At 57.0% G+C, this 57,671-nt stretch carries 45 protein-coding genes, 3 tRNA genes, 3 rRNA genes and 2 pseudogenes (1 of these 53 running past the window's edge); 44 read left to right on the forward strand and 9 right to left on the reverse strand.

Features of this window, described 5'->3' with window-relative positions:
- The first annotated feature begins 107 nt into the window (after window positions 1-107).
- The 6 genes from LKE28_10045 (at window position 108) to recN (ending at window position 7,093) form a co-directional block, all read left to right on the forward strand.
- A 23S ribosomal RNA gene (locus LKE28_10045) occupies window positions 108-3,049 on the forward strand.
- Between the two features lie 66 nt (window positions 3,050-3,115).
- Window positions 3,116-3,229 (forward strand): 5S ribosomal RNA (gene rrf, locus LKE28_10050).
- 90 nt (window positions 3,230-3,319) lie between these two features.
- Window positions 3,320-3,433, forward strand: a 5S ribosomal RNA gene (gene rrf / locus LKE28_10055).
- Window positions 3,434-3,529: 96 nt separating this feature from the next.
- Window positions 3,530-4,555 (forward strand): DegT/DnrJ/EryC1/StrS family aminotransferase, encoded by a 1,026-nt coding sequence (locus LKE28_10060; GenBank protein MCH3908551.1) that lies wholly within the window; start codon window positions 3,530-3,532, stop codon window positions 4,553-4,555.
- A gap of 11 nt (window positions 4,556-4,566) precedes the next feature.
- Complete coding sequence (locus LKE28_10065) at window positions 4,567-5,418, forward strand: NAD(+)/NADH kinase (protein ID MCH3908552.1); 852 nt, start codon at window positions 4,567-4,569, stop codon at window positions 5,416-5,418.
- Window positions 5,411-7,093: a DNA repair protein RecN gene (recN, locus tag LKE28_10070; protein ID MCH3908553.1), complete on the forward strand. Its 1,683-nt coding sequence runs from the start codon at window positions 5,411-5,413 to the stop codon at window positions 7,091-7,093. Before LKE28_10065 ends, recN begins: the two co-directional genes overlap by 8 nt.
- Here the strand turns inward: recN and LKE28_10075 are convergent.
- Window positions 7,035-9,356, reverse strand: a complete 2,322-nt coding sequence (locus LKE28_10075) for a DUF3536 domain-containing protein (GenBank protein ID MCH3908554.1) — start codon at window positions 9,354-9,356, stop codon at window positions 7,035-7,037. The two genes, recN and LKE28_10075, sit on opposite strands and share 59 nt — an antisense overlap.
- A gap of 79 nt (window positions 9,357-9,435) precedes the next feature.
- Here LKE28_10075 and LKE28_10080 point away from each other — a divergent pair, with 79 nt between their 5' ends.
- Window positions 9,436-10,191 carry a methyltransferase domain-containing protein gene (locus tag LKE28_10080; protein MCH3908555.1) on the forward strand — a complete coding sequence of 252 codons (756 nt, stop codon included), beginning with the start codon at window positions 9,436-9,438 and terminating at the stop codon, window positions 10,189-10,191.
- A 3-nt stretch (window positions 10,192-10,194) separates the two neighbouring features.
- On the opposite strand, the gene LKE28_10085 is transcribed toward LKE28_10080, so the two are convergent.
- The gene (locus tag LKE28_10085; protein MCH3908556.1) at window positions 10,195-11,439 is read right to left on the reverse strand and encodes a diaminopropionate ammonia-lyase; all 1,245 of its coding nucleotides are present in this window, start codon (window positions 11,437-11,439) and stop codon (window positions 10,195-10,197) included.
- Window positions 11,440-11,693: 254 nt separating this feature from the next.
- Here LKE28_10085 and LKE28_10090 point away from each other — a divergent pair, with 254 nt between their 5' ends.
- From LKE28_10090 to LKE28_10175, 18 genes are all read left to right on the forward strand, one after another.
- Window positions 11,694-12,422, forward strand: a complete 729-nt coding sequence (locus LKE28_10090) for a DUF4912 domain-containing protein (protein MCH3908557.1) — start codon at window positions 11,694-11,696, stop codon at window positions 12,420-12,422.
- Window positions 12,419-14,011 (forward strand): DUF1957 domain-containing protein, encoded by a 1,593-nt coding sequence (locus LKE28_10095; GenBank protein ID MCH3908558.1) that lies wholly within the window; start codon window positions 12,419-12,421, stop codon window positions 14,009-14,011. Before LKE28_10090 ends, LKE28_10095 begins: the two co-directional genes overlap by 4 nt.
- Window positions 14,012-14,264: 253 nt before the next feature.
- Window positions 14,265-14,717 carry a division/cell wall cluster transcriptional repressor MraZ gene (gene mraZ / locus LKE28_10100; GenBank protein MCH3908559.1) on the forward strand — a complete coding sequence of 151 codons (453 nt, stop codon included), beginning with the start codon at window positions 14,265-14,267 and terminating at the stop codon, window positions 14,715-14,717.
- Complete coding sequence (gene rsmH / locus LKE28_10105; GenBank protein MCH3908560.1) at window positions 14,717-15,604, forward strand: 16S rRNA (cytosine(1402)-N(4))-methyltransferase RsmH; 888 nt, start codon at window positions 14,717-14,719, stop codon at window positions 15,602-15,604. The genes mraZ and rsmH overlap by 1 nt, the downstream gene beginning before the upstream one ends.
- A 9-nt stretch (window positions 15,605-15,613) precedes the next feature.
- Complete coding sequence (locus tag LKE28_10110; protein MCH3908561.1) at window positions 15,614-15,970, forward strand: hypothetical protein; 357 nt, start codon at window positions 15,614-15,616, stop codon at window positions 15,968-15,970.
- A gap of 1 nt (window position 15,971) precedes the next feature.
- Entirely contained in the window at window positions 15,972-17,330 is a 1,359-nt protein-coding gene (locus LKE28_10115; GenBank protein ID MCH3908562.1) for a UDP-N-acetylmuramoyl-tripeptide--D-alanyl-D-alanine ligase, read from the forward strand.
- A 10-nt stretch (window positions 17,331-17,340) separates the two neighbouring features.
- The gene (locus LKE28_10120) at window positions 17,341-18,240 is read left to right on the forward strand and encodes a hypothetical protein (protein MCH3908563.1); all 900 of its coding nucleotides are present in this window, start codon (window positions 17,341-17,343) and stop codon (window positions 18,238-18,240) included.
- 4 nt (window positions 18,241-18,244) lie between these two features.
- Window positions 18,245-19,486, forward strand: a complete 1,242-nt coding sequence (locus tag LKE28_10125; GenBank protein MCH3908564.1) for a putative lipid II flippase FtsW — start codon at window positions 18,245-18,247, stop codon at window positions 19,484-19,486.
- Entirely contained in the window at window positions 19,483-20,235 is a 753-nt protein-coding gene (locus LKE28_10130) for a hypothetical protein (protein ID MCH3908565.1), read from the forward strand. The genes LKE28_10125 and LKE28_10130 overlap by 4 nt, the downstream gene beginning before the upstream one ends.
- A gap of 13 nt (window positions 20,236-20,248) precedes the next feature.
- The gene (gene ftsA, locus LKE28_10135; protein ID MCH3908566.1) at window positions 20,249-21,496 is read left to right on the forward strand and encodes a cell division protein FtsA; all 1,248 of its coding nucleotides are present in this window, start codon (window positions 20,249-20,251) and stop codon (window positions 21,494-21,496) included.
- A 35-nt stretch (window positions 21,497-21,531) separates the two neighbouring features.
- Entirely contained in the window at window positions 21,532-22,803 is a 1,272-nt protein-coding gene (ftsZ, locus tag LKE28_10140; protein MCH3908567.1) for a cell division protein FtsZ, read from the forward strand.
- Window positions 22,800-23,702: a tyrosine-type recombinase/integrase gene (locus LKE28_10145; protein MCH3908568.1), complete on the forward strand. Its 903-nt coding sequence runs from the start codon at window positions 22,800-22,802 to the stop codon at window positions 23,700-23,702. The genes ftsZ and LKE28_10145 overlap by 4 nt, the downstream gene beginning before the upstream one ends.
- On the forward strand, window positions 23,695-24,447 hold the full coding sequence (locus tag LKE28_10150) for a TSUP family transporter (protein ID MCH3908569.1): 753 nt from the start codon (window positions 23,695-23,697) through the stop codon (window positions 24,445-24,447). The genes LKE28_10145 and LKE28_10150 overlap by 8 nt, the downstream gene beginning before the upstream one ends.
- 44 nt (window positions 24,448-24,491) lie before the next feature.
- On the forward strand, window positions 24,492-25,190 hold the full coding sequence (locus tag LKE28_10155) for a DNA-protecting protein DprA (GenBank protein MCH3908570.1): 699 nt from the start codon (window positions 24,492-24,494) through the stop codon (window positions 25,188-25,190).
- Window positions 25,191-25,217: 27 nt separating this feature from the next.
- Window positions 25,218-26,120 (forward strand): tyrosine-type recombinase/integrase, encoded by a 903-nt coding sequence (locus LKE28_10160; protein ID MCH3908571.1) that lies wholly within the window; start codon window positions 25,218-25,220, stop codon window positions 26,118-26,120.
- A gap of 4 nt (window positions 26,121-26,124) precedes the next feature.
- Window positions 26,125-26,673, forward strand: a complete 549-nt coding sequence (hslV, locus tag LKE28_10165) for an ATP-dependent protease subunit HslV (GenBank protein MCH3908572.1) — start codon at window positions 26,125-26,127, stop codon at window positions 26,671-26,673.
- A 32-nt stretch (window positions 26,674-26,705) separates the two neighbouring features.
- On the forward strand, window positions 26,706-28,037 hold the full coding sequence (gene hslU / locus LKE28_10170; protein ID MCH3908573.1) for an ATP-dependent protease ATPase subunit HslU: 1,332 nt from the start codon (window positions 26,706-26,708) through the stop codon (window positions 28,035-28,037).
- 46 nt (window positions 28,038-28,083) lie between these two features.
- Window positions 28,084-28,242: a hypothetical protein gene (locus tag LKE28_10175; GenBank protein ID MCH3908574.1), complete on the forward strand. Its 159-nt coding sequence runs from the start codon at window positions 28,084-28,086 to the stop codon at window positions 28,240-28,242.
- On the opposite strand, the gene LKE28_10180 is transcribed toward LKE28_10175, so the two are convergent.
- Window positions 28,214-29,464, reverse strand: coding sequence for a penicillin-binding protein 2 (locus tag LKE28_10180; GenBank protein ID MCH3908575.1), 1,251 nt, complete (start codon window positions 29,462-29,464; stop codon window positions 28,214-28,216). The two genes, LKE28_10175 and LKE28_10180, sit on opposite strands and share 29 nt — an antisense overlap.
- Window positions 29,367-29,882 (reverse strand): hypothetical protein, encoded by a 516-nt coding sequence (locus LKE28_10185; GenBank protein MCH3908576.1) that lies wholly within the window; start codon window positions 29,880-29,882, stop codon window positions 29,367-29,369. The genes LKE28_10180 and LKE28_10185 overlap by 98 nt, the downstream gene beginning before the upstream one ends.
- A 41-nt stretch (window positions 29,883-29,923) precedes the next feature.
- On the opposite strand from LKE28_10185, the gene LKE28_10190 reads away from it, so the two are divergent.
- Both LKE28_10190 and LKE28_10195 read left to right on the forward strand, forming a co-directional pair.
- Window positions 29,924-31,033, forward strand: coding sequence for a M23 family metallopeptidase (locus tag LKE28_10190; GenBank protein ID MCH3908577.1), 1,110 nt, complete (start codon window positions 29,924-29,926; stop codon window positions 31,031-31,033).
- A gap of 10 nt (window positions 31,034-31,043) precedes the next feature.
- Window positions 31,044-31,853 (forward strand): hypothetical protein, encoded by an 810-nt coding sequence (locus tag LKE28_10195; GenBank protein ID MCH3908578.1) that lies wholly within the window; start codon window positions 31,044-31,046, stop codon window positions 31,851-31,853.
- A gap of 10 nt (window positions 31,854-31,863) precedes the next feature.
- Here the strand turns inward: LKE28_10195 and secA are convergent, their stop codons facing one another.
- Window positions 31,864-34,620, reverse strand: coding sequence for a preprotein translocase subunit SecA (secA, locus tag LKE28_10200; protein ID MCH3908579.1), 2,757 nt, complete (start codon window positions 34,618-34,620; stop codon window positions 31,864-31,866).
- 160 nt (window positions 34,621-34,780) lie between these two features.
- Between secA and LKE28_10205 the strand changes: the two genes are divergently transcribed.
- Genes LKE28_10205 through LKE28_10230 form a run of 6 tightly spaced genes read left to right on the forward strand, consistent with a single transcriptional unit; the run spans window position 34,781 to window position 42,177 of the window.
- A complete protein-coding gene (locus tag LKE28_10205) occupies window positions 34,781-35,818 on the forward strand; it encodes a UDP-N-acetylglucosamine--N-acetylmuramyl-(pentapeptide) pyrophosphoryl-undecaprenol N-acetylglucosamine transferase (GenBank protein ID MCH3908580.1) in 1,038 nt (345 codons plus the stop codon).
- Window positions 35,815-36,327 carry a CvpA family protein gene (locus LKE28_10210; GenBank protein ID MCH3908581.1) on the forward strand — a complete coding sequence of 171 codons (513 nt, stop codon included), beginning with the start codon at window positions 35,815-35,817 and terminating at the stop codon, window positions 36,325-36,327. The genes LKE28_10205 and LKE28_10210 overlap by 4 nt, the downstream gene beginning before the upstream one ends.
- A complete protein-coding gene (locus tag LKE28_10215) occupies window positions 36,327-37,508 on the forward strand; it encodes a hypothetical protein (protein MCH3908582.1) in 1,182 nt (393 codons plus the stop codon). Before LKE28_10210 ends, LKE28_10215 begins: the two co-directional genes overlap by 1 nt.
- Window position 37,509: 1 nt before the next feature.
- Window positions 37,510-38,715, forward strand: a complete 1,206-nt coding sequence (locus LKE28_10220; protein MCH3908583.1) for an ATP-binding protein — start codon at window positions 37,510-37,512, stop codon at window positions 38,713-38,715.
- Window positions 38,712-40,088 (forward strand): sigma-54 dependent transcriptional regulator, encoded by a 1,377-nt coding sequence (locus LKE28_10225; GenBank protein ID MCH3908584.1) that lies wholly within the window; start codon window positions 38,712-38,714, stop codon window positions 40,086-40,088. The genes LKE28_10220 and LKE28_10225 overlap by 4 nt, the downstream gene beginning before the upstream one ends.
- Window positions 40,075-42,177 (forward strand): ATP-dependent DNA helicase, encoded by a 2,103-nt coding sequence (locus tag LKE28_10230; GenBank protein MCH3908585.1) that lies wholly within the window; start codon window positions 40,075-40,077, stop codon window positions 42,175-42,177. The genes LKE28_10225 and LKE28_10230 overlap by 14 nt, the downstream gene beginning before the upstream one ends.
- 52 nt (window positions 42,178-42,229) lie before the next feature.
- On the opposite strand, the gene LKE28_10235 is transcribed toward LKE28_10230, so the two are convergent.
- Window positions 42,230-42,502 (reverse strand): co-chaperone GroES, encoded by a 273-nt coding sequence (locus LKE28_10235; GenBank protein MCH3908586.1) that lies wholly within the window; start codon window positions 42,500-42,502, stop codon window positions 42,230-42,232.
- Between the two features lie 181 nt (window positions 42,503-42,683).
- Between LKE28_10235 and LKE28_10240 the strand changes: the two genes are divergently transcribed.
- From LKE28_10240 to ppdK, 4 genes and pseudogenes are all read left to right on the forward strand, one after another.
- Window positions 42,684-43,076, forward strand: a complete 393-nt coding sequence (locus tag LKE28_10240; GenBank protein ID MCH3908587.1) for a hypothetical protein — start codon at window positions 42,684-42,686, stop codon at window positions 43,074-43,076.
- 220 nt (window positions 43,077-43,296) lie between these two features.
- Window positions 43,297-44,175: an RNA polymerase sigma factor RpoD/SigA gene (locus LKE28_10245; GenBank protein ID MCH3908588.1), complete on the forward strand. Its 879-nt coding sequence runs from the start codon at window positions 43,297-43,299 to the stop codon at window positions 44,173-44,175.
- Between the two features lie 123 nt (window positions 44,176-44,298).
- Window positions 44,299-45,141, forward strand: a complete 843-nt coding sequence (kduI, locus tag LKE28_10250) for a 5-dehydro-4-deoxy-D-glucuronate isomerase (protein MCH3908589.1) — start codon at window positions 44,299-44,301, stop codon at window positions 45,139-45,141.
- Window positions 45,142-45,353: 212 nt separating this feature from the next.
- Window positions 45,354-48,069, forward strand: a pseudogene (gene ppdK, locus LKE28_10255) (pyruvate, phosphate dikinase).
- Between the two features lie 229 nt (window positions 48,070-48,298).
- Here ppdK and LKE28_10260 read toward each other — a convergent pair.
- Window positions 48,299-48,370 (reverse strand) — tRNA-Thr (locus LKE28_10260).
- Between the two features lie 136 nt (window positions 48,371-48,506).
- Between LKE28_10260 and LKE28_10265 the strand changes: the two genes are divergently transcribed.
- The 6 genes from LKE28_10265 (at window position 48,507) to LKE28_10290 (ending at window position 52,508) form a co-directional block, all read left to right on the forward strand.
- A complete protein-coding gene (locus tag LKE28_10265) occupies window positions 48,507-48,800 on the forward strand; it encodes a hypothetical protein (protein ID MCH3908590.1) in 294 nt (97 codons plus the stop codon).
- The gene (gene tsaD, locus LKE28_10270; GenBank protein ID MCH3908591.1) at window positions 48,797-49,813 is read left to right on the forward strand and encodes a tRNA (adenosine(37)-N6)-threonylcarbamoyltransferase complex transferase subunit TsaD; all 1,017 of its coding nucleotides are present in this window, start codon (window positions 48,797-48,799) and stop codon (window positions 49,811-49,813) included. Before LKE28_10265 ends, tsaD begins: the two co-directional genes overlap by 4 nt.
- A gap of 57 nt (window positions 49,814-49,870) precedes the next feature.
- Window positions 49,871-49,941 (forward strand) — tRNA-Gln (locus LKE28_10275).
- 5 nt (window positions 49,942-49,946) lie between these two features.
- Window positions 49,947-50,018, forward strand: a tRNA-Glu gene (locus LKE28_10280).
- Window positions 50,019-50,096: 78 nt separating this feature from the next.
- Window positions 50,097-51,734 (forward strand): ATP-binding cassette domain-containing protein, encoded by a 1,638-nt coding sequence (locus LKE28_10285; GenBank protein ID MCH3908592.1) that lies wholly within the window; start codon window positions 50,097-50,099, stop codon window positions 51,732-51,734.
- A gap of 9 nt (window positions 51,735-51,743) precedes the next feature.
- The gene (locus LKE28_10290) at window positions 51,744-52,508 is read left to right on the forward strand and encodes a type III pantothenate kinase (GenBank protein ID MCH3908593.1); all 765 of its coding nucleotides are present in this window, start codon (window positions 51,744-51,746) and stop codon (window positions 52,506-52,508) included.
- Here the strand turns inward: LKE28_10290 and LKE28_10295 are convergent.
- A pseudogene (locus LKE28_10295) lies at window positions 52,509-53,707 on the reverse strand (aminopeptidase).
- Window positions 53,704-54,903, reverse strand: a complete 1,200-nt coding sequence (locus tag LKE28_10300) for an aminopeptidase (GenBank protein ID MCH3908594.1) — start codon at window positions 54,901-54,903, stop codon at window positions 53,704-53,706. The pseudogene LKE28_10295 and the gene LKE28_10300 overlap by 4 nt, the downstream one beginning before the upstream one ends.
- A gap of 512 nt (window positions 54,904-55,415) precedes the next feature.
- Here LKE28_10300 and cas9 point away from each other — a divergent pair.
- On the forward strand, window positions 55,416-57,671 hold the 5' portion of the coding sequence (cas9, locus tag LKE28_10305; protein MCH3908595.1) for a type II CRISPR RNA-guided endonuclease Cas9. 621 nt of this gene lie beyond the right edge of the window; 2,256 of the gene's 2,877 nt are visible here — the first part of the coding sequence; it begins with the start codon at window positions 55,416-55,418; the stop codon falls past the right edge of the window.

The following is a 57,671-nucleotide window of genomic DNA, read 5'->3' on the forward strand; positions in this document are numbered from 1 at the left end:
GCTGGCTAGGGCATCGGCTTTGCAAGCCGAGGGTCGGGGGTTCGAACCCCCCTGCCTCCAGTGGAAGGTTTTTTTACAGTTGAGCGAGAGGACGGGAAGGATGATATGGTCAAGCGAAGGAAGGGTTCGCGGAGGATGCCTGGGAGCCGCCAGGCGAGGAAGGGCGCGGCAAGCTGCGAAAAGCCGGGGGGAGGAGCCGACATCCCGAGATCCCCGGGTGCCCGAATGGAGTAATCCGCGCGGAGCAATCCGCGCGCCGCGGTGCTGAATACATAGGCGCCGCGGGGAGAGACGCAGGGGAGTGAACCATCTAAGTACCTGCAGGAAAAGAAATCAAACGAGATTCCCCCAGTAGCGGCGAGCGAACGGGGAGGAGCCCAAACCGCGGGCCTTCGGGGCCGCGGGGTTGTAGGGGTGCGCCTGGGATTTGGTCCCGGCGCGCGCCGCATGCACAGCGGAACGGTCTGGGAAGGCCGGCCGGAGCGGGTGAGAGCCCCGTACGCGAAGTGGGTGCGGGCGCGCTGGGCGCGCTGCCTGAGTACGCCGGGACACGAGGAATCCCGGCGGAAACAGGGGGGACCACCCTCCAAGGCTGAATACTCGGCGGCTACCGATAGCGTATAGTACCGTGAGGGAAAGGTGAAAAGGACCCCGGGAGGGGAGTGAAAGAGAACCTGAAACCGCGGACCCACAAGCGGTCGGAGCCATGGCGACATGGTGACGGCGTGCCTTTTGTAGAATGAGCCTGCGAGTTGCCGTGCGCGGCGAGGCTAAGGGACAGGAGTCCCGGAGCCGGAGGGAAACCGAGTCCGAAGAGGGCGCGAGTCGCGCGGGGCAGACCCGAAGCCAAGTGATCTAGCCGCGGCCAGGCTGAGGCAGGGGTGGAACCCTGTGGAGGGCCGAACCTAAGTCCGCTGAAAAGGGCTGGGATGAGCTGCGGCTGGGGGTGAAAGGCCAAACAAACTTGGAGATAGCTGGCACTCTCCGAAATAGCTTTAGGGCTAGCGTCGCGCGGACCGCGCGGGAGGTAGAGCACCGGATAGGCGAGGGGCCGTCACTGGCTGCCGAGCTTAACCGAACTCCGAATGCCCGCGCGCCATACGCGGCAGTCAGGCGGCGACTGATAAGGGCCGTCGCCGAGAGGGGAACAGCCCGGACCGCCGGCCAAGGTCCCGAATGCGCGCCGAGTGGGAAAGGAAGTGCGGATGCACAGACAGCCAGGAGGTTGGCTCAGAGGCAGCAACGCCTCCAAGGAGTGCGTAACAGCTCACTGGTCGAGTATCCGCGCGCCGATAATGTAACGGGGCTAAGCGCGCAACCGAAGCCGCGGGGGCGGGCGCCGTAGGGCGTCCGTCCGGTAGGAGAGCATCCCGCATACGGGAGAAGCGGGGGCGGGAGCCCCCGTGGACGGGGCGGGAGAGAGGATGCAGGCATGAGTAACGTGAAAGACGGGTGGGATCCCCGTCCGCCGGAAGCCTGAGGTTTCCAGGGTAAAGGCAATCTGCCCGAGGGTCAGCCGGCCCCTAAGCCGAGGGTGAAGACCGTAGGCGATGGGAAGCGGGTCAACAATCCCGCGCCGCCGGGCGCTTACGATGGGGCGAAGCATTGCGCAGTACGCCGCGGGGCGGCGGTATGCCCCGCCAAAGCCGCGAGGCGCTGAGGGGTCCAGGGAAGTCCGGGCCCCGAGCCGAGCGGTGAGGGAGGGTCCTTACGGGGGCCTGAAGGGTGTGCTGTGCGGTGACGAGAAAGAACCCCTGGGTGCTACGCCCGGGACCGTACCAGAGACCGACACAGGTGGGCGAGCTGAATATGCGAAGGCGACGGAAGAGTTCGCGTCAAGGAACTCGGCAAACTGCATGCGTAACTTCGGGATAAGCATGGCCCCCGCGAGGGGGCCGCAGAGAAACGGCCCATGCGACTGTTTACCAAAAACACAGGTCCGCGCGAACCAGCGATGGGAGGTATGCGGACTGACACCTGCCCGGTACCGGAAGGTCAAGGGGAGCCGTCAGCGCAAGCGAAGCGGCGAGCCCAAGCCCCGGCAAACGGCGGCCGTAACTATAACGGTCCTAAGGTAGCGAAATTCCTTGTCGGGCAAGTTCCGACCCGCACGAATGGTGTAACGATATGGGCGCTGTCTCGACGCGAAATCCGGTGAAATTGAAGTCCAGGTGAAGATGCCTGGTACCCGTGGTTAGACGGAAAGACCCCGTGAACCTTTACTTCAACTTGGCGTCGGCGCGCGGACAGGGATGTGTAGGATAGGTGGGAGGCAACGAAGCGGGGCCGTCAGGCAACGCGGAGCCGCCGGTGAAATACCACCCTTCCCTTTCCGCGCGCCTAACCCGGGCCGCGAACCGGTCCGGGGACTGGGCCAGGCGGGAAGTTTGACTGGGGCGGTCGCCTCCTGAAGGGTAACGGAGGCGCGCGAAGGTCGCCTTAGGACGGTCGGGAATCGTCCGGCAAGCGCAAAGGCACAAGGCGGCCTGACTGCGAGGCGTACATGCCGGGCAGACGCGAAAGCGGGTCTTAGTGATCTGGCGGTGGCGTGTGGAAGCGCCGTCACTTAACGGATAAAAGGTACTCCGGGGATAACAGGCTGATCTTGCCCAAGAGTTCACATCGACGGCAAGGTTTGGCACCTCGATGTCGGCTCATCGCATCCTGGGGCTGGAGCAGGTCCCAAGGGTTTGGCTGTTCGCCAATCAAAGCGGTACGCGAGCTGGGTTCAGAACGTCGTGAGACAGTTCGGTCCCTATCTGCCATGGGCGCTGGACGTCTGAGGGGTCCTGCCTCTAGTACGAGAGGACCGAGGTGGACGGACCTCTGGTGTACCGGTTGTCCCGCCAGGGGCAGCCGCCGGGTAGCCATGTCCGGAAGGGATAAACGCTGAAAGCATCTAAGCGTGAAGCCCCCCCCAAGATGAGACGTCCCCGAGGGTATAACCCTCCTGAAGGAACCAGGGAGACTACCTGGTCGATAGGCCGGGGGTGCAGGCGCCGCAAGACGCACAGCCCACCGGTACTAATCAGCCGTGAGGCTTGGCCATATCATCGTTCCCGCCGTCGCGGGGAGGCTCGGGGGGCGTCCGTCCTGCGGACGGACCCGGAGCCGGCCCGGTGGCCACAGCAAGGCGGACATACCCGTTCCCATCCCGAACACGGTCGTCAAGCGCCTTCGCGCCGATGGTACTGCGGTTCTTCCGCGGGAGAGTAGGTAGCCGCCGGGCCCTTTCTTTTTCCTTCCTGTTTTTGTTTTCGGTTTTCAATGACCGAAGATCTTCGTGGAGCGTGCTCCTCGTGGATGTTTGGTTATTTGTTCCGGTGGCCACAGCAAGGCGGACATACCCGTTCCCATCCCGAACACGGTCGTCAAGCGCCTTCGCGCCGATGGTACTGCGGTTCTTCCGCGGGAGAGTAGGTAGCCGCCGGAATTTTTTTTATCTTTTTCCTCTGACAATATCTGGTGATACTGAATTCCTTGTGGCAACAGAACGAAAGAACGGGTATACTTGCCGGTGAGGAAGCACATGATCCGATTCTACAAACCTACCATTCGAAGAAAAGACATGAACGCCGTCCTGCAGACGATGGTGGACGAAAAGATTGGCCCGGGAGAACGCAAACGGCAATTTGCCGGATTGCTTTCCCAGCAGTTGGGCAAATCGCACTGCGTCCCTCTTCGTTCGTATGTCGACGCGATCCGTTTGTCCTATGTGGCATGCCAGGTCGGCAACGGCTCTCTGGTGGGTATGAGCGTGCTCTCTCCGGAAATCCATCGGTACGCGGCGACGATGCTCGGCGCATCCGTTCTTCTCGGGGATGTGGACCCCGCTACAGGGTGTCTCTCCGCAGATGAAGCGAAACGCCTGGAAGGGGAAGGGTGCTGCTGCGTCATCCTTGATGAACCGGTGGGCATGATTCCCTACCAACAGGATTATTCCTCGCTTTCCGTTCCTCTGATTGAAGATGTCACCCAAAGCATCGGTTCTGTGTATGATACGGAGAAAGCGGGATCGCGGGGAAAGATCCTCGTCTCCGCGTTCGAGGAACCGGATGTGATCAGCGCGGCGGGGGGTGCGGCCATTCTGACCAATGACCAGAAGATCCGCGACGCGGTGCTTTCGTCCATCGCCAGCGTCCGGCCGTTCATGGAACTGCCGGATCTCAACGCGGCGTTGGGGATCATCCAATGTGAGACGTTTCCGGAACAATTGGAGAAACGGCGGACGTTCTACCGGTTGTTCCAGAAAGGATTGCTGAAGACCCACCACAAGCTGTTCGGCATCACCAACCCGGAATTCGAGATCAACGGCTACGGGTTCGCCGTCCAGCTTGATTCGAAGATTGAAGAGGTGATGGATTTCGCCACCCGCTATCAAGTATCGACACGAAGAACGTTCGCCTCGTGCGTCGGTGCCGACAAGGTGGAGGATTTCGACCATTTCCCTGTGGCGATTCCTGCCATCCTCCGGTGTGTCTCGTTTCCCATTTACCCGTTCATCAGCCAGGCAGACAGTGATGTGCTGCTGAAAGTAATCTCCCATCTCCCATAAAGGAACATGTCATGGTAACCCATATCCTGATCATCGCGAACTGGAACAAACCGGAAAGCCATCCGCTGGCGGCGGAGATTTCCCGTTACATCATCAGCAAAGGGCTGATCTGTTCCATTTCCATCACGTCGGACGACGTCAGGGATCTGATCGTGCCTCCTGGCACCGATCTTGCCATCAGCCTTGGCGGTGACGGGACGGTGCTGTACTGCGCCCGGTTCCTGCATGATCTGGGAATCCCCATCATGGCGGTGAACCTGGGCACATTCGGGTACATCACCGAAGTGGGCAAGGATGAATGGAAGGAAGAGCTTGAGTTGTTCCTTGCCGGGAAGACCAAACTCTCACGCAGGCTGATGATCCGGGTGGAAGTGGTCCGCCAGGGCCGGAAAGTGTTCCAGTGCCATGGACTGAATGAGATGGTGGTCACCTCCAGCGGCATCAGCAAGGTGGTGAACCTCTCCGTAAACATGGATGGGGTGTTCGGCGGGATCTTCCGCGCTGACGGCATCATTGTCGCAACCCCGACCGGATCCACCGGCTACAGCCTGGCGGCCGGCGGTCCGATCCTGGACGCCGGTCTGTCCGACCTGATCGTCACTCCGGTCTGTCCGTTCACCCTGTCCAACCGGCCTTTGGTCGTTGACGGGGAGACGGAGATCTCTTTGGAAGTGTTGCCCAAACAACGGACCGGTCTGATGCTGACGGTGGACGGACAACAGAATTTTCCCCTCCATGAAGGGGATGTGATCACCGTGGAGAAGGCGCGCAGCAAAGCGTTGATCGTCTCCAGCGGCAAACGCTCCTACATCGAGGTGATCAGGGAGAAACTCCACTGGTCACGGGGAGGGTTCCATGCTTGAAAGCCTTTCCATCCGACATTACGCGCTCATCGATGACGCCCAGATCGAATTCGGTCCGGGTGTGACCGTCCTGACCGGTGAGACCGGAGCGGGGAAGTCAATCATCATGGGGGCGCTTTCCTTGCTGTTGGGGGACAAGGCGGAAAACCAAGTGATCCGCACCGGTTGTGACTCCGCATCGGTCAGCGCCACCTTTTCGTTCACCAATCCCTGGGAAGCGCTCCGTCACGCGTTGGATGAGATGGGGCTCTCCCTGGAAGACGGGGTTTTGGTGCTCTCCCGGACGTTGAAATCCAACGGACGGTCGACGATCACCATCCAGGGCGTGGCGAAGACCCGCTCGGAACTTGCTCTGCTTGGATCCCTTTTGGTGGATGTCTCCGCCCAACGTGACCATCAAAGCCTGTTTCTGCCCGCCAAACAACGCGATGTGCTGGACGCTTACGCCAGGGATGAAAAGGAACGCGTCGCCTATCGCACCCATTGGGATGCGTTGCAGGGACTCCTTCGGGAGAAGGATGAACTGACAACGGCGCTGAAGGACGCGGTACGGGAGACGGACTATCTTTCCTTCGCCGTCCAGGAGATCGAACACGCCGACATCAAGGACGGTGAGGATGAGGCGGTTGCCGAGGAAGTCCGGGTCGCCGGCTCGTACGAACAGATTCATACCCGTCTGGAGACGGTGGAGTCGCTGTTGGGCGGGGAGGGTGAGAGCAGGGGTGCGGTGCTTTCCCTGAAGGACGCGGCCAGGGAGATGAACGGCGCATCCCGTCTGGATGCTTCCCTTGCCGAATTGGCATCCCGATTGGAGAGCGCGTCCATCGAATGTGATGATATCGCCGAGACCATCCGCGACCGGCTGGGGCGGATGCGCTTCAGCCAGGAGAAGCTGGATGAACTGCAGGCGCGCCTTTCCCTGTTGCAACGACTGAAAAAGAAGTATGGACCGACGCTCTCCGATGTGCTTGCGTTTCTTGACGCATCCCGCCGGAAGCTGGACGCAGGTCTTCACGGACAGGAACGCCTGTCCGTGATTGAGAAGCGGATCATTGACGAGGAACACCAGTTGGCTGCGGCCGCTGAGGCGCTTACGTCCCGTCGGATGGCTGCCGCCAAGGACCTGGCAGCCAAGATCCAGAAAAACCTGCGTGTGTTGGGGATGGAAAAAGCGGTGTTCACCATTTTGGTGCAGCCTGCGGAGCGTTCCGCCTGGGGGGCTGATGACATCTCCTTCTCCCTGTGCGCCAACCCCGGCATGGAAAGCCGACCCATCGCGGAAGTGGCCAGCGGAGGCGAATTGTCCCGTGTCCTGCTGGCGTTGAAGACCACGTTGGAAGCGGATGATGAGGTGGGTACGCTGGTGTTTGACGAGATTGACGCCGGCATCGGAGGGGCGGTGGCGCTTTCCGTCGGAGGACAGCTTGCCCGTCTTGGAGCCGGGCACCAGGTGATCGTCATCACCCACCTGGCTTCCATCGCCGCCATGGCGAACGGACACCTGGTCGTTTCCAAAGAAGTGGAAAACGGCGCTTCCTATACCCATATTCGTCCGGTACACGGGGATGAACGGGTCAAGGAGATCGCGCGGATGCTCAGTGGCGATACGTCAGAGATCAGCCTTGCGCACGCTCGAGTGTTGGTGCAAAGTTCAGGTCATATCCTAGATTCCTGACTTCCTCCGAGCAGGTTCCGCAGAGGGCGGGGAAGATCACTTCCTGCAACTGTGTCAGATCTGGTTGGACGCCTTCTGCGCGCACCATGGAAAGAAACTCCTTCAGAGTGACGGCGAATTCGTCGTCGATTGTATTGTTTCGTCCCATCAGTACTTGGGTGATCACCGAAATGCCGAAATTGACCAATGCGGCAAGCCGTTCCTTGTCCACAGCCCGACGGGAGTGCGAGACGAAACGGGTCAGGCGGAAGAACGCCTCCTTCACTTCCATCCAATTGTCCTGCCGGTAACGGAGGAAGATGCTGACCAAGGCGTTGAACGCCAGCCCCATGGTCTGAACCTCCACCAAAGGATCCATCGGATAGGGGCTGTCATCGGCGAAATATCCGAATTTCTGGATTTCATCGGCGATGCGCATGATGTCTTCGTAGGGAAGGGTGGCGAAATCCATCCCGACTTTCTTGTTGAAGTAGATGAACATCGATTGCGGGATGGATGCGTTGGTAACCGTCTGTTGGGAGATTTTCTTTCCCATCCGGTCGGTGATCGTCACCACCAGGTTGATGATCCCGGACCCTTGGGGTGATTTGTCTTCCACGTAGGCGTTCCAATGGGTCAGCAACTCCGTGTCGTACAGCAGGAACGCCGGACCGTCGGCCGATTCCAACAGGTAGTTCCCATACCGTTTCTCCCCATCTCCGAACCGGGCGGCGAGATGGAAGAACAATGTCGCTTCCGTCATGCCGGACAGCTGCATCCATTCCTTCGCGGCGATGGTCATGCCGTTGCCGTCCTGGGGACGGTTGCATTTGGCCTGCTGCAGGTCGATCAAAAAGGAAGGAAGCACCGCTTCTCCGGTCAGCTCCTGGTACAGGGAGACGGACATCAGCGCGTAGGCGATGTTCTGACGAGGCTCGATGCCTCCCAGGTCGGAGAAGAACCAACCGCAACTGGTGAACGAATACATGGAGAACATGTAGCAGACGAACATACCGGCAAGTTCCTGCCGGTTCGCCTCATCAAACGGATGGGTTTCGTTCAATTGGTCCAGGAACGCATCCATCGTCATCTGCTTCGCGGCGACCGGTCCGAAGTGGGAGAGGATATGGTGCAGGTCCACTCCTTCCCCAAACACCCGGCCGACCGTTTCCTGGCAGAGCTCCATCACCTTGGCGTGCATGGTGCGGAACGCCGTGCGAAGGGGAAGGCGCCATTTCTGGTTCCAGCCTTCCTCACCTCCGGTGTGGCAACCACAGTCCTTGTACCAACGGGAAACGCCATGGACACAGGACCATGAGGTTCCTTTGTCGTCTTCTCCTGGCAGAAGGACGGCGTGCCGCTTGGCCGGATGATTGGCCAGATAGGTGGCATAATTGGTAAAGGTGAAGTCTGACCGGCTCTCCACTTTCTTGATCAAGGCGCAGAGGGCCATGTCACCGAACGGTTCATGATGTCCGTAGATCTCCCCGTCGGTGGCCGTATGGATCAGACGGGTGTTGTCGCTTGCCTTGATGGAAAGCAGCTGGTTGTACAGATTGTCGGCGTCCCGGAGCAGATGCCCGAAACTGATGCCTCCGGCAAGACCTGGATGATAGAAGAACGCGCTGACGGTGCCGCCTTTCTCTCCGGTAAGGATGAACGGCTCGTCGTAGGGAGCCGGTTTGCCGGAGAGATCGATCATGTCGCCATGGGAATCCTCGACGCTTTTGCACTGCCACGGTGAGAGAATGACGAACTTCACGCCACAGGAGGAGAGGATGTCGATCACCGCAGGGTTGATCGCCGCCTCCGGGCACCACAGCCCTTCGCTGTCACGTCCGAACCAGGTACGGAACGCCTCCAGCCCCCATTCCACCTGGATCCGGGCATCTTCGGGATCATCCAGCGGAAGAATGGTGTGGTTGAACCCCTGGGCGATGGCGTTGCCGTGTCCAAGCCGTTTTACGCTGTCTTTGTCCGCCTGGATGATCGCCTCCATGGTGGCGGGATGGTTCTCCTCCATCCAGGAAAGAAGGGTCGCTCCGAAGTTGAAGCTGATATGTGCGTAGTTGTTGCTGATGCTCTCGATCTGACCGGTCGAGTTGAGGTATCGGCTATGCGCGTTTGCCCGGTAACAGGAAGCCCAGATGCGTTCGTTCCAGTCACGATACGGAGCTGCGCTGTCCTGCACCTCAACGATGTCCGTCCTGGGGTTTTCCCGGGGCGGCTGGTAAAAGTGGCCATGGAGGATCAAATCTGTCGGGTATGTCGTTGGAGTATTCATGAGTATTTGTTTTCCCATCATACCATGAAGCGATGCGCTTGTCTGCAATTCCTTTGTCGTTTTGCTGTATACTGCCCGCATGAACAAATCCTGGAATGCGCAAGAGTACCAGAACCAATGCATGTTCGTCCCTTCTTACGGGAAGGGATTGTTGCCTTTGATGGGGGATGTACGGGGAAAGACGGTGTTGGATATCGGATGCGGCAGTGGAGTTTTGACTGAGGAAATCCACAAGATGGGGGCCGTCGTCCACGGCATCGACGCATCGGTTTCGATGATCGCGTTGGCAAAGTCCCAGTTTCCCGATCTTGACCTGAGCGTCGCCGATGCGTTGTCCCTTCCGTTTCAGGACGCCTTCGACGTGGTCTTCTCCAACGCCGTCTTCCACTGGGTGGAAGGGGGAAAGCAGCAAACGTTGCTCAGCGGGGTGCGGAAGGCGCTCCACCTTGGCGGGACGCTGGTGTGTGAGATGGGCGGAAAAGGATGCGGGGAATCGGTGCACCATGCCTTGTCCGAGGGGTTCGCCCGTCGGGGTTTCCATTATGTGCATCCGTTCTATTTCCCCAGCATCGGGCAGTACGCCCCGATTTTGGAGGCATGCCACCTGCAACCAGTGTTGATGCAATGGTTTCCCCGGCCGACGAAGATGAACGGTCGTGACGGGCTGAAGAACTGGATCTCCATGTTCGTCACCGCGCCGTTCGCCGGCATGGAAGAAGAGATGCGCCAAACCATCATCCAGGAGGCGGAAGACCGCCTCCGGAATCAGTTGTTTGATGGTACGGACTGGATCATCGACTACACACGGCTCAGGGTCGTCGCCACGGCCGTCTGACCGCTATCGCTGCGTCCAGTATTTCTTCGGCACGGGGTCGCATCCGTCCCAGATGATCTGCCGGAAGTGGGTGGGGTCGGTGTTTCCCTCCGTGTTGAGGAACAGGATGTGGCTGTCAGGCCCGATCCCCAGGGAATCGACCAGTTCTTCAGCTTTCGGCTCGGTCATCAGAGAGTAGAACGCCCCAAGCGTGATTGCCCCGCTTTCGCCGCTGATGATGAACTCGTCCCCCTTGAGCGGAACGGCGTAGATACGCATGCCACGCGCCGCCACGTAATCGGGAACCTTCATGAACACGTCGGCGTCTTCCTTCAAAATACCCCAGGCAAGCGGACTGGGATCCCCGCAGGCCAGGCCCGCGCAGATGGTGTCCAGATCCCCGGTCACCGAATGCGGTTTGCCGTCATTGGCAAGGGCGGATGCGTAGATGCACGCCGCCTTCTCCGGTTCCACCACGACGCATTTGGGCGGATTGTCCGGGAACAGGGCGTGATAGAACCCGACGACGGAGGCCGCCAAGGCTCCGACGCCTGCCTGGACAAACACGTGGGTGGGCTTGATCAACCCAAGTCCGGACAGTTGTTCCTGGGCTTCCAGCAGCATGGTGGTGTAGCCCTGCATGATCCAGGTGGGGATTTCCGTATAGCCGTCCCACGAAGTGTCGCTGATGATCTCCCAACCATATTTCTTGGCGTCAATGGCGATCTGCCGGACGGCGTTGTCGTAGTTGCCGGGAATCACCTTGACCGTCGCGCCATAACTCTTGATGGCGTTGATCCGTGCCTGGGACGTTTCGCTGTGGACGTAGATGACGCATTTGTGCCCCAGTTTTCCCGCAGCCCAGGCGATGCCCCGTCCATGGTTGCCGTCCGTCGCGGCGGCGAAGGTCAACGTGCCGGTCTTCGCTTTGGCTTCCGGGCTGGTCAGATAGGCATAACTCATTTTCTCGTCGCTGATGCCCAGCCGTTTCTGCAGGAACCGGAACAGGGCGAACGAGCCTCCCATCACCTTGAAGCTGTTCAGCTCCAGGCGCTGTGACTCATCCTTCACGTAGATTCCGCCCACTCCGAGCATGTGCGAGAGGGAGGGGAGGCTGACCAGGCGGGTGAGATTGTACCCGGGAATCTGGCGATGGAACGCCCGCGCGATGCGGGCCGTTTCGATGGGGAACATCGCCTTCGCCTGGGTGATGTCCTTGTGCTGATGGCTCCTGATGATCCAGGAAAAATCCAATTGCTCTGTTTCCATAGGTTGTTGTCCTTCTTGGTTGGTCATTCTATCATAGAATGGAATCAGAAAGTTTTCAATATGCTCAGTATCAAAAAGAAGAATTGCTCATATCATCAAAAAGTGTGAAAATATCTGAAAAATACCGTGATTCGTGTGATAGCGTGTAACTACCGTGGAACGCTTGTGCGGAATCAGCCCCCGATGACTGAATTGTTGACTAGTTCTTGCTTTTTCCCTACAGTTATCGTAACAACACACAAGGGGAACGCCACATGGTTTTGATTCATCTGGAATTGTTGTCGGACGCTGAACTTCGGTACATCGCCCGACAGGAAGGCTTTTCCGATTGGGAGAGTCTGGACCGCGATGAGCTGATCGAGCAACTCCAGGAAAAATATGAGGATGAAGACGACCAAAACCCGATCGCGCGGGATACGGTAAGCCAGAAGCGTTTCCTTACATCATTGACCGACTTTGGTTCTCCCGACAAGAAGAACGGCATGCTTCCCGGACTGGAAGAGTTGCCGAAAGCCTATAACGAGACTTCCGTCCATCTGCTTCTGCGTGACCCCCAATGGGCGTACGCCTACTGGTCCCTCTCCGCGGCGACCAGGACGGAGATCACCTCCGAGATGGAGAACCCGGAATTGCTTCTCAGAGTTTCGATGCATGATCCCCAGAGTGGGGAGAAAGCTTCGTTCGACATCTCCATCGGCCTTGCCGATGACCAGTGGAACATCAACCTGCCCCGGCTGGGGGGCGTATACGGTGTCTCGATCCTCTGGCGCAAGGCGGATGGATCGACCATTACGCTTGCCCAGTCAAAAACAGTTGAGACGTTCCCTTCCTATTGGGAGGAACACTACGACGAGATCTCGATGGACAAGGACAAGTTCAACGTGATGTTCTCGTCGGTGCTCTCCAATGAAGGGGAGGTCGCCGATAATCCGATGCTTCGTTCCGTGGCGCGGATCCTGAGCAAAGGGGTGCTTGAATCATGAAACCAACCAATGTCGCCATTGTCCTCAACGCCCATCTGCCGTATGTCCGTCATCTGGAGTATCCTCGCTTTCTTGAGGAAGACTGGTTGTATGAGGCGATCAGCGAGACGTATCTTCCGCTGGCGCGGATGCTGGCACGGATGGCCCATGAGCATTATCCCGTCAAACTGACCATCAGCATGAGTCCCACGCTGACCTGCATGCTTGCCGACGAACCACTGCAGCAACGGTTCATCTCCTATCTGAACATGCACAGGGAGCTGGGGGAGAAAGAAGTCCGCAGGACGGAGACGGAGCAGCCTGAATACGCCGAAATGGCCCGGTGGTACCTGAACCGGTACCAGCAGAACCTGGATGATTTCGAGGCGTGCGGGCACAACATCCTTACCCTTTTCCGCAGGTTGGAGGAGGAAGGGGTGGTGGAGTTGATCACCACCTGCGCCACCCATGCATACCTGCCGTTGTATCAGGAATATCCCCAGGCGATCAACGCGCAGATCGAACTGGGCATCCAGTCCCATCTGAACGCGTTCGGCCATATCTCACGTGGCTTCTGGCTGCCGGAGTGCGGATACTTCCCCGGTCTTGAACAGTATCTGAAAAGCAAAGGGGTCTCTTGGTTCCAGACGGCCAGCCAAAGCATGCTGCTCTCTCCGGACAAGGTGGAGGACGGTACGTTCCGTCCGGTGCGCTGCCCCAACGGCCTGGTGGCGTTTCCCCGGGACTATGAAGCGACCAGTCTGGTGTGGTCCAACACCAGCGGGTATCCGTGCGATCCCCGCTACCGTGAGTTCTACCGGGATATCGGCTATGATCTTCCGATGGACTATATCGGTCCGTACGTCGAAGAAGATGGAAACCGTATCTTCACCGGATTCAAGTACTGTGCCATCACCGGGGCGGGCAATGAGAAACGGCCGTACCGGCTTTCCGAAGGAAGGATGCTGGTCAAGGAACACGCGGCGAATTTCCTGTACAACATCACCAACAAGAACTCCCGCATCGCCCGGACGATCGGCATGGATCCGCTTTCCACGCTCTGTTTTGACTGTGAGCTGTTCGGTCACTGGTGGTTCGAAGGCATCGATTGGCTGGAGGAAGTGCTCCGCCAGGGATGCCAGGGAGAAAACCACGTGGCGTTCATCACCCCCACACAGTTCCTGGAGTCAAATCCCGATCTGGAGACTGCGCGGCCGGCATTCTCATCCTGGGGGCAGGGCGGGTTCAGTTCCACCTGGCTTGATGGATCGAACGCGTGGGTGTACCGGCACATCCACCAGAGTCTGGAGCGGATGGGCGAACTGGCCGAGCGTTTCCCTGACCAGATCAGCCTGAAACGGCGTTTCCTCAACCAGGCGGCCCGCGAAGTGTTGCTTGCCATGGACAGCGACTGGCCGTTCATCATGTACCACCGCACCGGCGGGGCGTATGCCCAGAAACGGCTGGAAGAGCATCTGCAGAACTTCAACGTGGTGTACAGCAACATGTGCAAGAACGCCGTGAACACCGAATGGCTGGTCAAGGCGGAGAAGAAGGATGTGATCTTCAAGGACATCGATTACAACATCTTCGCCCCCAAACGCCACTGAGCGCACCCTTCTTTCAATGAGCCCCCAGGTGGGGCTCTTTTTTTTGTCTCTGTTGGCGCCAGAGTTTCTCTTTTTCCGTCTATTTTCTCCTCTGTGTAAACTTTCGTTAAGTGGAAAAGTCGCGATTTCTCTCGGACAACCGGAAAAACGCCCATGACCGTCCTTGTGCCTTGGTGGGGCGAAGTGTAGATTATTGGTAGAAAGTGGGAGAAAATCCCATTTTGTTGGCGTATCAAGAGGAGATTGTGGGAAGATGCTGACGGGTGAATTCAGAGTCACCATTGACGAAAAAGGCCGCATTCTCATCCCGTCCCGGCTTCGGGTGGAGATGGATGGGGACGGTCTGTACGTCACCCGCGGTCTGGAGAATTGTCTTTGGATGTTCCTTCCCCAAGGTTTTGAAAACCTGATGCGCACCATCATCAACGGACCGGGAGCGGTGTTCAACGCCAACAGAAGGTTGCTCCAACGGAACATCATCAGTCCCGCCCAGCTCTGTGAAATTGACCGCAGCGGGAGGATCAACATCCCGCCGACACTCCGTGAGTTCGCGAAACTGGAATTGAAGGAGGAGTGCACCCTGCTCGGCTCGGGAACCTATCTTGAGTTGTGGAACACGACGGCGTTTGACGCCTACCTGACGGCGATGGATCCGAAGTTCACCCAGGCCGCCCAGGAATTCGGCGATACCTTGGGAGGTGTGTGATGGAATTCGTCCACTATCCCGTGATGCATGCCGAAGTGCTCTCATATCTGGTACCCACCCGGTCCAACGCCGAGATGGTCGACGCGACCACCGGGGAGGGCGGGCACACCAAACTGTTTCTGGAGACTTATCCGGATCTGCACGTCACCGGTCTTGACCGGGATGCCGGCATCCAAAAGAAAGCCATCGAGCGGCTCAAGCCGTTCGGAGCGCGCTTCACCCCGGTGAACACGTGGTTCGACACGTTCTTCACCGACTACCACGGGCCTCTGCTCGATCTGGTGCTGTTTGACCTGGGAATCTCCTCCTATCACTTTGAAGAATCGGAACGGGGCTTCTCGTTCCTGAAGGATGAGTCGCTTGATATGCGGCTGGATACCACGGCGGCGAAAACCGCCGCCGATGTGGTCAACGGATATGACGAACAACGGCTTGCCGATGTGATTTGGAAGTACGGTGAAGAACGGTACTCCCGACGCATCGCGAAAGCCATCGTTCTGGCACGCAAGCGTGGCGGAATACGCACGAGCAACGAACTTGCCCAGATCATCTGGGAAGCCGTCCCTCCGCCGTACCGGTATGGACACATCCATCCGGCGACACGCTCGTTCCAGGCGATCCGCATCGAGGTGAACCAGGAATTGGACCGCATCACGCCGGCAATCCGCGGGGCGGTGGCCGCCCTTCGGTCCGGAGGGAGGCTGGCGGTCATCAGCTTCCATTCCCTGGAGGACAGGCCGGTGAAATGGCTGTTCCGGGAACTGGCACAAGGGGAGGCGCCAACGGTACGTATCCTGACGAAAAAACCGGTGGTGCCCAGTGAAACGGAAGATGCGGAAAACGCACCGTCACGGAGCGCAAAGCTGCGCGTCGTGGAAAAAGTGTAGGAGGACGACATGAATTCGTTGATCGATCGTGATTTTGATGTGAATGACATTTCGCAACCCATAGAGAAGGGCCATGAAGCCACCGTCTCAAAGTTCAGTCATGCCGTCGCCATCGCGATGCTGGTCTTCATCTTGGCGGTCGTCTTCGCCGTGGTCTGGATGGAAGGGGTGGACCATACCCTGCAGACCGACGTAACCGATCTGGAGTCCCAGATCTCCCAGCTTGAGGAGCAGCACCGGTCACTGCGCGCCCGTCTGGCCATCCAGGGGATGCCGGAGGATCTGGTGCGGAGGGCCATTATCGAAGGGGTGACGTTTGAGCGCATCGACGCCCCGGACATCCTGCTGGTGGGCGGGGAGGGCTGAGATGAAGCTGTCCGTCGCGTATGATTTCAAGGAAGCCGCCCGCATGCTGGGCGCCATCCGGACCATCGGTGAAGGGTCGGTGATCACTTCGGTGGAGACTGACTCCCGTTTGGTGCGTCCCGGTTCCCTGTTCGTCGCGCTCGCGGGTTCCGTCTGCGATGGTTCCCGCTACCTCCCCCAGGCAAAGGCGGCCGGAGCGGCCGCCGCCGTCGTCTCCCAACATCATGTGGACCAGACTGTTGTTTCCGTCGGATTGCCGCTTATCATCGTGGACGATTCCCTCAAGGCGTTGTGGAAGTTCTCCCACGCCCATCTGTCCCGGTTTTCCGGGGTCACCTATGCCGGCGTCACCGGTTCTTGTGGAAAAAGCACCACCAAAGAGGCGCTTTCCGCCATCCTGTCCCAACAGGGACGGACGGTGAAGACGCCGGGAAACCTTAATTCGGAAATCGGCATGCCCCTTTCCGTGCTTTCCGTAGGGAATGGGACGAAATACGGGGTGTTCGAGATGGGTGTCGACCATGCCGGCGAGATGGACCACATGTTTTCCGTGCTCAAGCCGGACGTGGGTATTCTGACCAACATTGGCATCTCCCATCTGGAGAAATTCGGTACCCGGAGCGCCATCGCCCATGAGAAAGGCCGTCTGTTCCACAGAGATATCCAGGCGGGATTCATCTCCCGCGGCTGTCCGTTCATCCGTCAGATCGAACGGGAGAGCGGCATCATGCTCCGTTCGTATGACCTTTCGTCGCTGCATGCCGCGGACCGGGGGCTTTCCGGATGGGACCTTGTCATTGGAAATCACCCCTGCCACGTCAACGCCGTAGGCGCGCACCTCCTCTCCGATATCGCCGGCGCCGTCGAAACGGCCCGGTTCCTTGGGGTGGCGGATGACGCCATCGCCGCGGGACTGGAGGGATTCACGCCCATGGAAGGACGTTCCACCGTGCTTTCCGGTGGCGTGACGATCATCGAGGACTGCTATAACGCCAGTCTGGATTCCACGCGTTCCATTCTGGAATGCGTCAACGCGCTTTCCTGGAACGGCCGCAAGAAAGCGGTGTTGGGACCGATGAAGGAACTGGGCTCGGAGAGCCGGAAGGCCCACGAGGAGATCGCCCGGAAAATCCTCCATTCGGACATGCATTCCGTCTTCCTGTTCGGAAAAGAGACGGAGGATGCCTATCTTCTGCTCAGACGGGCCGGTTGGAAAGGGGAACTCTCGTTCACCGAGGATTTCGCCACGCTGGAGGACGAAGTTGCCTCTTCCGCCAGCCACGGAGATCTTTTTCTGGTAAAAGGCTCCCGAGCCGCGTCCATGGAGCGGTTGATTCCACTGCTCAAGGCTGCAGGATGAGGAGGGGAGGATGCACATGATCATTGCGTGCGCAGGCATCGGTTTCATTGTCACCTTCGTCATCTCCCGCACCATGCTGCAGGGGGAGCGGAAACTGGTGGTGCGGATCAAGCCGGAACTCCAGGATGTCCAGGGAGAGAAGGCGGGAACCCCGACCATCGGGGGGATCGCTTTCTGCGTCGGCACGACGGTGGCCAACCTCGCCACCGGCATCAACCCGGTGTTGCTGCTCAGCATGTGGCTGTTCTGCCTGATCGGGTTGTGGGATGATGTGGAAAAGACCCATACCCTGAATGGTGACGGCCTTTCCCCGCGCACCAAACTGCTGTCCCAGCTGTTTGTTTCCGTATTGGTCGTCTCCACCCTGGCCGTATCGGGCAACCTCCATACGACGATGTTCGGCCACAACTGGGGAGTGTGGTACGGACTGTTCGCCATCCTGTACCTGATGTTCTTTGTCAATGCGGTGAACATCACCGACGGCTTGGACGGCCTTGCAGGCTTGGTCTCCATCCTCCCGTTGATCCTTCTGTGCGTCATCGGGGCCAATCCGTTCCTCTACGCGTTCATCGGTTCCCTTGCCGCGTTCTTGGTGTTCAATCTCAAGCCGGCCAAGTACTTCATGGGGGACGCGGGCAGCCATGCAATTGGTGCGGTGCTCGCCACGACGGCGTTGATGGACAAGACGGAAGTGGTGACGTTGATCGCCAGTTCCGCGTTGGTCATCGAACTCTTTTCCTCGCTGGTGCAGATCATCTTCATCCGGACGCTGGGAAAGAAGGTCTTCTCCATCGCGCCGCTGCACCATGCGTTCGAGAAAAAAGGAATCGCCGAGCGTACCATTGTCACGGGGTACACGTTGCTGACCGTACTGGTGTCTTTGGTCGCCTATCTGGTCTACAGGGGGTAGAGGAATGGATCGACGACGGCAGTTTGACGATTGGAACATTACCTATCAGGCCGAGGAAGTGGAATCGGAGAAGGAAGGGACGAACAGCGCGTTCACGTTTCTGTGCGTTCTGTTGCTGCTCACCGGCTTCGGGTTGATCATGCTGTACAGCGCCTCCTACGATGAGGCGATCCGTCACGCGCTTCCCCATTACTACTACGTGGCCCGTCAGGCAATGTTCGCCATCGCCGGCCTTGTGGTTGGCCTGGCCATCCGGTTCGTTCCCGTCCGTTGGTTTTCCGCCTTGTCCGTTCCGATGTTGCTGCTGTCCCTGATGTTGATGCTCCTCACGTTGTTCTCGCCGCTGGGGTCGACTGTTCTGGGAGCGCGCCGCTGGCTGCGCTTCGGTCCGTTGTCCCTCCAACCGGTGGAAGTGGTGAAGTTTTCCGTCGTGCTGTTCCTTGCCTTTTGGTTCCGTGACGAAAAGCGCAAAGGAATCAATCGTTTCCTGGTTCCCGTGCTGGTCATGCTGGGCTTTTCCGCCCTGATCATCCTGCAACGGGATTTCAGCTCGACGGTGGTGTTCATCGGACTGTGCCTGGCCATGTTCGTCGCTGGTGGCATCGGCTTCGGCCATCTGGCGCTGCTCATCGCTTCGCTTGCCGTCCCGACTGCGGTCATCATGCTTTCCGCGCCGTACCGGGTGCGGAGGATCGCCAGTTTCCTGATGCCGGGGCTGGACGATGCCTCGATGAATTATCAAGTGTCAACCGCGCTGAAGGCGATCAAGGCAGGGGGATTCTTTGGCGTTGGGCTGGGCAAGGGGACGTACAAGCTCGGCCTGCTTCCGGAAGTGCAGAATGATTTCATCTTCGCCAACATGTGCGAGGAGACCGGGTTCGTCTGGGTGATGTTCCTGATGGCGATGTTCGTCATCTTCGCCATTCTTGGGTACAAGACATACCAGCGAGCCAAACGTCAGGACCTGTTCCTTTCCTATCTGGCATTCGGCTACACCACGATGATCGTCTGGCAGGCGGTCATCAACATCGCCGTAGTCGTCGGGTTGCTGCCGCCTACCGGCATCCCGCTTCCGTTCTTCAGCCAGGGAGGGACCAACCTGTTCGTCGTTCTGGTTTCCTCCTCTCTCATCTACCGTGTCATGCTGATCTGTTCCGGCCGCATCCCATTGGAGAAAAGCAACCTTTCCAAGGATGAACGCAGGCTGGTTGAATTTCCCGCTTCCGGTGAGGAACCTCGTTCATGAACGTACGCAGGCTTCTGTTGGTGCTCTGCCTTTTCGGCGTTCTCATCTTGATTGTCCGCTTTTCCCTGCAGTTCATCCCCGCCTTCGTCATCCGGGAGATCCGGGTGACGGAAAACCCGGCGGGCTACTCCATCCCCGCTTCCGCGGTCCGGGTGATGCAGTCGTGGAATGGAAAGAACGCGTTCTCCTTTACCCGGGCAGAGATGGAGCGGGCGTTGTCGTCCGATCCCTTGATTCTCAAAGCACAGGTGCGTCGTCGGGGCGCCGGTGTGGTTGCGGTGAGCTTGAGGATCCGGAAGGCCGACGCGGTGATCCTCTGCACGAAAGAGGGTCAGGTGGTGGATTCCCTGGTGGTGACGGATACGGGAATCCTGCCGCTTGCCGAAGATGAGCGGGATGTGTACCCCGAGCGGGTGGTCCGGGTGGAGGTCAGCGATTCCTATGGCCAAATGATGCGCCACTACGGTGTGGACGACGCCTTCCGCTCCGTCCTTGCCATGGTGGGATCCATATCCGGCGATACATCCTTGATAACCACCGTGAAATACGATAATAATAGTAGCAACAGTTTCGGAAACGTCGTTCTCGTTCTCGAGCCCCTGAACGCGCTGGTCTCCGTCCGTGAAAAGATTGATGCGTCACGCCTGTCCCAGGCGCTGGAAGTGGTCAAGAGGGAACAGGTGGGCAGCATCCCTTCACGGGAGCCGACCCGTTACGATGTGTACGGTTCCGGAATGGTTCGCCGATAGCGGAGGTTGCAGGATGGCTGGGGACAAAATGTTGATGGGGCTGGATATCGGCTCGAGCAAAATCCGATGCGTGATCGGTTCGGTCGATCATGACGGACAGCTCATGGTCGATTCCCTGTGCGAACGCCCAAGCGAAGGCGTCCGCGCCGGTTCCATCGTCAACATCGAACAGACTCTGAAGACCATTTCCAGCGTAACCAATGAAGCCGAGCTCCAGGCAGGGGCGGAAGTGACCGACGTGGTCATCGGCATCGGAGGGGAGAACATCATCGGCGTGCCCAGCAACGGGGTGGTGGGCATCAACAGCAAGGACCAAGAGATCAAGCGGGAGGATATCTTCCGCTCCCTGGAAGTCGCCCGTGCGTTCGAGCTTCCCCAGGACAGGGAAATCCTCCACACGTTGGTCCAGGAATTCCGCATTGACGGACAGAGTGGCATCAAGGATCCGGTGGACATGCTGGGACACCGTCTGGAAAGCCGGGTGTTGATCGTCACTGCCAGTTCTTCCATCTGCCAGAACGAGCGCAAGTGCATCACCCGCGCCGGACTGTCCGTGCGTCGGATGGTGCTGCAGAGCGTCGCCGACGCCGAGGTGGTCCTCAGCCCGGAAGAGAAGGAGATGGGCGCCATTCTGATCAACATCGGTGGCGGGACAAGCAACATGATCGCCTACAGTCATGGGGCGCCGATCTACACCGGAGGCATCAACCTCGGCGGGGATTCGGTGACCAGCGACCTGGCGTACATCCTGAACAAGACGAAGACGGTGGCCGAGCAGATCAAATGTGAGTGCGGGCACAGTTATGTCCCGTCCGTGCCTGCCGACCAGATGGTCGTCATCCCCCAGGTTCAGGGGCTGCCGTCCATCAGGATGCCCAAACGGGAATTGTCACGGATCATTGAACCTCGTATGGCGGAGATTTTCAGCAGGCTCCAGGCAAACCTGAACAAGACAGGGGTGCAGGGGGCCTACGGTGGCGGAGTGGTGCTGGTCGGTGGCGGCGCGCTCCTGTCCGGGGTGACGGAACTTGCCAGCGAGATTTTCGGGATTCCCGCTCGGCTCGGGTTCCCCGAAGCGATCGGGGGTTTGGATCGTTCGTACATTAATCCCTGTTACACCACCGTGCTGGGATTGTTGAAGAGTGAAGCGAAACGGGTGAAGGACGAGGGTCCGCAACCGAAGAAACGCAGGGAACAGGAACGGAGCGGGGAAGGTGGCGCTTTCTCCCGAGTCAAAGGCTTTTTCAGGACGCTTTTTTGAGAGGCTGGTCAATGGATAACAACAAACAGACACCAATGGATTTTGGCATGTTCGATGTGGAAGACATGGTCAAGGACGAGCAGACAGCCGCCACCGTCATCAAGGTGGTGGGCGTCGGTGGCGGCGGCGGAAACGCCGTGAACCGGATGATCGCGAGCGGCCTGAAGAAAGTGCAGTTCGTGGCGATGAACACCGACATGCAGGCCCTGCAGCGCTCCAACGCCCAGGTACGCCTTCCGTTGGGTCGCGAACTGACCGGAGGCCTGGGAGCCGGTGGAATGCCGGAAGTCGGGGAAAAAGCCGCTCAGGAAAGCAAGGAAGACATCAAGAAAGAGCTGGAGAACGCCGACATGGTGTTCATTACGGCGGGCATGGGAGGCGGAACCGGTACGGGAGCCGCCCCGGTGGTCGCCGAGATCGCCAAGAGCTGCAACGCCCTTACCGTCGCCGTGGTGACCACCCCGTTCGCCTTTGAAGGCAAGAAGAAGATGATGCTTGCCCAGGCAGGGATTGAAAAGCTGCGCAAGAACGTCGACACCCTGATCATCATCCCCAACCAGTACCTGTTGAAGGTGGTGGAGAACAACACGCCGATCAAACAGGCGTTTTTGATGGCTGATGAAGTGCTGTTCATGGGCGTGCAGGGCATCAGCGAGCTGATCACCGAACCAGGGGAAATCAACATCGATTTCGCCGATGTACGCACCGTGATGAAAGGCAAAGGGGACGCCCTGATGGGCATCGGCTTCGGAGAAGGGGCCAACCGCGCCGTGGACGCGGCCCGGCAGGCCATCAGCAACCCGCTTCTGGAGAACGCCTCGATCGCCGGAGCGAAGAGCGTATTGGTCAACCTTTCCGGATCGGAGAACCTCACCCTGCAGGAATACGAGGATGTCGTTGAGCTGATCACCCAGAACTGTGACGAGAACGCGCTGATCATCGCCGGCCAGGCGTTCAACCCGGAGCTGGGCGACCGGATCAAGGTCACCGTGGTGGCCACCGGGTTCGAACACAAGGAAGAGGTGGTGGGCGCCGAGACGGATACCATTTCGGCGGCCAAGCGGTTCACCATCCCCACCGCCAGCCAGACAGCGCCGCTTTCCGCGCAGAAACCGGCTGAAGGGGAGAAACCCGCCGCTGCCCAGCCCAACCCCGCAGGCACCATCCAGATCAACCGATGGCAGGATCTGCAGAAGCAGATCGGCAAAGCGCCTCAGGGAACGGGGAACGATTTCAGCATTCCTGCCGTCCTCAGGTACGGACAGCATGATGGATCTCAGGATCAAGGGCCGAACAGCGGGTCATGAACGGACAGGATCTCGATCTCTCCGAACAGTTCAAGGAATACCTGTTTGTGCAACGTCGCCTTTCCCGGGCGACGGTTGCCGTATATCTGCCGGTGATCACCTCGTTTTTGTCGTTTCTTGAGGATCAACACCTTTGTGTGGAAACGGTATCGTTGGATGACATCCAGCGTTATTTGATCACCCGACGCGAGGCGACCGGCGATGGGGGACGCACCATGGGCAAGTATCTTTCCGCCCTTCGGACGTTCTTCTCGTTCCTCGTCCAGGAACGGATCCGTGAGGATAATGTGGCGCGCCGGATCAAGGCGCCCAAAACGGCGCCCCCGCTTCCCACCGCGGTGACGGTGGACGACGTGGACACCCTGCTTGGGGTGATTCCGACGGACGATGACCTGGGTTACCGGGACCGGACGATGTTCGAGTTGATCTACAGTTGCGGGCTTCGGGTCAGCGAGGCGACGGGGCTTCTGGTCGGCAGCATCGACAACGGAAGCATCCGGGTGCTGGGCAAGCGAAGCAAAATGCGCCTGATCCCCCTGGGGGATGTGGCCCGTTCCTACCTGGATACATACCTTTCCCAGGTACGGCCCCGCCTGGTGCGGACGCGCCCGTTTGAGAAGCGCCTGTTCGTCGGAAAAGACGGCAGGCCGCTGACCCGTCAGGCGGTGGCCAAACGGTTTGACCAGTACCGGGACCAGGCCGGGATGCCCACCGTCCACATCCATACGCTTCGCCACAGTTTCGCCACCCATCTTCTGGAAGGTGGGGCGGACCTGAGGAGCGTGCAGACCCTGCTCGGCCACAGTGACATCAAGACGACGCAGATTTACACCCATGTCAGCACCAAGGACATGCGGGATGCCTATGATGCGTTCCACAAGGAGGAGAAGGATGATTGATCTTCACATCCTGTGGGCGCTCTGCCCGCTGGTATTCCTTGCCGGGGTGATCGACTCCATCGCCGGTGGCGGTGGGCTGGTCAGCCTGACGGCCTACGCTGCCTTCGGGCTCCCGCCGACGATGGCGCTGGGAAACAACAAGTTCTCCTCCACCTGCGGCACGACGATCGCGACGATCCGGTACGCGAAGAACAAGGACATCGACTGGTCGGTGGCGGTGGTGGCGTTCGTCTGTTCCATCTGCGGCTCGCTTCTTGGCAGCCGCCTCGCCTTGATCTTGGATGGTGTCTACCTGCAGTACCTGCTGTTGTTCCTCGTTCCGGTCATCGCCGTGCTGACGTTGGTCAAACCGGATTTTGGCAAGGCGAAGGAGTGCAGGCACAAACTGTTGGTCAGCGCCATCACAGGGCTTGTCGTTGGTTGCTATGATGGTTTCTTCGGTCCGGGAACCGGGATGTTCCTCACTTGGATATTTTCCGCCGTGGTGGGGCTGGAGCTGCTCAAGGCGGTGGGGACGACCAAGGTGGTCAATCTGTCCAGCAACATCGCCGCTCTGGTGACGTTCGCAATAAGCGGCAACATCGACTACCGCATCGGAATTCCCTGCGCGCTCTCTTCCATCGCCGGAGGATACATCGGCAGCGGGCTTGCCGTCCGCAACGGTGCCAAGGTGATCAAGCCGATGCTGGTCGTCGTCCTGGCGCTCTTGTTGGTAAAAGTGGTGGTCAATCTGTTCGTTTCCTGAAGCAAACACACGAATTGCGTGGTAGATCCGGCATGGAGTGGGAAATGGCATGCGCGTTTGTCGCCGATCCTTCGCCCAACCGGACGAAGACGACCCGTCTTCTCCATGGCGGGTCGTTTGCGTTCACTCCGCGTGCCCGGGAGATGTCCCGGATGCTCGGTGAACGGTCCCTTGCCATCTGCGCCATTGGGGATGACTCCTATCCCGTTTCGTTACGGGATCTTCCTGATCCTCCTGCCTTCCTGCTGGTCCATGGCGCGCCAATCCCTCCGGCTCCCATCATTTCCATCGCCGCTCCGTTGTACGGGACGGCGACGTCGTGGCGGGATGGAGTCTCGTTGGTACGTCTCTTCTCCGGCCATGGCTTTGCCGTCGCCATGGGGGATGTCTCCGTGATGGAGCGGAATCTGGCGAAAGCCGTGCTGGATTCTGGTGGCCGGGCGATCATCGTGACGGACAATCTGGACAAAGAAGGTTGGGATCCCCGGCTTTGTGTGCTCAGCCCGTTTCTGCCTGGCTCCTCCTGTCCTTCGGATTTCCATCATTCCCTGTGGAACATCGTGACGGGATTGTCCCAATTGACGGTGTTGATCCCGCCACCTACCGGAACGGTCATGTCCCGTTTCGCCTCCGAGGCGCTGGACATCGGCCGGGATGTGTTCCTGCTGGGGGGAAGCGGACCGTGGTATGAAGGTGGATGGGATCTGTACCAGTCCGGCTGTCCCGTCTTTCCCCTGGGATGAAAGCTGTGGTACGATACAGGCATGGATATGGATCTGGTGGAGGAATTTCTCATCTATCTGAAGGATCTCCGCTCGTACAGCGCCCACACCGTCACGGCGTACGGGACGGATATCCGCGAGTTCGGGACGTTTTGCGCCTCCCTCAATCTGGACTATCCTGAGGTGGCGGTGCAGGATGCCCGGATGTACATCGGATCGCTGCGCTCCAGCGGAGAGCACAGCGAAGCGTCCATCAACCGGGCGCTGTCAGCGCTCCGGACGTTCTACGCCTATCTGTGGGACCGAAAGATTGTCACAAAGAACCCGTTTTCCGATATCGCCGTCCATGCGAGCAGGGATCATCTTCCCTCGGTGCTTACCCCCGAGGAAGTGCACCAGCTCCTTTCCTTGCCCCACGATGATTTCCCCTCCAGCCGGGACCATCTGCTGTTCCTGTTTTTGTTTGATACGGGATGCCGTATCAGCGAGGCGCTTTCCGTCACCGAAGAGATGCTTGAGATGGACGCGCGCCGCATCCGCATCATCGGAAAAGGGGGCAAGACGCGGTATGTGTTCTTCACTGAAACGACCAAGAACGCCATTGCGGAGTATCTGCCCCGGAAACGGGAACTGCAACAGGAAAAAGGGGTGAGTGATCCCCAGGAGCTTTCCCTGTTGTTTGTCTCCAATAAAGGGAAACGCTTGCCGATGAGTACGGTTCATACTATGTTTGATACGTATCGGTTGCGGTTGGGTTGGCAGAAGGCATTCACTCCGCATGTGCTCCGTCACAGTTTCGCGACGGATCTTCTGGAAGAGGGCGCGGATATCCGTACCGTCCAGGAGATGTTGGGACATGCGAGCATTTCGACGACGCAGATTTACACCCACGTGACCCAACAGCGACTTTTGAAGGTGGTGAAGGATTGCCACCCTCATGGAAGGAAGTGAACGAATGGAACAACTCAAAGGAACGACCATCATCGCCGTACGACGCGGCGGAACCGTCGCCATCGCCGGTGACGGACAGGTGACCCAGGGAAACACTGTTGTGCTGAAGGGGAATGCCCACAAGGTGCGCCGGCTGTACAACGGAAAGATCATCATCGGGTTCGCCGGGGGGACGGCGGACGCATTCACCCTCAGCGAACTGTTCGAACAGAAACTCAAGCAGTTCTCCGGGGACATCACCCGGGCTGCGGTGGATCTGGCCAAACAGTGGCGGACGGACAAACAGATGCGCCAGATGGAAGCGATGATGCTGGCCACCGACGGCGACAAGATCTTTCTGATTGATGGAGTCGGGGATGTGATCGACCCGGAAGGGGATGCCATCGGCATCGGTAGTGGCGGGGAATACGCCTATGCCGCGGCGCTTGCCTATCTGGACTCCTCCAAAGAGATGACCGCCGCCCAGATCGCCCGCAAGAGCATCGAGATCGCCAGCCAGATCTGCATCTTCACCAACACCAACATCATTGTGGAGGAACAGAACGCATCATGAACGCATTGCCAGGAATCAAAACACTCGACGAAATGAAGCCCCGCGAAATCGTCGCGGAGCTGGACAAATACATCATCGGCCAGGATGAGGCCAAGCGCACCATCGCCGTGGCCATCCGTAACCGCACCCGACGAAAGCGCCTTCCCCCGGAGATCCGGGATGAGGTGTCGCCGAAGAACATCATTCTGATCGGTCCCACCGGGGTGGGCAAGACGGAGATCGCGCGCAGGATCGCAAAGTTGTCCAATGCACCGTTCATCAAGGTGGAGGCGACCAAGTACACCGAGGTTGGCTATGTCGGTCGCGATGTCGAGTCGATCATCCGGGATCTGATGGGCATCGCCGTCAACCAGGTGAAGCAGGAGCTGGCGTGCAACGTCAGCGATGTGGTGAAACAACGGGTGGAGGATCGTCTGCTGGACCTGCTGGTCAGCCCGATGCCTGCTGCTCCCAAGCCGGATGGTTCGTTCACCCAGTACGTGGACACCACACGGGAACAGTTCCGCCAGATGCTTCGCGACGGAAAGCTGGAGGACAAGGAAGTGGAGATGGCCGTCCCCAACAAACCGCAGATGGGCATTGAGATGTTCGGCTCCGGCAATGGGGATGACATCCGCAACGCCATGGAAAGCCTCAGCTCGATGTTCGGCGGCGCTGGGGCGAAGAAACGGAAGATGACGGTCCACCGAGCCCGGGAGATCATCCAGGAACAGGAAGTGGAGAAGAGCGTCGATCCTGACAAAGCGGTGGATATCGCCAAGGACAGGGTGGAGCAGATGGGGATCGTCTTCATCGACGAAATCGACAAGATCGCCAACGCCGGTCCGACCGGAGGCAATCTTGACGTCTCCCGGGAAGGCGTCCAGCGTGACATCCTTCCCATCGTCGAAGGAACCAAGGTGAGCACCAAATGGGGGGTGGTGGACACCACCCACATCCTGTTCATCGCAAGTGGCGCGTTCCATGTCTCCAAACCAAGCGATCTGATCCCTGAGCTTCAGGGGCGGTTCCCCCTCAGGGTGGAGCTGAACGAGCTGAAGGAGAACGATTTCTTCCGGATCCTCACCGAACCGGAGAACGCCATCACCAAGCAGTACCAGCAACTGATGAAGACGGAAGGCGTGGACCTGCAGTTCACCGACGAGGCGCTTCACCGCATCAGCCAGATCGCGTTCCAGATGAACACGACCAACGACAACATCGGGGCCCGCAGATTGTTCACCATCATGGAGAAACTGCTGGAAGATCTGTCGTTCCATGCGGATGAGCTGGACGGAGAGACGGTATCCATCGGCAAACAGTATGTGGATGACCATCTGAAGGGGATCCTGGAGGACCAGGATCTGTCACGGTACATCCTATGAGCCTGAACCTTGCTTTCCGTCATTCGGATCGGATTACGACGCCGCGTTGAAGCAGGCTCGTGAGACGTACGGGTCGGCGATCCGCATCCAAAGCCGCCGGGATTTCACCCGGCGCAAACTGTTCTCCACCCGCCACTTCTGCGAGATTTCCTTCTACTTGGTGGAAACGCCGGAAGTCAAGGAAGCGGACGGGAAAGAGAGCTGATCACTTTCCCTTGGCTGACCAGGCCTTTGATCACCTCCCCGACGGCCGGGCTGGCGATGTTGGCACCCCAGATGGTGTCCCCTTTGGGGTTCCCCGCGGCGATGTAGATGATGTACTTCGGATCGTCCGCAGGGACCAGCGCCAGCGTGGATGCCAGTACCGAGCCGTCGGCGTAACTGTTGGTCTGGGGGTTGAGGATCTGCGCCGTGCCGGTCTTCGCCGCGACCTGGACTCCGGGGACGGCAGCTTTCACCGCCGTTCCGCCTTCCTCGGTGGCGCTCTGCATGTAGGAGAGGATTGTTTTGGCCACTTCCGGAGAGGTGACGGTTGCGCCCTGTTCCACCGTGCGCTCAAAGCGGACCGTACCTTGCGTACCGGTTGCTGTTCCATCACTCCGTTGGAGGATCAGATGGGGGAGCAGTACCGTGCCGCTGTTGGCGAACGCCGTGGCCGCGACGGCCAGGTGGAGCGCCGTGACGGACAGCTCCTGCCCGAAGCTGATCGTCGCCTGGCTGCGGAGCGACCATTTGGAAGGATCGTTGATGCGCGCTCGGCTTCGGGATGGAAGACCAATGTCGTACGAACCGTTAAACCCAAATGCACAAAGCTTTTCGTAGAATGCCTGGGGGTCGGTCTGCATGCTCCAATGGGCGATCGCCCCGTTGCAACTCTTTGCGATCATCTCCCGTGGGGTGACGACGCCGTGAGGTTCATGGCAGTTTATGGTGATGCCGGAGAACGTGTAGCTGCCGTCGCAGACAAACGGCGTGTTGAGATCCGCCTGTCCGATCTCCATGTCGGAAGCCAGGGAGAACACCTTGAACACCGAGCCTGGTTCGTACAGGTAGTTCACCGCGTGGTTGATCCGTGACGTCTCGGTTGAGGAGGAGATGCGGGATGCGTCATACCACGGATAGCTTCCCATGGCCAGGATGTCCCCGCTCTTGGCGTCCAGCACGATGCCGACGGCATAGTCTGGGTGCTGGGTGTCGGCGATCTGCTGCAACTGGAGATCCACCAGATATTGAATGTCCACGTCCAGCGTCAACATGATGTCCTGTCCGTAGGTGGTCGCCTCCGTGCCGACTTGGGGGGTGGGGGAAAGCAGATTGTTCTGTGTGTACTCAATTCCTTCCAAACCATTGTTCTGGCTGTCGACGAATCCGACCAGCTGGGAAGCGTGGAAGCTTGCCGGATAGGTGCGTCCGGTATGGTTTTCCACCGATACCTGCTGGGTCAAGCCCTTCCGAGGTGATGACCTTCCTCAGTGCTTCCAATTGGGTGGGATCGATCTCTTTCTTGATCAACGCATAGGTGGTGTACTTGCCGGCCTGCGCCTTGATCTCGTCGACGCTCATGCCAAGGTACGGAGAGAGAAGCGTCGCCAAACCATCCATATCCTTGATCTTTGAAAGATGGAAATACAGACTGGAATAGGGCGTCTCGATGGCAAGGATCCTGCCGTTGCGGTCGATGATCGTCCCCCGCACAACACGTGGGGAGACTACCGGATCCTGATATGTTTTGCGTTTGGCGGCCGGAAGGATGACAAACAGAAGGCGAAGTGCAAGAATAAGAAAAGCGATCAACGTGGCGGAAAGAAATACCTGATAGACTGTTTTGCTTTGACTCCGGCCCATGATTGCTTTATAGTACTCACAAGGAGACGGATTGTCGAGGTATGGGAAGAGACAGCTACGATGACATGCAGGAACGAAACGACGGCAACAAAACCGCCTGGCAACCCAAGGGGAACAACCGGGTCCGCGTCATTGCCATTGTGCTGAGTATCGGCATTTCCGCCTTGTTGCTGATTCTCTGGTGGAATTCGTTGTATCCCGCTGAAAAAAACCAATCATCCGGCACCACCACGGCGGAGCAGGCGGTTGTCACACCGGTTCCTCCGGCAAGCCCCACCGTCGAGGTGGTCTCTGAAGCGCCTGTGGTGCAAGCACCCCAACAACTGGTACAGCCAGCAGCGCCTGCGGCGAGCGCGGCGCAACCCGTACCTTCTTCCACGACCGCAGTCAGTCTTTCCGACACAAGGAAGCGTGGCGCTTCGAAGAACAGTGTTCAGTATCTCGATCATGTGGTGGCTGATGGCGAGGACCTGACATCCATCGCTGCACAATATGGGCTGAAGACCCAGACGATCATCTCGGTCAACCAGGTGAGGAACGTCAATGCCATCAAACCGGGGAAGACCCTGAGGATTCCTGACCGTGACGGACAATTATATGAAGTGAAAAGCGGAGACATGCTCTCCACCATCGCGCGAACGTACCACATGGGGTGGAAGACCCTGATGGAGGTCAATGCGCTTACCAGCGAGATCATCAGGCCGGGCCAGACCTTGTTCATCCCTGATGTGACGCAACCTGGTTCCACAGACGCGGAAATCTCCACGGTCTCGTTCCAGAAACCGGCGCAGGGAAGCATCGTCGGAGCGTTCGGGCAACCCAGCGTCGATCCTTCCGACGAGGGAAGCCTTGATGGCGTGTTGATCCAAGGTTCTGCGGGAACTGCCGTGTATGCCGCAGCCGATGGTGATGTGGTGGATGCCGGATACGAACAGAAAGGGCGGGGACGGTTCGTCGTGATCAGTCACGCTGATGGCTATCGGACCAATTACGCCCATCTGGAAAACGTTGATGTAAAAAGCGGGGTGAAAGTCGCCAAGGGACAGGTGATCGGTTCCATGGGAAGCAGTGGGACGGAATTCATCGAACCGACGTTGTATTTTGCCATCGAACAAAACGGGATCAGTCTGAATCCCGCCGATTTCTTCTAACGGAAACCGCATGAAAGAACAACCAAACCAAGAAAAAATCCTGCATTTTGTACCCAAAGACGCCAGAGAAGCGAATGGCTCCGGCAACACTCCGGAAGCGGTGCTTGAAAAAGCGCGGTTGTGCATGGAAAACCGTGATTACAAGATGGCGAACACGTATGCCAAGACATGTCTGGAGCGGGATCCGGATAATCTCGCCGCGCAGACCGTCTATGCCATGACGGTGATCAACGACAAGGAAAGCGAAGAGCAATTTGATCTTTTCCTTAAAAAAGCCGTCACGCGTATGCAGCGCGAACGATGGGATGTGGGTGATGAACGGTTTGCGGCGTATCTGCAGATGCGGGGAGAGTATGGGAATTTGCTTACCGAGGAAGGGAAGTATCATCTTGCCTGCCACCAGTATGAGGCGATTTTGGAAGCGGATCCCTTGGATAGGCAGAAACACCGCTACCGGCTGGCGTCCCTGTATGCCATTTTGGAGCAAAGAGAACGCCTGGAGACGCTGTTACAGAAGTACCCCTCACAAGAAGAGAGCCCGTTCTTCCAGTTTCCGCTGGCTGTGGCAGCCTTCAAGGAAAGTGATTATGCCGTAGCAGACCGTCTGATGCGTTCCCTGTGCAAACGGTCAAAACACTGGGCGGACGCATTCCGCCAGGATATGTTCGTCACGTTGACCGACCATATGGACGATTATGACAAACAAGGATACCAGCCCGGCACGTTTGACGAGATGCTTGCCGTTCTTGACTGCAATGCCATTTTGCTGGTCACGACGCCAGGCTTCACCGATTACGGCATCAGCCTGACGTATCTCTGACCCCTGTCCCTTACTGGTACCGTCCGCAACAGTTCTTGTACTTCTTCCCGCTTCCGCAGGGGCATGGATCGTTGCGTCCGATCTTTGGGCCGCTGCGGCGGATTGTCGTGTTGGCGGCTTCTCCTGCGCCTCCCTGGGTTCGCTGCGCCTGGGGATTGCTTTCTTTGGCGAAGGATGTTTGCGCCGCATGGCTCTCCACGACCCGTCTGCTTTGGCGGTTTGCCGGGGTGGGGCTTTCTCTCCGGGTGATCTGCACACGCACAAGGAGCTGGGCCATGAACAGCGAGATGTTGTCCAGCATTTTCTGGAAGATTTCGAAGCCTTCCACTTTGTATTCAACCAACGGGTTCTTCTGGGCGTAGGTCCTCAGCCCCACCGCTCCGCGGAGTTCTTCCAGCATGTTCAGGTGGTCCTGCCAGCGAAGGTCGATCTGCCTGAGGTAGTTGAACCGCAGGAACTCGTTGAATTGCTCCTTGCTGACGATGGCCAGTTTCTCCTGGACGTTCTGGTCGATCAGGGAGTGGAGGTGATTCTTCCAGTCATCCACCGTCGCGCTGGTTTCCAGCGGGGTGATCTCCAGGAAGAACTGGTTCTTCATCTCCTCGACGATCGTCTTGACCGGTTCATCCTTCTTGAACGCGTCATCACAGATCTGGTCGGTCAGGTCATCGCAGTGATCCAGCACCCGGTCGACAAGATCGGTGGAAAGGAGGATTTCATCCCGTTGCTCGTACAGGTAATTGCGCTGTTCGTTCAGGACGTCATCGTACTCCAGCAGGTTTTTCCGGATTTCAAAGTTTCGCTCCTCAACCCGTTTCTGCGCCTTTTCGATGGCGTTGGTCAGCATCTTGTGCTCGATCGGCTCGCCATCCTGCATGCCGATCCTTCCCAGCATCGCCTTGACGTTGTCGCTGGCGAACAGACGCATCAGGTTGTCGTCCAGCGAGACGAAGAACCGGCTGGTGCCGGGATCACCCTGTCGTCCTGAACGTCCGCGCAGCTGGTTGTCGATACGGCGTGACTCATGCCGCTCCGTACCCATGACGTACAGTCCGCCCAGTTCCTTGACCCGTTCGTACCTTGTCTTCCATTCCGGCATCACCTTGGCAAGCGCTTCCTTCATCTCTTCCGGGCTTGCGTCGGTCCCCACCAGTTTGCGGGCCATCGACTCGGGGCTGCCGCCCAGCTTGATGTCCGTGCCACGACCGGCCATGTTGGTGGCGATGGTCACCGCCCCCTCTGCTCCGGCGTTTTCGATGATCAACGCCTCCCGTGCGTGGTTCTTTGCGTTGAGCACCTCATGGCGGATGCCCATCTTCATCAGAAGGGAGGAGAGCAGTTCGCTCTTCTCGATGCTGATCGTGCCGACGAGGATCGGCTGTCCGGTGGCATGGATCCGTTTGATCTCATTGCAGATCGCCTGGTACTTGAACTGTTCGTTGTAGTAGACCAAGTCACCCAAATCCTTGCGTTGGCAGGGGACGTTGGTCGGGATGACGACGACATCCAGCTTGTAGATGTTCATGAATTCCGGCGCTTCGGTATCCGCCGTACCGGTCATGCCGGAGAGTTTGTCGTACATGCGGAAGAAGTTCTGGAACGTGATGGTGGCCAGTGTCTTGTTCTGGGCCAGCACCTTGATGCCTTCCTTCGCCTCGATGGCCTGATGCAGGCCGTCGCTGTACCGGCGTCCGACCAGGATACGGCCGGTGAACTCGTCGACGATCTGGACCTTGCCATCGGCGACGACGTAATCAACGTCCTTGTGGAACAGCTTCAGGGCCCGCACCGCTTGGGTGACATAGTGGACGAACTCGAAGTTCTCGTCGTCGTACAGGCTGCCGGTGATGATGTGGTTGCGCTGCAAAAGCTCTTCCATATGGGTCATGCCTTCACTGGTGAAGGAGACGCTCTTCTGCTTTTCATCCAGTTTGTAATCACCATGGGCGTCGAACGGCGCTGCGTTCTTGTCGAACCGGGAAAGCGGGTCTTCCTCGTAGTATTCCCCGGTGGCGGGATCCTTCTCGCATTCCTTCAGATACGGGGCGACGACTTTCGCGCCATGGACTTCCTTGGTGTCATCCTCCGCCTGTCCGCTGATGATCAACGGGGTTCTCGCCTCGTCGATCAAAATGGAGTCGATCTCATCGATGATGCAGTAGTGGTGTTTCGGCTGGATCTTTTCGGCGGCTGACCACTTCATGTTGTCCCTGAGGTAGTCGAAGCCGAATTCATTGTTCGTCCCATAGGTAACGTCGCAGGCGTAGTTTGTCCTGCGCGCCTCGTTGTCCATCTCGGAGAGGATCACGCCGACACTCAGGCCAAGAAAGCGGTAGATCGGTCCCATCCATGCGCTGTCACGGCCGGCAAGATAGTCGTTGACGGTGACGATGTGTACCCCTTTGCCTTCCAATGCGTTCAGATACGCGGCCGGCACACAGGAAAGCGTTTTTCCTTCACCGGTCTTCATTTCCATGATCTTCCCTTGATGCAGGACGATGGCGCCCATGATCTGCACGTCGAACTGCCGCTGGCCAAGCACCCGCCAGGATGCCTCACGGGCCAGGGCGAATGCTTTGGGCAGGAGGGCGTCCAACTGGGCTCCTTGGGCGATCTGTTGTCGGAAACTGGCCGTTTGGGCGGGGAAATCCTCGTCCTTCAGACTCTTCGCCCATGTTTCCTCCGCGTTGACGTTCTTGACAATCGGCCAAAGGGCCTTCAGGTCCTTTTCCTGTTTGGTGCCAAACAATGTTTCAAATAATCCCATTGGGGTGTCTCTCTTTGTGGTTGATTTTGCAAAGCATGAAAACCATCTTCAAGTATACAAAAACTAACGGCATGTGGAAAGCGGTATGACGCATGATGGCAAACATACCGGATTCTGTTATAGTTGGAACATGCGTGTCTGTTATGTCGGAGGAGGAACCATGGGACATGTCAACCCGGCGTTGGCTGTCCACCAGGTGCTGAAGGACGAGGATGGATACTCCTGCCTGTTTCTGGGAAGCCGCCGAAGGGCGGAACGGGAAGCGGTGGAGCGGCAGGGACTTCCGTTCGTACCCCTGTTCAGCGGGAAACTCCGCAGGTATTTCTCCCTGAAGAATCTCACCGACATTCCGTTGATCATCCTGGGGTTCTGCCAGGCATGGTGCGTGCTTCTGCGTTACCGGCCTGATGTGGTGTTTTCCAAGGGCGGGTACGTAAGCGTTCCCGTCGTAGCCGCGGCGCATCTGTTGCGGATTCCGGTGGTCACCCATGAGTCCGACGCCTGTCCCGGCCTGGCTACCAAAATCATCAGCCGCTGCGCGAAGAAGGTGTGCGTGGCGTTCCCCGAGGCCGGGGATGGGTTGCCACAGGAGAAGGTGGTGGTGACGGGAAACCCGGTGCGTCCTGAGTTGTTTCTTCCTCCCAAGGTGGATATGAAACGGAGGTTGGGGACGGACAAGCCGCTCTTGCTGGTGCTGGGCGGCAGCCAGGGGGCGCGGGAGATCAACGAACTGGTATGGGACAATCTGGACGAACTGACCGGCATGGCATTCATCTATCATCAGTGCGGGCAAGGGCAGTGGAAACCGCTTCGTCATGACGGCTACCGTGCCGTACCGTACATCGGGGAGGAGCTGAACGACCTGTATCATGCCGCCGACCTGGTCGTTTCCCGAAGCGGGGCCGGCGCGGTGGGGGAGATCTGCCACTATGGCAAGCCATCCCTGCTTGTCCCCCTGTCCACTGCATCCAGCCGTGGGGACCAGGTGCGCAACGCAGAGCGAATGGAACGTCTGGGGGCTGCGGTGGTGTACCATCCCGGGGATGATTTTCCAAAAATGGTGCATTCCCTGTTGGAAGATGGGGAAAAACGGAGTAAGCTTGGAACCAAGGCACGCGCATGTGCGACGGATGACGCTGCGGCGTCTCTTGCCCGCGTAATCAGGGAATGCATGTACACACAGGAGAAAAGACCATGACCATGACCATTGGGTTTGCCGGTTTCAATACGGTGGATATCGTCATTATGGTGTTGTTGTTGATCGGGGGCATCGGTGGGGCCATCACCGGTTTCGCCATCTCGTTTTCCCGGACGGCCGGGTATGTCGCCGGCTTGTTCCTGGCTCTGGCGTTCACCACTCAGATTTCCGCGAAACTGGCCCAGACCTTCACCATGAAACCGGTGCTTTCCTCACTGTGCGCGTTTCTTTTGTTGTTCATCATCGGATATGTGCTCCTGGCCATCCTCGGCTCGACGCTTGAGAAGATTTTCCAGCTGGGAAGCGGGCTTGAGGCGCTGAACCGTATCCTCGGCTTCTTCTGGAGCATGCTGTTGATGTTCTTCATCATCGTGGTGATCTGCTACTTCTTGAAAAACCAGACGTTGTGGAACGTCAAGGATTCCTTCAGCCAGAGCCAGTTCATCACCCGTTTGATTGATCCTCTGACACCCAACGCAGAGAAGTTGATCACCAAGGCGCTGCAGTGATGTTCGGATCCCTCGCCCCGTATCAGCCTGCAGTCTGCAGGGAATTGTCTGACGCCATCCACAACGGCACGCTGGGACAGGCCAACTTGTTCGCCGGCCCCCCATACAGCCTGCGGATGACCATGGCGCTGGAACTGGCCCGTGTGCTCTCCTGCGCCAAGGGCGGGGAAGACGGATGCAACTGCCCCTCATGCGCGTCGTTCTCCGACCTTTCGATGGACAATGTGGTCATCATCAGCCAACGGGACCACCGGAGCATCATCGAGACATCCCTATCGTTGTTTGAGAAGAACCGTACCGCTTTTTCCCGGGCGTTCCTCACCCGGAACATCAGGACCTGCCTGCTGGCCTACCATGGGGCGTTGCTGGCGACGGCGGAAAAAGCCCAGAATGCCGCATACGGAGCGGCCGGCAAGGTGGACGACCTGCTTCGGGATCTTTCCCAGGAAGGACAGGACCTTACCGCGAAGACGGCATCCGAATACGCCAAGGCCCTTCGGGAGGGAATGAAGACGTTGTATGATGCGGAGAAGAAAGACACCTCCCTGTCCATCGCCCAGACCCGGGCGCTGGATGCCTGGAGCAGGGAGACGACCGTCGGAGGACAGAAACGCTTCGTCATCATCGAGGATGTGGAGGACGCCAATGTCGGCGCCCGCAACAGCCTGCTGAAGATTCTGGAGGAACCGCCACAAGGGGTGTATTTCACGTTGGTCAGCTCCCATGCCGAGCGGATCATGCGCACCATTCTTTCCCGGGTGCGGAAGTTCACCTTCGCTCCGCTTTCCACCGAAGCGGTGAACCAGTTGCTCCAGCCATGCTTCCTTCCGTCTCCCGTGACGGATTTCGAGAGTTTCTTCCTTGCGTTCAGCGGAGTGGACACCACAGAGTTGGGGCAGATGGCGAAGAGTGTAGCCACGTCGGTCCTGTCCGGCAGGATGCTCCCCCAGAAAACGTTCGATGACATGCTGCAGCGTCTGACGCTTCCCAGCCAGATCACCTATTTCCTGGAACGGCTGTTGGAGTGTTTTGAGGATGCGTTCCTTGCGGGATCCCTTCCGATGGAGCGTGCCAGGGATCTTGAGCGAACCGTCTCCCGGATGCAGCGGGAAGCGGCGCTGTTCAACCAGAACGGCAAACTGCTGTTGGAAAACCTGTACCTGCATTTGCTGGAGGTCTGAGATGAACCGATTCGTTTCCCGCGCCATCCGGAAGATCGACCAGATGGATACCAAGCAGATCATCACGATCATCAACAATCTGGATGGGGACGTCAGGATGCTGGAAGCGGTGCTGGATTCCCTGCAGGAAGGGTTGATCCTCTGCAAGAACGATCGTTCCGTCGTCTATGCCAACGGAAAGTGCCAGCAGATGATCCCGATGTTCCTTCCCGCCCGGTGGGGGTACGAAGGGATGGCGTTCCGTGACGTGGTGGATGACAAGGAGATGATCGCCTACGTGGAGGCGTGCCTGAAGACGACAAGCCGTGATGACGCGAAGGAGTTCGATTATCCCTGGGGTGGCGGGGTGCGGACGATCAGCGTGCGCGTCGTGGAGTCCGACGAACTGAAGAACAATTCGTTCCTTGTCATCTTCACCGATGTGACGGAGAAGAACCAGGCTTCGGCGCGCCTGCACCAGAGCGAATACCTGGCGTCGATGACGACGATGGCCGCCTCGATCGCCCATGAGATCAAGAACCCGCTGGCAGCGATGAGCATCCATCTGCAACTGCTGAAGAAACTGTTCGTCCGCAAAGGCAGCCTGACGATGGACGACGCCAAGCGGTACATCGATGTGCTGGATGAGGAGATTGACCGGCTGAACTCCATCGTGGTGGATTTCCTGTTCGCCGTCCGGCCGATGACGACGGTGTTGAAGCTGGGTGATCTTTCCACCGTGGTTGAGGATGTCATCCAGTTTGTTTCCCCGGAAATTTCCGAGCAACAGATGACCATCCGGATGGAGAGGAAAGGATTCATTCCCCAGGTGGAGTTTGATGAAAAACTGATCAAGCAGGTGCTGCTCAACCTGGTGAAGAACGCGATGAACGCGATGAAGCCGGGCGGGAACGTGACGGTGACGTTGGAACTGGATGGGGACAACCTGCTGTGCAAGGTGACGGACACGGGATGCGGCATCCCGCCGGAAAACCTGTCCAAGATCTTCGAACCGTACTTCACGACGAAGAGCACCGGGACCGGACTGGGGTTGACCGTCGTCTACAAAGTAATGAAAGAGCATCATGGAGACGTGCGAGTGGAAAGCAAAGTGGGGGTGGGTACCTGTTTCACCCTGGTGTTCCCTGTCCCCGCAAGCCAGCGCATGTCCCTTCCAAAGAAGAATGAGGTGTCCCTGCCGGACGCCGGATTTGAGGTGAAGGAATGAAACGGACCATACTGATCTGTGACGATGAAAAGAACATTCGAGAGGGGCTTGCCCTGGCGATGCAAGGAGAAGGATACGCCACACTGACGGCGGAGAACGCCGAGAAGGCGTGGGATCTGGTCAACAAGGAAGACGTGGATCTGGTGATCACCGACCTCAGGATGGACGGGATGGGGGGCGAGGAGCTCCTCAAGCGCATCCATGGGGCCTACCCCCAGCTTCCGGTGATCATCCTCACCGGGCATGGGACCATCGAGACGGCTGTCGTCGCCATGCGAGACGGAGCCATCGATTTCTTCACCAAGCCGGTTGATCTGGATCGTCTGACGCTGGTGGTGGGCAAGGCGCTGAAGAACCGGGACCTGCAGGCGGAACACGATGAGATGAAGCAGGAACTGGACGACTACAAGGCCCGGGACAAGTACAACAAGGTGATCATCGGCAAGAGCCAGAAGATGACCCATCTGATGGACACCATCGCCCAGATCGCACCGACGGTCATTCCGGTGTTGATCACCGGGGAGAGCGGGGTGGGCAAGGAACTTGCCGCCGACGCCATCGAGGAGTTTTCCAAACGGCATGGAAAACCGTTCATCAAGCTGCACTGCGCCTCTCTTCCCGACACCTTGCTGGAGGACGCCCTGTTCGGCCACGAGAAAGGGGCGTTCACCGGGGCGGTGGACCAGCGCAAAGGCCGATTCGAGGATGCCGATGGTGGCACGTTGTTCCTGGATGAGATCGGGGAGATATCCAAATCCACCCAGGTGAAACTCCTCAGGATTTTGCAGGAGAAACAGTTTGAGCGGCTGGGCGGAAACAAGACGATCACGGTGGATGTGCGGATCATCAGCGCCACCAACCGCAACCTTGAGGAAGCCATCAAGGACGGATCATTCCGGGAAGATCTGTACTACCGGATCAAAGGCGTGGAGATCAACGTACCGCCCCTCAGGGAGCGGAAGGAAGACATCCCCCTGTTGATTGCCAGTTTCCTGGACAAGTTCAACAAGGAGAACGACCGGAACGTAGAGGGATTCACCGAAAAGGCAAAGCATGCCTTGTACAGTTATGACTGGCCGGGGAACATCAGGGAGTTGCAGAACTGCATCATGGGGGCGGCGGCCATCTGCCGCACCTCGTTGATCGACGTCGGTGATCTTCCGCCGACGGTGACCAAGGCTGAAGCGGCGTCCACCGTCAACATGGACGTGGGCATCACGCTGGCCGAAGGGGAGAAGCGGTTGATCATCTCCACGCTGGAGAAATGCGGCGGCAACAAGACGAAAGCCGCCCAGGTGCTGGATATCGGACGCAAGACCCTGCATCGGAAACTGCAGGAATACCAGATCGAAGACAACGATGACGATCAATGACATCTATTCCATCTTCGATGCCGGGGGCGTGCTGTCCAAAGGCTTTTCCGGGTATGAATACCGGGAAGGCCAGCTGAAGATGGCCGAACTGGTCCGCCAGGCGTACGAACAGCACGCCATCCTTGCCGTCGAGGCGGGGACGGGTATCGGCAAATCGTTCGCCTATCTGGTGCCGGCGCTATACAACGCCATGGAGAATCCGGATGAACGGACCGTCATCGCCACCAGTACGATCAATCTGCAACGGCAATTGTACGAAAAAGACATTCCGATGCTGTTCCGCCTTTTGGGGCGAAGCTGCAAGGTCGCGTTGGCTGTCGGACGGTCAAACTACCTGTGCATCCGCCGCTTCCTGCAGAAGAAAGAGGAATCGGCATTGCTGGCTACCGATCCGAACAGCGACCTGTATCGGATCGACCAATGGGCCAGGGAGACGGAGACGGGACTGCGCAGCGACTATCCGTACGCTATGCCGATGGATCTCTGGCTGGACATCAACAGTGACAGCGACCTGTGCCAGGGACACACTTGTCCGTACTTCACCCAATGCTTCCACACCAAGGCGAAACTCAGGTGCAAGGAGGCGAAGATCATTGTCAGCAACCACCACCTGCTGTTCAGTGACGCGGCAAGCCGCCTGGAAAGCCAGGCGGATTTTGATGGGGACGGGGTACTCCCCGGATTCTCCCGCCTGATCATCGACGAGGCGCACAACATCGAGGACAACGCGACGGAGTATTTCACCCAGACGTATGATCCCAAGGAGATGCGACGCCAGATGGGGATCATCGAACGGCGCAGCGGTTCCTCATCCCTGCTGGAATCGTTGGCTCCGTATGCCGAAGACCAGCATCTGGTGGACGCCATCCACGATGATATCGCATTGCTCGCCTCCCAGGTGGACACGTTGGATCAACTGCTGTTGGCGTTGTTCGCCCGAACGGACTACCAGCCCCTGCTGGTCAAACGTGAGTATGAGGAGAAGCTTTCCGGATTCAAAACAGCCGCGTTGGATGTGGCCGCCACCAGCGGCCGGCTTGCGGCGAAGATCAACACGCTGGTGGAGCACAACAGCGCTCCGGATGAGTTTGAGACGCGGATCACCGAACTGAGGGTCCGGGGAACACGGGTCCAGGTGATGGGGGAAGTGCTTTCCACCTTCTGCAATTTCGCCGGTTGGAACGACGACATCCATTGGTTCAATACGGAGATCAGCCGGAACAATATGCGGCGGGTGCAGGTGTTGATCACCCCGCTGGACATCTCCTCTCTTTTGGTTGAGGCGATCTTCAAGAAGCTTGCCACGGTGGTGTGCACTTCCGCAACACTGTGCATCGGTGACAGTTTTGCGTTCTGGGGAAGCAGGGTGGGGTTGCCGTATGACGAGGAACGCCCGTTCCTCACCGGGGTGTTCCCGTCTCCGTTTGATTTCAAGCGGCGTCTTCTCTTGCTTACTCCGATGGACGCCGTCATCACCGCGCCCAAACAGGACCAGGAACCATATGTCAGCTATATCTCGGAAACGATCTACCAATGCATCCGCTCCTCCGAAGGAGGTGCGTTGGTGTTGTTCACCAGCTACGCCATGCTGAAGCAGGTCAAGGAGCGTATCCGTGACCGGATGGCGGAGAATCACCTCTCGATGTACTGCCAGGGGGAGGCGGACCGGTACACCCTGCTGTCCAAGTTCATCCAGGAGAACGACAGCTCGCTGCTTGCCACCAGCAGCTTCTGGGAAGGCGTTGACGCGCCGGGGCAGACGCTCCGCATGGTGATCATCGTCAAGCTTCCGTTCCAGGTTCCCTCCGACCCGGTGTTCAAGGCGCGGTGTGACGCATTGGACGCCCAAGGGGGGAGTGGATTCGGCCAGTTGGGGATCCCATCGGCGACGATGCGGCTGAAACAAGGGTTCGGACGGCTCCTCCGCACCAAGGACGACCGGGGCATCGTGTTGATCCTGGACGGCCGCTTGATGACCAAAGGATACGGGGTTACGATGCTCCGCGCCCTTCCTCCCTGTTTTCATCCTGAGTCGGTGACATCGACGCTGGGGGAGAAAATCGAGGATTTCCTGTTTGGCGGGACATGAAAAAACGGAACCGTTGCGTGGGTTCCGTTTTTTTTCTTGCCGATGGACTGGATCAGTCGATCACAGCCAGAATGTCATCCATTTTCAGAATCAGGTACTCTTCGTTGCCGTCCTTGACGGATACGCCGGCGAACTTGTCATGGATGATGCGGTCACCGACCTTGACGGTCATCTTGACCTTGTCGGTACCCTCACCAACGGCGACGACCTTTCCGATCTGGGTCTTCTCTTGGGCGGTCTCAGGAATGTAGATGCCGCTTGCGGTCTTCGCCTGTACCTCTTCGCTCTTGACGAGCACTCTGTCAGCCAACGGTTTAATTGTCATGTTTGTTCCTCCAAACGATGTGTGTTGATGTATGGGTCCTTTCCGGACACCTTTCGTAATATACTCAAACCACGCGGAAAGGGCAACAGAAAACCGGTTTGGGTGCGCAAATAGTGCTCAGTGTGAAAACACTTGCCGTTGCTTTCCGTCCATGAGTATATTGCAGGTGAGGAAAGCGGATATGGAACGCAAGGAGACGGAAAACAACCAGCTGATGGTGATGCCGGAGAAAGAGGTGGGGAACTACCTGTACCGAAAAGCCATCGCCTACGCCCGTGAGAAGAACATCTATGAATCCTTGATGTGCTACGTGGACGCGTTCCTTCTCCGGAGCGAGGAAAGTCATTGCGATGACAAGAATTGGCTGGATTTCTTCCGCCTTGAGTTCATCATTTATCTGCTGGGGAAGAAACAGGTGTGCTGTTCGCTGTGCGAAGGGGACATGATCCACGACTGGCTGAAGGACGAATACCAGCGCCTGATGGACTCCCTCAGCCAAAGCGAGATCCCGTTCAAGGGGAATCTGCACGAATGGTTCGCCTCATTGGAGCTTTCGTTTCCCTGGATGTTCTGAAAAGTGGGTCAAAATGAACCCATCCCAAAGGGTGTTTTCCTTAGTTGTATCATTTTGACACGTTTTTGGGTCCTCTTCCCGTATGGTGGGTCGGTTTATCCCACCGAGGGAAAAGCCATTTGTTGTCATAATAAATATAATTCTATATATTATAACAAATAATAATGTTCTCAGAAAGTTGGCACGTCTCTTGCTTGGTATATGGCATGGAGGCACCACAATGAGTGACGCAATGTTGGACAGTGAGATGCACAATGACAATTACGAAGAATCTGGACTCCTTTCCTTATATCTGAAGGAGATTAACAGGATTCCGCTCCTGACCCAGGAAGAAGAGTACAACCTTGCCGTGCGTGCCAAACAGGGTGATGAGATCGCGCGGAAGAAACTGATCGAAGCGAACCTTCGCTTCGTGGTGAATGTCGCGAAGAAATATCAGAACCAGGGTATCCCTCTCAATGATTTGATCGATGAAGGGAATATCGGGTTGATGACGGCGGTGGAGAAGTTCGAGCCTTCCATGGGCTATCACTTCATCAGCTACGCCGTATGGTGGATCCGCCAGTCGATCGTCAAGGCGCTGTGCGAGAAGAGCCGTGCGGTACGGCTTCCGCTGAACCGGACCAATGAGCTGATGCAGATCAAGAAGGCCCAGAAGAACCTGATGCACGAGTATGGCAGGGAAGCGAACACCGCGGAGATTGGAGAGATGACCGGCTTGGATCCGGATCTGGTGAAGAATCTGCTCTCCATTTCCCGTGACATGGTCAGTCTGGACAGCCCGATGACCAACGGGGACAAAGGTTCCCAGTCGACGTTCGGTGATTTTGTCGAGGATGATTCCCCCTCTCCGGAGGATCGCCTGATGGAGAGCAGCCTGAAGGAAGACATCCAGAAGGTGCTGGGGACGCTGACCGACAAGGAGCGGGATGTCATCGAGCTTCGCTTCGGTCTGAACGGACGCGCTCCGATGAGCCTGAAGGAGATCGGCGAGCTGTACAGCCTGACCAAGGAACGGATTCGCCAGATTGAGAAGAAGGCGTTGGAGAAACTGCAGAACCCCGCACGCAGCAGAATGCTGGAAAGCTACACTGCGTAAGGGATGGAAAGCGACCGGTTGGTTTCCGGCCGCTTTTTTTTGCCTTCGTAAAGGGTTCACAAACCACCGGTTATCGGCTAGTATGGGAAGTGGAACATGATTCCGTTTTACAAGGAGTAGGTAATGGATATTCGTTATTCAACAGGAAAGGAGCCGTTCTCCCGGATGAACACCGAGGAGTTGCGGAAAGAGTTTCTGATTCAGAACATATTCAAGGCTGATGACGTCAGTGGCGTCTATTCCCACGTCGACCGTATTGTGACGCTGGGATGCATGCCGGTCAAACAGACCGTCTCCCTTGGCAAGAACATCGATCCGATGAAGGATTTTGGTGTCAATTACTTCTTGGAGCGCAGGGAGCTGGGGATGATCAACATTGGCGGCGCCGGCGAGGTGACCGTTGACGGACAGGCCTACCAGCTGGCGCAGTACGACGGCATGTACGTTGGTCAGGGCGCCAAGGAAGTGACCTTCTCCAGCAAGGATCCCAAGAATCCGGCGAAGTTCTACATGAACAGTTGCCCGGCACACTGCCATTATCCCACCAAGCTGGTCACCTACAAGGACGCCATCCACAAGAAGATGGGTTCCCTGGAGGAGAGCAACGCCCGGACGATCAACCAGTACATCCATCCGGATGTCCTCCAGACCTGCCAGCTTTCCATGGGCATGACTGCCCTGGAGCCGGGTTCCGTCTGGAACACGATGCCGGCCCATACCCACGAGCGCCGTATGGAAGTGTATTTCTATTTCAACGTCGCACCGGACCAGGTGGTGTTCCACTTCATGGGCGAACCTCAGCAGACCCGTCACATCGTGATGCACAACGAGGAAGCGGTGATCAATCCGTCATGGTCGATCCATGCCGGATGCGGCACGAAGAACTACATCTTCATCTGGTCGATGTGCGGTGAAAACCGGACCTACACCGATATGGATGCGGTGAAGACGCCGGATCTTCGCTGAGTCACATTTTCATCAAAAGGGGGAGCGGGGTAGTCCGCTCCCTTTTTTAATGCGAATATGGAACATTGTTTCAACAATTTGATGGGTTGTCGTGATTTGCGTCTCGTAACAATGGAGTTGCGTACATTGACAGTGATGCAAAGTATGGGTACGATTCAATTCTACGAAATGAAGTTTTGAAAGAACATTGAAAGCATTAGGAAGGAAGATTCATGTCGGATAAAACACAGTACGTGTACTTCTTCGGGAACGGAAAGGCGGACGGTACGGCGCAGATGCGCGACATCCTCGGGGGCAAAGGCGCTAACCTCGCCGAAATGACCAGCATCGGGCTTCCCGTCCCTCCAGGATTCACCATCAGCGCTGAGGTTTGCCAGTACTTCAACGACCACAAAGGGGGCTACCCCGACGGACTCCGCGAAGAGGTGATGAAGAACCTGAAGAAACTTGAGACCGTCATGGGAAAGAAATTCGGGGACAAGAAAGATCCCCTGTTGGTTTCGGTGCGCAGCGGCGCCGCCCAGTCCATGCCGGGCATGATGGATACCATCCTGAACCTGGGATTGAATCCGGACACGGTTTCCGGCATGATCGCCAAAACGAACAATGAGCGGTTTGTCTGGGACAGCTATCGCAGATTCATCCAGATGTTCGGTGATGTGGTGATGGGTGTTCCCCACAGCGAGTTCGAGAGCGCGCTGCAGGACGTGAAGGACGAGAACCACAAGACGTACGATATTGAGCTGGACAGCGCCAACCTGCAGGAAGTCATCGCACGGTACAAGCGGATCTACCGCCGGTATACCGGAGAGGATTTTCCCCACCGATCCGATCGACCAGCTGTTCAAGGCGATCAACGCCGTGTTTCGCAGCTGGAACAACGAACGGGCCATCAAGTACCGCCAGATGTATGACATCCGCGGTTTGCTGGGAACGGCCGTCAACGTCCAGTCGATGGTGTTCGGAAACATGGGCGATACCAGCGGCACCGGTGTCGCGTTCACCCGTGACCCGTCCACCGGAGAGAACCGCTTCTATGGTGAGTTCCTAATGAACGCCCAGGGCGAAGACGTCGTCGCCGGCATCCGGACCCCCCAGCCGATCGAAACCCTCAAGGCGATCAACCCGGAGGTGTACGACGAATTGGTCGGCATCCGCTCCAAACTGGAGAAACATTACCACGACATGCAGGATCTGGAGTTCACCGTCCAGGAAGGCAAGCTGTACATGCTGCAGACCCGCGGTGGAAAGCGTACCATTTTCAGCTGGCTCCGCAGCCAGGTGGAGATGGTGGAGGAAGGCTTGATCACCAAGGAGACGGCTGTCTCCCGTGTTCCTGCCGCTGAGTTCTCCAAGCTGTTCGCCCCGATCCTCGACCAGAAGATCATCCGCGATCTCTCCCTGAAGGAGATCACCCACGGATTGAACGCCTCTCCCGGTGGCGCCTGTGGCCAGGTGTATTTCACCGCGGCAAAGGCTGAGGAAGTCGCCGCGACCGGCAAGGACGTCATTTTGGTCCGTACGGAGACCAGTCCGGAGGATATTGGTGGCATGGCCGTTTCCAAAGGCGTCATCACCTGCCGTGGTGGCATGACCAGCCACGCGGCGGTCGTCGCCCGCGGCATGGGTTGCCCCTGTGTCTCCGGTGCCAGTGAGATTCATGTCAATGAGCCGAAGAAGTATCTGGAAGTCAACGGTGTGACGGTGAAGGAAGGGGACTACATGTCCATTGACGGATTCACCGGAGCCATCTACGCCACAAAGATTCCCGTAAAACCCAGCGAGATCGTCCAGGTTCTGGACGGCCAGATGCGGGAGAGTGAATCGGTGGTGTTCCAGAACTACAAGAAGTTCATGGGCTACGTCAATGAGCTGAAGACGATGGAAGTGTACACCAACGCCGATACGCCGAAAGACACCCACCACGCAAAACTGCTGGGTGCGGAAGGCATCGGACTGTGCCGCACCGAACACATGTTCTTTGGCGGAAACCGGATCATGTGCGTACGGAAGATGATTCTTGCCAACAACACGGTGGAGCGGAAGAAGGCGCTTGATGAGCTGCTTCCGATGCAGCGCAGTGACTTCGAGGCGATGTTCACCGAGCTGGACGGGCTTCCGTTCACCATTCGTCTGTTGGATCCTCCGCTCCATGAGTTCCTTCCCAATGACCATACCAGCCGCCATGAACTGGCGCTCCAGATGGGCATCAGCGTGGAGGAAGTGGCGCAGAAGACGGCGTCGATGCACGAGTTCAACCCGATGCTCGGCTTCCGTGGCTGCCGGCTTGGCATCATCTATCCGGAGATCCTGCAGATGCAGGTGAGGGCCATCATCGAGGCGGCCATCAACGTGCAGAAGAAAGGCATCAAGGTGCAACCGGAGATCATGTTCCCACTGGTAGGCAACTACAAGGAATTCCTGTACTGCAAGAACAAGGCGAAGGAAGTGATCGACGAGATCTTCAACGCGACCAGCAGTCACGTCGACTATCTGATGGGTACGATGATCGAAGTACCGCGTGCCGCCATCACCGCCGACGAGATTGCCAAAGCCGGCGCCCAGTTCTTTAGCTTCGGTACCAACGACCTGACCCAGATGACCTGCGGATTCAGCCGTGATGACGCTGCTTCGTTCCTTGGACATTATGTCCAGGATCCGGACAAGCAGTTCTACGACTACGATCCGTTCGCCACGATTGACGAAGGTGGTGTGGGCAAGATGGTGAAGATCGCTGTGGAACTTGGCCGTGGCGTCAACAAGGATCTGATCCTTGGCATCTGCGGCGAACATGGCGGGGATCCCAAGACGATTGACTTCTGCCAGCGTGTCGGCCTGGACTACGTTTCCTGCTCTCCGTTCCGCGTGCCCATCGCACGCCTTGCGGCGGCGCAGGCGGCCATCAACGCTCGTCAGAAAGCGAAATAACGGTTCTTTCCCTCTTGGATTTCAATCCCCGCCCTTCATCGGACGGGGATTTTCCTTTTGTGGGAATGGAAAGAAACGATTTCAATCGGTTCCTGGCAGGTGGTGAAACAGATCTCGTGGATGTGTTGCTTTGTGGTTGGCTATCCCATATCGGATGCAATTGGTCGCACAACAAAAAACAACCCTTCTTAACGTGTTGTGTTAAAAAGGGTTGCATTGTTTTGTGTACAGCCGAAGAAGGGAGTTGAACTCTTGACCTGCTCATTACGAGTGAGCTGCTCTACCACTGAGCTACTTCGGCGTGCAGAAGTATCTAACACCATTTTTCCAGGTAAATCAAGTCCTTTTGGAATTTTTGTTGCGCCTTGGTGCCGCTTGATCCGGATTGCATTGACTTGCCATCTGTTTCTCAGTAGTGTTAGGTGCAGGAGAAACACTTGAAAGCCAACAAACTGGACGTACGCTTCATTCCGAACGAGTATGTGGTGCTGGTGAAGACGAAACAGCGCAGGTCTGCGCCTGAGGTGGGCCAGGGATGGCAGCCACAGGTCGCGCAGTTCCTCCTTGACATGTTTCCGTCGGCTTTGGAGAGTGGTATCGGATTGTCCGACTTGTACCGTCTGGCCACCATGACGAATCCTGTGGAGATCAGTGACGCCTTGGATGACCTTGATTTGTTGTTCGACGACGATGACGAGCAGGACGACCCGGATGATGACGAGGAAGTATGAACGTATTGGGTATAGAGACGAGCTGCGATGAATGCAGCTCGGCAGTGGTGCGTGACGGTCACGAGATTCTCAGCAATGTCATTGCGACGCAGATCGAATTGCACAAACCGTATGAAGGGGTGGTGCCGGAGCTTGCCAGCAGACTGCACACCGAATGGATCGAACAGGTCGTGCAGGCGGCCATCAGCAAAGCGGGTTTGCAGACCAAGGACATTGACGCCGTTGCGGTCACCAGCCGTCCCGGTCTGATGGGGTCGCTCCTCGTCGGCGTGAACTTCGCCAAAGCGTTCGCCGCGACACGGGGAATCCCCATCATTTCCATCGACCACATCAGGGCGCACCTGTATGCTTCCCAGATCGAAAATCCTCTGGAGTATCCGTACCTTGGCGTTTTGGTCTCTGGAGGCCATACCGTGATCTGCAAGGTGAACGGGTATGATCAGATCGATGTGTTGGGTACGACGATCGACGACGCCATCGGGGAAGCGTTCGACAAGGTGGCGAAACACTATGGCCTTGGCTATCCCGGCGGGGTGGTGATCGACCGGCTTTCAAAGACGGGCAATCCCACGGCGTTCCTGTTTCCCGGCAACGCGTTGGATGAAGCGCATCCGTACGATATTTCTTACAGCGGTCTGAAGAGCGCGGTGATCAACCAGCTGGACAAGTACTGGGATGGCAAGAGCGAGAAGAGCAACGAGAACATCGCCGCTTCGTTCCAGCGTTGCGCCGTTGGCATGCTGGTCCGGAGGGTCAAGCTTGCCTTGGCGGATACCGGGTTGAAACGGCTTTCCGCAGGTGGCGGGGTGGCTGCCAACAGCTTGCTCCGCAGTGAGTTGAAGGATCTGGAGAAGGGTGGCATCCAGACCAGTTTCCCGTCCCTGAAACTGTGCACGGACAACGGGGCAATGGTGGCGGGTCTTGGGTACCGGTATCTCTCCGATGGCATCCACGATGATTTCTCATTTGGAGCCAGCGCCAGGGTCAGCGCGTTCAAGAAACAGTACGACTAAGGTTTTTCCCCTTGACATGGATCGGGTTTTTTCCTATCCTTGCTAAGGATTTCTGATTGGGATGTAGTGTAATGGTAACACTGCAGATTCTGGTTCTGCCTTTAGGGGTTCGAATCCCTTCATCCCAGACGTCGGTTCCTTCGTCTAATGGTTAGGACAGGAGATTCTCAGTCTCTAAATATGGGTTCGATTCCCGTAGGAACTATGAAACATGATGGAGGGCAACCGGGGGTGGTTGCCTTTTTTTATGCACGAACACACAATGAACCATAAGGATTGAGTGATGATTACAGCGAGCAACATTTCCCTTGCATACGGATCTCAGGTACTGTTCAAGGACGTGAACCTGAAATTCACCCCTGGCAACTGCTACGGGATCATCGGCGCAAACGGTGCCGGTAAATCCACGTTTCTCAAGATTCTCTCCGGAGAACTGGAACCGGACAGCGGGGAAGTGATCGTCACTCCCGGCCAGCGGCTTGCCGTGCTTCGTCAGGATCACTTCGCGTTCAACCAGTACACCGTGATGGAAACGGTGATCATGGGATATCCCAAGCTGTACCAGACGATGAAGGACCGTGACGCCATCTACGCAAAGGCGGATTTCACCGAGGAAGACGGCATCAAGGCGGCGGAACTGGAATCCACGTTCAGCGAGCTGGGTGGCTGGGAGAGCGAAGCGCAGGCCGGCCAGTTGCTGGATGGCCTTGGGATTCCCGCCGACATGCATGAGAAGCTGATGGGGGACGTGGAGGACAACATCAAGGTGCGGGTGTTGCTTGCCCAGGCGCTGTTCGGCAACCCGGACATTCTGCTTCTGGATGAGCCCACCAACCACCTTGACCTGGAGTCCATCACCTGGTTGGAAGGATTCCTGGAAGATTTCGAGAATACGGTGATCGTCGTTTCCCACGACCGTCACTTCCTCAACTCGGTGTGCACCCACATTGTGGACATCGATTATTCCAGGGCTACGTTGTACGTCGGAAACTATGATTTCTGGTACATGTCCAGCCAGCTTGCCGCCAAGCAGATGAAGGATGAGAAGAAACGGAACGACGAGAAGATCGCCGAACTGAAAGAATTCATCCAGCGGTTCGCCAGCAACGCGGCAAAAAGCAAGCAGGCCACCAGCCGGAAGAAGTTGATCGACAAACTGACCATCGATGACATCAAGCCGTCAAGCAGACGGTTCCCATACGTCGGTTTCCGCCCGCTCAGGGAACCTGGGAAGAACATCCTGGAAGTGAAGGACCTGTCCAAAACGATTGACGGGGTGAAGGTTCTGGATCACTTCAACCTGATGGTCAACAACGGTGACAAGATCGCGTTCGTCGGACCGGAACATTTTTCAAAAACGGTATTGTTCGAGATTCTTGCCGGGAACATGGAACCGGACGAAGGCTCCTACCAATGGGGCGTGACCACTTCGCTTTCCTACTTTCCCAAGGACAATACCAAGTTGTTCCAGGAGCACGTGTCCATCACCGACTGGCTGATGCCGTTCTCCCCGGAAAAGGATGAGACGTACGTTCGCTCGTTCCTTGGCCGCATGCTGTTCTCCGGCGATGAAGCCCTGAAGGATTGCACCGTGCTCTCCGGTGGAGAGAAGGTCAGGGTGGTGCTGGCAAAGATGATGATGGAGCAGGCAAACTGCATGATCTTCGATGAGCCGACCAGCCATCTCGATCTGGAATCCATCTCGGCGTTGAACGATGGGTTGATCGACTACAAGGGAATCCTGTTGTTCAACACCCATGACCATCAGTTCATCGACACCATCGCCAACCGGATCATCGAGATCACGCCGAACGGCGTCATCGACAAGATGATGCGCTTCGAGGATTACCTGGCTGACGCGTCCGTCAAGGCGCTTCGTGACGAGCTGTACCAGGGCCAGCAGCACAAACTCGCCCTGTAGGAGGAGATCATGTTCTTCGCGGTTGACATCGGGAACACCAACATCGTCCTTGCCGTACATGACGGCAAGCAGTGGGTGCAGACGTTTCGTGTGTACAGTGACCAGGCAAAGACGGGAGACGAATACTTCGTTATTCTGGATTCGTTGTTTTCCCATGCCGGCGTGCTGAAGGAGAACGTGGAACGCGCCGCCATCTCCAGCGTCGTGCCGAATCTTTCCCGCTCCCTGCAGAAAAACGTTGTCCGTCTGTTTGACGTCAACCCGTTGATGATCACCAACAAGGTGAAGACGGGACTGAAGAGCGAGAGCATACCGCCGGAACTGGGAAGCGATTTGCTGTGCAATGCGGCGCAGGCACACTATGCCCATCCGGGAAAAGCGGTGATGGTCTGTGATTTTGGTACTGCCCTTACGTTCACTACCGTCTCCGGTGACGGTTCCGTGCTGGGGGCCGCCATCACCCCAGGGTTGATCACGGCGATGCGGGCGTTGTTCCATGGCACCGCCCAGTTGCCGCAGGTTGAGCTGTTGATCCCTTCCACGGTGATCGGCCGCAACAGTGAGGAATCCATCCGGGCTGGCATCATGTACGGCTACGCCGGTTTGGTCCAGCACATGATCGACCGGACCGAGGCGGAGATCGGGGAGAAACTGTACGTCATCGCAACCGGTGGCCTGTCACGGACCATCAGCCCGATCATCCCCCGGATCGACGAGATCAGTCCAACCCAGACGGTGGACGGCATCAAGTTGATCAGTGACCTGAACAGCTGATCAGCGGACGAATTTCCCGTTCACCATGATGGGGATCTCCCTGCCATCCATCCGGATGGCGGTGATGGTCATATCCGAGGATCCCACCATGAAATCCACATGCATCAGGCTCTTGTTGCACCCTTCCTTGTACGGGTCCTTGGACCCGACAAGGCAGTTGGGATAGCCCGCGCCGAGGGCCAGGTGGCACGACGCGTTCTCATCGTACAGCCCGCTTGCGAACAGCAGGCCGCTTTTCCCAATGGGATTGGTTTCCTCCACCAGGGCGCATTCACCCAGATGCCGGGTTCCTTCATCGATGGCGAAGTAGCGGTCCATGGCTTCTTGTCCCCGTTTTGCTGTGCAGAATACGACAGCCCCTTCGTGGAACTGCAGGGTGACTTCCTCGGTCATTTCGTCCAGGACGGAGACCGGTTTTGTCGTCGTCACATATCCTTCAGCGAGATTACGATTCGGAGTGGTGAACAACTCTTCTGTTGGAATGTTGGGCAGAAACCTTCTTCCGTCCGGCAGGACGGAATCCCCACCAAGAAACCTACTGGTCGGACACAGTCCGACGACCAGGTCGGTCCTGGGGCTCTGGTAGTGAAGTTTGATGATGCCCAGGGCGTTCAGCATCCGGGCGTGTTCCTGCATCTTCACGCAGGCGTCCTTTCCAGGCCTTCGTCGGGTTGGGTGAATCCAAAAGCAGAATCGGAGTGAGCGTTTCCCATAATTCTTCTTCCGTATGATCTTTTCCCAGAACTGTGTTCGGCCCAGCGCGGCGTGGGCGCGGCGATGACGCACCAGGGGAGGGAGTCCACCATGAACCGGTCATGGATGGCATGGTGGAACGAACGGGCAGCTTTGCGGTACCGTTGGTTCTTCGCTTGGTCCAGCTGCACCTGTTTCAGACGGTCGTCGATCGGCTCGATCTGAATGTACGCCCATTCCTCCGTACAAATCTGGTAGTCCAGGATTTTTTCGAAATCAGGGAAGGTGGCGAGCTCTTTGTCACTCTGGTTCTTCAGCCGGGAGGCGAGGATCTCGTTGTCTGAGATCACAATGTGGACGTACCCCGCCTTGTGGCGATAGGCGCTCTTGGCCAGGGCGCGCGCCATTGGGTAGGTCGCCTCATCGCAATTGACCAAAAGGTTCTGGCCTTTCTTCAGGTTCACACCCGCTTCAATGACCAGGTCGGCGTAGCGATCGATGATCATGTCGCTTCCTCCTCACTGAACACCCCTTCATCGACCAGAATGTGCCGGGTTCCGTCCGGATCCACCGCGGTGACGGAAAGGCTTCGGGATCCCATCGGAACATCCATTCTTACCAGAGACTGGTTGAGGTGGAGGGATGCAAGCTCTTCTTCGGTGATATGACGGGACAGCGTGTCCAGAGCGAATCCTCCGAACCCCACATGGGTGGTCATCGCCTTGTTGAACAGGGGATGGACGCCACGGGAGAGGTGCCGGCTTTCCAACGTATCCTCGTCGGCGAGTGACAGCTCGCTGAGTACCCGCGCCCCGTCATCGATGGTGAAGAACGCGTCCAGCGCTTCAGCGCCTTTCTCTGCGGACCAAGCAATGGCTTTGCCGTCCTTCAACGTGAACGAGGCGCCTACAACCTGTTTGCCCAGAAGCAAAAACGGGCGGGTGCTCGCCAACGTCCCGTTGGCTGATGTTCCGTCGATCGTCGCATACAAATGTTGGACGGGAAGGGTGCTGTAGAACGTACGGTTGCTGCTGGTACGCTGTTCCCCTCCGGTCCATTCGGTGGCTTTGGCCAATGCGCAGGTGAAACTCCAGCCGTCTCCCACCACTTCCAGTTTCTCCGGTTTGATGGCATTCAGTCGTTTCTTCCGGTAGGCGAGCATCAGTCCCTGGTCTTCCCAGAACCGGTCAGGATCCTTGGTGTCCAACCGATACAGGGCGGTGAACAGATTCCACAGGTCGTCCTCCGTCGCCGTTTCCCCCAAATACTGCAAGCCCCAGTTGGCTCCAGGATAGGGGATGTTCGCCCAGGGGTAGGCGAGTCTCCGGTCCAGCTCCACCGGTTCGGCAAGCAAGCCGAATTTTCCCAGTTGCACCACATCCTTTGCAATATCTACAGGGCTTTCCTCGCTGTAGTACGGGCAGTCGTCAAGATCGACGATGTGGCACATCACCAGTCCGGTCGTTTTCGGCCGGAGGGCTTCGTTTTCCTTGGGTTCGATCGGATAGACCTGCTTGATGCGTCCCTTTTCCGTCTCGACGATCTGCACCGCCTGGATGGTCACTTCCGCGGCCAGTTTGCCCAAAAGTCGTGCGAATTCGATGGTGGAGCTTTCCGTGTTGATGGAAAGCGCCTCACCACGCCGTAACTGGAGCTGGCGTTTGATGACGAGCTCCGCATATTTCATTTCCCTTTGATCCATACCACGCAATCATAGTCGATTCATTCCCGACGGACAAGGGATGGTCACACTTGCAGGATACGCAAAGGAATGGTAACATACGTTAAGTATAAGGAGCGCCTATGGAAACAACACCAAACGTACCACGCAATCCCCAACCAGCAGGTATCCCGCATCCAGAGCAGGGAAAGAAACCCAACCCAGCACCCAAGTCCACCGCATCAACCGGTACCCTGGCCTGGTATGCCGCTGCATTCGGGGGAAGGGCTCCGGATGAGTGAGGCTGGTATTTTGGTTCATACCATTTCAGCAGATAGATAATTGCCAAAATCCCAATCTTATAGCGATATAAGTATGTGTATTTGAGAAATCTGTGATATACTTACAAAAAAGAGCCACATTTCTGTGACTCTCAACGCCTGAGCGTTGTCAGTTGCCTGACGGGAAAGCTTCCGCTTTGTTTTAACGAAGTAAGGTAATACTTCATTGATGTCATCTTTAGTATATGCACGCTTGTAAGGAGGAGTCAAGTCATGAAAAAGAGCAAGGATGTGGAATCGTACGCAATTGGATGCGATATGGGTACTGGCTCGTTTGGGTGGTGTGTCACAGATGAAAATGGTGAATTGGTTTCTTTTCGCCATCAACCGATGTGGGGCGTGCGTTTGTTTGAAACAGGGAAGACCGCTGAAGAACGGAGACAGTTCCGCTCTACGCGGAGAAGACTTGCCCGACGTGTCCAGCGACTCCAATGGCTGCGTGATCTTCTTGGGTCGGAAGTAGAGAAGGTGGATCCTGATTTTTTCAAGCGTTTGCAGTATTCCTCTGTTTCGCCTCATGATTCCCAATGGGAAGCCCTGCGTGAGCTTTTTGCGAGTGATGGATATTGTTCCAATCTCTATGAGAAAAAATATCCTACCATTTACCATCTGCGGAAAGCGCTCGCAGAAGAAACACAGAAAGCGGATTTCCGACTGATTTACCTGGCAATCCATCACATCATCAAATACCGGGGGAATTTTTTACATGAAGGGGAAATGCAGATTCATGGAGGAGTTGACCTGAAAAGTTCCGTCTCTGCATTACTTTCTTTGGTAATCGATGGAGATACGGAAATATCTGAAGCAGTTTCTTCCATCACTGATACACTAAAAGATGAAAAGAAATCCGCTTTTGACAAACAAAAAGTGATTCAGATCGCACTTCAATCCGTAACGGATGATCAAGACAAGAAGTTCTGCGCAGAGTTATCAAAAGCCATCCTTGGCCGGAGTGCCGATTATACCCAAATATTCCCAACGTTGGGAGAAAAGAAAATATCTGTTTCATTGGATGACGAAGCAGCTTGTGAACAATTCTCAGAGAATTTGGGGGATACTGAACTGGAAGTGTTCCAGGTGTTGCAAAAACTTTATGCAGACTATACGCTCGCGATGCTTCTTTCAGGCAACGTATCAACGATCTCTGATGTGTATATCAATCGATACAACCAGCATGCGCAAGATTTACGTACGTTGAAACGTATTGTTCGTGCAAAGTGCCCCCATGAAACGTATCATGATCTCTTCAATGGCAAGCAATCATGGTATGAACGGTATCGGCTGAACAACAGCAAGGATTCTTCGTACGATAATTTGATTAAATCAATCAAGAAAATCCTTGAATCCATTGAGAATTCCGTACATGATGATGATGTTTCATATTGCATGAAACGGATTGAAGAAGGAGAGTTCCTCAAAAAACCCAAAAGCAGTGAGAATGGCGCAATTCCCAACCAGTTGCATTGTGAGGAACTGAAAGCGATTCTTGATCACCAAAAAAGATTCTATCCCGTTTTGGCTGAAAATGAACAGAAACTGCTTCAGATAGCCTCATATCGTATCCCATACTACGTCGGACCGTTGTCACCTCAGGCTACAAAATATGGGTGGGCTCAACGAAAAGAACAGGGACCTGTCACACCATGGAATTTTACCGACAAGATAGATGTCATGGCTTCGGCGGAGCGTTTTATCACGCAGAGAACGGATACCTGCCAATTCCTCTATGGCGAACCAGTTTTGCCAAAGAATTCTTTGTTGTATGGCGAATACTGTGTGTTGAACGAATTGAATGGGATTCGTCTTGATGGAAAACGGCTGAGTGTCGATGTAAAACAACAGATCTTCCATGAGTTGTTCCAGACGCAGAAAACAGTCACAAAAGGAACTTTGAGCAAATGGTTGTACGAACATCGGTATGCCTCACATGAGAAGGGCCTGGACCTGACCGGATTCCAGAAAGAGGACGAATTTGCATCAAATCTTTCTTCCTGGATTGACTTCTCTCGTATTTTTGGTGGTATCCGGGAACAAGACAAGGAGATGATCGAAAACCTTATTCTTTGGAACACACTGTTTACGGATAAAAAAATACTGAAAGCGAAAATTCGAAAGAGTTACCCAACCTTGGCTGATCCGACGGTCGTAGCTATCTGCAGATTGAATTACCAAGGGTGGGGCAGATTATCCCAAAAACTCCTGACGGGCATTTCTACGTTGGATGCCCAAGGAAGGGTTTGGACCGTCATGGATTTGCTTTGGGAAACCAATCAACTCTTTATGGAAATCATTTTTGATGAGACCTATGGTTTCCAACAAAAAATCGAAACAGCAAACAAACAGAACAAGCCGGAAACATCATTGAATGCATATGATACTGCTTTCCCTGATGTTCCTATGTCTCCTTCGGTAAAGAAATCGGCTTGGCAAGGATTACAGGTGATTCGTGAGATTGTGCAGGTGATGGGG

It is taken from the genome of Sphaerochaeta sp. (genome assembly GCA_022482495.1).
Classification (GTDB): Bacteria; Spirochaetota; Spirochaetia; order Sphaerochaetales; family Sphaerochaetaceae; genus RUG023.

What these genes read in the sequence shown, in the direction of transcription:
- LKE28_10060 (MCH3908551.1), top strand. Translation starts at nt 3,530, where the DNA reads ATGATCCGATTCTACAAACCTACCATTCGAAGAAAAGACATGAACGCC.
- LKE28_10065 (MCH3908552.1), top strand. Translation starts at nt 4,567, where the DNA reads ATGGTAACCCATATCCTGATCATCGCGAACTGGAACAAACCGGAAAGC.
- recN (MCH3908553.1), top strand. Translation starts at nt 5,411, where the DNA reads ATGCTTGAAAGCCTTTCCATCCGACATTACGCGCTCATCGATGACGCC.
- LKE28_10075 (MCH3908554.1), bottom strand. Translation starts at nt 9,356, where the DNA reads ATGAATACTCCAACGACATACCCGACAGATTTGATCCTCCATGGCCAC.
- LKE28_10080 (MCH3908555.1), top strand. Translation starts at nt 9,436, where the DNA reads ATGAACAAATCCTGGAATGCGCAAGAGTACCAGAACCAATGCATGTTC.
- LKE28_10085 (MCH3908556.1), bottom strand. Translation starts at nt 11,439, where the DNA reads ATGGAAACAGAGCAATTGGATTTTTCCTGGATCATCAGGAGCCATCAG.
- LKE28_10090 (MCH3908557.1), top strand. Translation starts at nt 11,694, where the DNA reads ATGGTTTTGATTCATCTGGAATTGTTGTCGGACGCTGAACTTCGGTAC.
- LKE28_10095 (MCH3908558.1), top strand. Translation starts at nt 12,419, where the DNA reads ATGAAACCAACCAATGTCGCCATTGTCCTCAACGCCCATCTGCCGTAT.
- mraZ (MCH3908559.1), top strand. Translation starts at nt 14,265, where the DNA reads ATGCTGACGGGTGAATTCAGAGTCACCATTGACGAAAAAGGCCGCATT.
- rsmH (MCH3908560.1), top strand. Translation starts at nt 14,717, where the DNA reads ATGGAATTCGTCCACTATCCCGTGATGCATGCCGAAGTGCTCTCATAT.
- LKE28_10110 (MCH3908561.1), top strand. Translation starts at nt 15,614, where the DNA reads ATGAATTCGTTGATCGATCGTGATTTTGATGTGAATGACATTTCGCAA.
- LKE28_10115 (MCH3908562.1), top strand. Translation starts at nt 15,972, where the DNA reads ATGAAGCTGTCCGTCGCGTATGATTTCAAGGAAGCCGCCCGCATGCTG.
- LKE28_10120 (MCH3908563.1), top strand. Translation starts at nt 17,341, where the DNA reads ATGCACATGATCATTGCGTGCGCAGGCATCGGTTTCATTGTCACCTTC.
- LKE28_10125 (MCH3908564.1), top strand. Translation starts at nt 18,245, where the DNA reads ATGGATCGACGACGGCAGTTTGACGATTGGAACATTACCTATCAGGCC.
- LKE28_10130 (MCH3908565.1), top strand. Translation starts at nt 19,483, where the DNA reads ATGAACGTACGCAGGCTTCTGTTGGTGCTCTGCCTTTTCGGCGTTCTC.
- ftsA (MCH3908566.1), top strand. Translation starts at nt 20,249, where the DNA reads ATGGCTGGGGACAAAATGTTGATGGGGCTGGATATCGGCTCGAGCAAA.
- ftsZ (MCH3908567.1), top strand. Translation starts at nt 21,532, where the DNA reads ATGGATTTTGGCATGTTCGATGTGGAAGACATGGTCAAGGACGAGCAG.
- LKE28_10145 (MCH3908568.1), top strand. Translation starts at nt 22,800, where the DNA reads ATGAACGGACAGGATCTCGATCTCTCCGAACAGTTCAAGGAATACCTG.
- LKE28_10150 (MCH3908569.1), top strand. Translation starts at nt 23,695, where the DNA reads ATGATTGATCTTCACATCCTGTGGGCGCTCTGCCCGCTGGTATTCCTT.
- LKE28_10155 (MCH3908570.1), top strand. Translation starts at nt 24,492, where the DNA reads ATGGCATGCGCGTTTGTCGCCGATCCTTCGCCCAACCGGACGAAGACG.
- LKE28_10160 (MCH3908571.1), top strand. Translation starts at nt 25,218, where the DNA reads ATGGATCTGGTGGAGGAATTTCTCATCTATCTGAAGGATCTCCGCTCG.
- hslV (MCH3908572.1), top strand. Translation starts at nt 26,125, where the DNA reads ATGGAACAACTCAAAGGAACGACCATCATCGCCGTACGACGCGGCGGA.
- hslU (MCH3908573.1), top strand. Translation starts at nt 26,706, where the DNA reads ATGAAGCCCCGCGAAATCGTCGCGGAGCTGGACAAATACATCATCGGC.
- LKE28_10185 (MCH3908576.1), bottom strand. Translation starts at nt 29,882, where the DNA reads ATGGGCCGGAGTCAAAGCAAAACAGTCTATCAGGTATTTCTTTCCGCC.
- LKE28_10190 (MCH3908577.1), top strand. Translation starts at nt 29,924, where the DNA reads ATGGGAAGAGACAGCTACGATGACATGCAGGAACGAAACGACGGCAAC.
- LKE28_10195 (MCH3908578.1), top strand. Translation starts at nt 31,044, where the DNA reads ATGAAAGAACAACCAAACCAAGAAAAAATCCTGCATTTTGTACCCAAA.
- secA (MCH3908579.1), bottom strand. Translation starts at nt 34,620, where the DNA reads ATGGGATTATTTGAAACATTGTTTGGCACCAAACAGGAAAAGGACCTG.
- LKE28_10205 (MCH3908580.1), top strand. Translation starts at nt 34,781, where the DNA reads ATGGGACATGTCAACCCGGCGTTGGCTGTCCACCAGGTGCTGAAGGAC.
- LKE28_10210 (MCH3908581.1), top strand. Translation starts at nt 35,815, where the DNA reads ATGACCATGACCATTGGGTTTGCCGGTTTCAATACGGTGGATATCGTC.
- LKE28_10215 (MCH3908582.1), top strand. Translation starts at nt 36,327, where the DNA reads ATGTTCGGATCCCTCGCCCCGTATCAGCCTGCAGTCTGCAGGGAATTG.
- LKE28_10220 (MCH3908583.1), top strand. Translation starts at nt 37,510, where the DNA reads ATGAACCGATTCGTTTCCCGCGCCATCCGGAAGATCGACCAGATGGAT.
- LKE28_10225 (MCH3908584.1), top strand. Translation starts at nt 38,712, where the DNA reads ATGAAACGGACCATACTGATCTGTGACGATGAAAAGAACATTCGAGAG.
- LKE28_10230 (MCH3908585.1), top strand. Translation starts at nt 40,075, where the DNA reads ATGACGATCAATGACATCTATTCCATCTTCGATGCCGGGGGCGTGCTG.
- LKE28_10235 (MCH3908586.1), bottom strand. Translation starts at nt 42,502, where the DNA reads ATGACAATTAAACCGTTGGCTGACAGAGTGCTCGTCAAGAGCGAAGAG.
- LKE28_10240 (MCH3908587.1), top strand. Translation starts at nt 42,684, where the DNA reads ATGGAACGCAAGGAGACGGAAAACAACCAGCTGATGGTGATGCCGGAG.
- LKE28_10245 (MCH3908588.1), top strand. Translation starts at nt 43,297, where the DNA reads ATGAGTGACGCAATGTTGGACAGTGAGATGCACAATGACAATTACGAA.
- kduI (MCH3908589.1), top strand. Translation starts at nt 44,299, where the DNA reads ATGGATATTCGTTATTCAACAGGAAAGGAGCCGTTCTCCCGGATGAAC.
- tsaD (MCH3908591.1), top strand. Translation starts at nt 48,797, where the DNA reads ATGAACGTATTGGGTATAGAGACGAGCTGCGATGAATGCAGCTCGGCA.
- LKE28_10285 (MCH3908592.1), top strand. Translation starts at nt 50,097, where the DNA reads ATGATTACAGCGAGCAACATTTCCCTTGCATACGGATCTCAGGTACTG.
- LKE28_10290 (MCH3908593.1), top strand. Translation starts at nt 51,744, where the DNA reads ATGTTCTTCGCGGTTGACATCGGGAACACCAACATCGTCCTTGCCGTA.
- LKE28_10300 (MCH3908594.1), bottom strand. Translation starts at nt 54,903, where the DNA reads ATGGATCAAAGGGAAATGAAATATGCGGAGCTCGTCATCAAACGCCAG.